Annotated in this window: 45 protein-coding genes and 3 tRNA genes; 37 read left to right on the forward strand and 11 right to left on the reverse strand. The window is 64.5% G+C overall.

Annotated features, from left to right (window positions below; genetic code table 11):
• Positions 1-693 (reverse strand): DUF481 domain-containing protein (locus tag ACFOEV_RS12335; RefSeq protein WP_386774336.1); only part of this gene is annotated, 693 nt, incomplete at its 3' end.
• A gap of 105 nt (positions 694-798) precedes the next feature.
• Positions 799-3,324 carry a penicillin-binding protein 1A gene (locus tag ACFOEV_RS12340; RefSeq protein WP_386774338.1) on the reverse strand — a complete coding sequence of 842 codons (2,526 nt, stop codon included), beginning with the start codon at positions 3,322-3,324 and terminating at the stop codon, positions 799-801.
• 243 nt (positions 3,325-3,567) lie between these two features.
• Here ACFOEV_RS12340 and pilM point away from each other — a divergent pair, with 243 nt between their 5' ends.
• From pilM to eno, 12 genes are all read left to right on the forward strand, one after another.
• Complete coding sequence (pilM, locus tag ACFOEV_RS12345) at positions 3,568-4,629, forward strand: type IV pilus assembly protein PilM (protein ID WP_386774340.1); 1,062 nt, start codon at positions 3,568-3,570, stop codon at positions 4,627-4,629.
• A complete protein-coding gene (locus ACFOEV_RS12350; protein ID WP_386774342.1) occupies positions 4,626-5,183 on the forward strand; it encodes a PilN domain-containing protein in 558 nt (185 codons plus the stop codon). Before pilM ends, ACFOEV_RS12350 begins: the two co-directional genes overlap by 4 nt.
• Entirely contained in the window at positions 5,180-5,806 is a 627-nt protein-coding gene (gene pilO / locus ACFOEV_RS12355) for a type IV pilus inner membrane component PilO (RefSeq protein WP_386774344.1), read from the forward strand. Before ACFOEV_RS12350 ends, pilO begins: the two co-directional genes overlap by 4 nt.
• Complete coding sequence (locus ACFOEV_RS12360; RefSeq protein WP_386774346.1) at positions 5,803-6,342, forward strand: pilus assembly protein PilP; 540 nt, start codon at positions 5,803-5,805, stop codon at positions 6,340-6,342. The genes pilO and ACFOEV_RS12360 overlap by 4 nt, the downstream gene beginning before the upstream one ends.
• Positions 6,343-6,381: 39 nt before the next feature.
• Positions 6,382-8,475: a type IV pilus secretin PilQ gene (gene pilQ / locus ACFOEV_RS12365; protein ID WP_386774348.1), complete on the forward strand. Its 2,094-nt coding sequence runs from the start codon at positions 6,382-6,384 to the stop codon at positions 8,473-8,475.
• Entirely contained in the window at positions 8,475-9,017 is a 543-nt protein-coding gene (gene aroK, locus ACFOEV_RS12370) for a shikimate kinase AroK (RefSeq protein ID WP_386774350.1), read from the forward strand. The genes pilQ and aroK overlap by 1 nt, the downstream gene beginning before the upstream one ends.
• A gap of 2 nt (positions 9,018-9,019) precedes the next feature.
• Positions 9,020-10,126 (forward strand): 3-dehydroquinate synthase, encoded by a 1,107-nt coding sequence (gene aroB, locus ACFOEV_RS12375; protein ID WP_386774352.1) that lies wholly within the window; start codon positions 9,020-9,022, stop codon positions 10,124-10,126.
• A gap of 457 nt (positions 10,127-10,583) precedes the next feature.
• Positions 10,584-15,035 (forward strand): glutamate synthase large subunit, encoded by a 4,452-nt coding sequence (gltB, locus tag ACFOEV_RS12380; RefSeq protein ID WP_386774354.1) that lies wholly within the window; start codon positions 10,584-10,586, stop codon positions 15,033-15,035.
• 36 nt (positions 15,036-15,071) lie between these two features.
• Entirely contained in the window at positions 15,072-16,490 is a 1,419-nt protein-coding gene (locus ACFOEV_RS12385; protein WP_386774356.1) for an FAD-dependent oxidoreductase, read from the forward strand.
• A gap of 206 nt (positions 16,491-16,696) precedes the next feature.
• Positions 16,697-18,358, forward strand: coding sequence for a CTP synthase (locus ACFOEV_RS12390; RefSeq protein ID WP_386774358.1), 1,662 nt, complete (start codon positions 16,697-16,699; stop codon positions 18,356-18,358).
• Positions 18,359-18,367: 9 nt separating this feature from the next.
• The gene (gene kdsA, locus ACFOEV_RS12395; RefSeq protein ID WP_386774360.1) at positions 18,368-19,219 is read left to right on the forward strand and encodes a 3-deoxy-8-phosphooctulonate synthase; all 852 of its coding nucleotides are present in this window, start codon (positions 18,368-18,370) and stop codon (positions 19,217-19,219) included.
• A 60-nt stretch (positions 19,220-19,279) separates the two neighbouring features.
• Entirely contained in the window at positions 19,280-20,575 is a 1,296-nt protein-coding gene (eno, locus tag ACFOEV_RS12400; protein ID WP_386774362.1) for a phosphopyruvate hydratase, read from the forward strand.
• Between the two features lie 665 nt (positions 20,576-21,240).
• On the opposite strand, the gene fdxA is transcribed toward eno, so the two are convergent.
• Together fdxA and mutS are read right to left on the reverse strand one after the other, a co-directional pair.
• The gene (fdxA, locus tag ACFOEV_RS12405) at positions 21,241-21,564 is read right to left on the reverse strand and encodes a ferredoxin FdxA (protein ID WP_386774364.1); all 324 of its coding nucleotides are present in this window, start codon (positions 21,562-21,564) and stop codon (positions 21,241-21,243) included.
• Between the two features lie 239 nt (positions 21,565-21,803).
• On the reverse strand, positions 21,804-24,371 hold the full coding sequence (mutS, locus tag ACFOEV_RS12410; protein WP_386774421.1) for a DNA mismatch repair protein MutS: 2,568 nt from the start codon (positions 24,369-24,371) through the stop codon (positions 21,804-21,806).
• A 120-nt stretch (positions 24,372-24,491) separates the two neighbouring features.
• Here mutS and ACFOEV_RS12415 point away from each other — a divergent pair, with 120 nt between their 5' ends.
• From ACFOEV_RS12415 to ACFOEV_RS12455, 9 genes are all read left to right on the forward strand, one after another.
• Positions 24,492-25,004 carry a CinA family protein gene (locus ACFOEV_RS12415; RefSeq protein ID WP_386774366.1) on the forward strand — a complete coding sequence of 171 codons (513 nt, stop codon included), beginning with the start codon at positions 24,492-24,494 and terminating at the stop codon, positions 25,002-25,004.
• A 131-nt stretch (positions 25,005-25,135) separates the two neighbouring features.
• A complete protein-coding gene (recA, locus tag ACFOEV_RS12420) occupies positions 25,136-26,203 on the forward strand; it encodes a recombinase RecA (RefSeq protein WP_386774368.1) in 1,068 nt (355 codons plus the stop codon).
• Positions 26,204-26,206: 3 nt separating this feature from the next.
• Entirely contained in the window at positions 26,207-26,695 is a 489-nt protein-coding gene (locus ACFOEV_RS12425) for a regulatory protein RecX (protein WP_386774370.1), read from the forward strand.
• Positions 26,696-26,884: 189 nt separating this feature from the next.
• Entirely contained in the window at positions 26,885-29,494 is a 2,610-nt protein-coding gene (gene alaS / locus ACFOEV_RS12430) for an alanine--tRNA ligase (protein ID WP_386774372.1), read from the forward strand.
• Between the two features lie 93 nt (positions 29,495-29,587).
• Positions 29,588-30,841 (forward strand): aspartate kinase, encoded by a 1,254-nt coding sequence (locus tag ACFOEV_RS12435; protein WP_386774373.1) that lies wholly within the window; start codon positions 29,588-29,590, stop codon positions 30,839-30,841.
• Between the two features lie 201 nt (positions 30,842-31,042).
• Positions 31,043-31,237: a carbon storage regulator CsrA gene (gene csrA / locus ACFOEV_RS12440; RefSeq protein WP_386774375.1), complete on the forward strand. Its 195-nt coding sequence runs from the start codon at positions 31,043-31,045 to the stop codon at positions 31,235-31,237.
• A 190-nt stretch (positions 31,238-31,427) separates the two neighbouring features.
• Positions 31,428-31,520 (forward strand) — tRNA-Ser (locus ACFOEV_RS12445).
• Positions 31,521-31,560: 40 nt separating this feature from the next.
• A tRNA-Arg gene (locus tag ACFOEV_RS12450) sits at positions 31,561-31,637 on the forward strand.
• A 108-nt stretch (positions 31,638-31,745) separates the two neighbouring features.
• Positions 31,746-31,822 (forward strand) — tRNA-Arg (locus ACFOEV_RS12455).
• Between the two features lie 169 nt (positions 31,823-31,991).
• Here the strand turns inward: ACFOEV_RS12455 and ACFOEV_RS12460 are convergent.
• Positions 31,992-32,969, reverse strand: coding sequence for a tRNA dihydrouridine synthase (locus ACFOEV_RS12460; protein ID WP_386774377.1), 978 nt, complete (start codon positions 32,967-32,969; stop codon positions 31,992-31,994).
• Between the two features lie 164 nt (positions 32,970-33,133).
• Here ACFOEV_RS12460 and ACFOEV_RS12465 point away from each other — a divergent pair, with 164 nt between their 5' ends.
• The 3 genes from ACFOEV_RS12465 to ACFOEV_RS12475 all read left to right on the forward strand — a co-directional run bounded on the left by ACFOEV_RS12465 (position 33,134) and on the right by ACFOEV_RS12475 (position 36,637).
• Positions 33,134-33,391, forward strand: coding sequence for an OadG family protein (locus ACFOEV_RS12465; protein WP_386774379.1), 258 nt, complete (start codon positions 33,134-33,136; stop codon positions 33,389-33,391).
• 79 nt (positions 33,392-33,470) lie between these two features.
• On the forward strand, positions 33,471-35,303 hold the full coding sequence (gene oadA / locus ACFOEV_RS12470; protein ID WP_386774381.1) for a sodium-extruding oxaloacetate decarboxylase subunit alpha: 1,833 nt from the start codon (positions 33,471-33,473) through the stop codon (positions 35,301-35,303).
• An 11-nt stretch (positions 35,304-35,314) separates the two neighbouring features.
• Positions 35,315-36,637 (forward strand): sodium ion-translocating decarboxylase subunit beta, encoded by a 1,323-nt coding sequence (locus tag ACFOEV_RS12475; protein ID WP_386774383.1) that lies wholly within the window; start codon positions 35,315-35,317, stop codon positions 36,635-36,637.
• Between the two features lie 63 nt (positions 36,638-36,700).
• Here ACFOEV_RS12475 and ACFOEV_RS12480 read toward each other — a convergent pair whose 3' ends face one another.
• Positions 36,701-37,315 (reverse strand): IMPACT family protein, encoded by a 615-nt coding sequence (locus ACFOEV_RS12480; RefSeq protein ID WP_386774385.1) that lies wholly within the window; start codon positions 37,313-37,315, stop codon positions 36,701-36,703.
• The gene (gene lexA, locus ACFOEV_RS12485; RefSeq protein ID WP_386774386.1) at positions 37,315-37,785 is read right to left on the reverse strand and encodes a transcriptional repressor LexA; all 471 of its coding nucleotides are present in this window, start codon (positions 37,783-37,785) and stop codon (positions 37,315-37,317) included. The genes ACFOEV_RS12480 and lexA overlap by 1 nt, the downstream gene beginning before the upstream one ends.
• 230 nt (positions 37,786-38,015) lie before the next feature.
• Here lexA and ccmA point away from each other — a divergent pair, with 230 nt between their 5' ends.
• The 13 genes from ccmA to ACFOEV_RS12550 all read left to right on the forward strand — a co-directional run bounded on the left by ccmA (position 38,016) and on the right by ACFOEV_RS12550 (position 52,851).
• A complete protein-coding gene (gene ccmA / locus ACFOEV_RS12490) occupies positions 38,016-38,663 on the forward strand; it encodes a cytochrome c biogenesis heme-transporting ATPase CcmA (RefSeq protein ID WP_386774388.1) in 648 nt (215 codons plus the stop codon).
• The gene (gene ccmB, locus ACFOEV_RS12495) at positions 38,650-39,366 is read left to right on the forward strand and encodes a heme exporter protein CcmB (protein ID WP_386774390.1); all 717 of its coding nucleotides are present in this window, start codon (positions 38,650-38,652) and stop codon (positions 39,364-39,366) included. Before ccmA ends, ccmB begins: the two co-directional genes overlap by 14 nt.
• Before the next feature lie 13 nt (positions 39,367-39,379).
• Entirely contained in the window at positions 39,380-40,120 is a 741-nt protein-coding gene (locus ACFOEV_RS12500; protein ID WP_386774391.1) for a heme ABC transporter permease, read from the forward strand.
• On the forward strand, positions 40,120-40,332 hold the full coding sequence (gene ccmD / locus ACFOEV_RS12505; protein WP_386774393.1) for a heme exporter protein CcmD: 213 nt from the start codon (positions 40,120-40,122) through the stop codon (positions 40,330-40,332). Before ACFOEV_RS12500 ends, ccmD begins: the two co-directional genes overlap by 1 nt.
• Complete coding sequence (ccmE, locus tag ACFOEV_RS12510) at positions 40,322-40,801, forward strand: cytochrome c maturation protein CcmE (RefSeq protein WP_386774395.1); 480 nt, start codon at positions 40,322-40,324, stop codon at positions 40,799-40,801. Before ccmD ends, ccmE begins: the two co-directional genes overlap by 11 nt.
• 13 nt (positions 40,802-40,814) lie before the next feature.
• Positions 40,815-42,812 carry a heme lyase CcmF/NrfE family subunit gene (locus tag ACFOEV_RS12515; RefSeq protein WP_386774397.1) on the forward strand — a complete coding sequence of 666 codons (1,998 nt, stop codon included), beginning with the start codon at positions 40,815-40,817 and terminating at the stop codon, positions 42,810-42,812.
• On the forward strand, positions 42,809-43,339 hold the full coding sequence (locus ACFOEV_RS12520) for a DsbE family thiol:disulfide interchange protein (protein WP_386774399.1): 531 nt from the start codon (positions 42,809-42,811) through the stop codon (positions 43,337-43,339). Before ACFOEV_RS12515 ends, ACFOEV_RS12520 begins: the two co-directional genes overlap by 4 nt.
• Positions 43,330-43,800, forward strand: coding sequence for a cytochrome c-type biogenesis protein (locus ACFOEV_RS12525; RefSeq protein WP_386774401.1), 471 nt, complete (start codon positions 43,330-43,332; stop codon positions 43,798-43,800). Before ACFOEV_RS12520 ends, ACFOEV_RS12525 begins: the two co-directional genes overlap by 10 nt.
• Positions 43,797-45,041, forward strand: coding sequence for a c-type cytochrome biogenesis protein CcmI (gene ccmI / locus ACFOEV_RS12530; RefSeq protein WP_386774403.1), 1,245 nt, complete (start codon positions 43,797-43,799; stop codon positions 45,039-45,041). The genes ACFOEV_RS12525 and ccmI overlap by 4 nt, the downstream gene beginning before the upstream one ends.
• A gap of 2 nt (positions 45,042-45,043) precedes the next feature.
• A complete protein-coding gene (smc, locus tag ACFOEV_RS12535) occupies positions 45,044-48,547 on the forward strand; it encodes a chromosome segregation protein SMC (RefSeq protein WP_386774405.1) in 3,504 nt (1,167 codons plus the stop codon).
• Positions 48,548-48,745: 198 nt separating this feature from the next.
• Positions 48,746-50,341: a cell division protein ZipA gene (gene zipA / locus ACFOEV_RS12540; protein ID WP_386774407.1), complete on the forward strand. Its 1,596-nt coding sequence runs from the start codon at positions 48,746-48,748 to the stop codon at positions 50,339-50,341.
• Between the two features lie 201 nt (positions 50,342-50,542).
• A complete protein-coding gene (ligA, locus tag ACFOEV_RS12545; RefSeq protein ID WP_386774409.1) occupies positions 50,543-52,588 on the forward strand; it encodes an NAD-dependent DNA ligase LigA in 2,046 nt (681 codons plus the stop codon).
• Positions 52,585-52,851: a YheU family protein gene (locus ACFOEV_RS12550; protein ID WP_386774411.1), complete on the forward strand. Its 267-nt coding sequence runs from the start codon at positions 52,585-52,587 to the stop codon at positions 52,849-52,851. Before ligA ends, ACFOEV_RS12550 begins: the two co-directional genes overlap by 4 nt.
• Before the next feature lie 78 nt (positions 52,852-52,929).
• Here the strand turns inward: ACFOEV_RS12550 and ACFOEV_RS12555 are convergent, their stop codons facing one another.
• The 4 genes from ACFOEV_RS12555 to ACFOEV_RS12570 are packed head-to-tail and all read right to left on the reverse strand — an operon-like array spanning position 52,930 to position 56,611.
• Positions 52,930-54,021: an ABC transporter permease gene (locus tag ACFOEV_RS12555; protein WP_386774413.1), complete on the reverse strand. Its 1,092-nt coding sequence runs from the start codon at positions 54,019-54,021 to the stop codon at positions 52,930-52,932.
• On the reverse strand, positions 54,018-54,974 hold the full coding sequence (locus ACFOEV_RS12560; RefSeq protein ID WP_386774415.1) for an ABC transporter ATP-binding protein: 957 nt from the start codon (positions 54,972-54,974) through the stop codon (positions 54,018-54,020). Before ACFOEV_RS12560 ends, ACFOEV_RS12555 begins: the two co-directional genes overlap by 4 nt.
• The gene (locus ACFOEV_RS12565) at positions 54,958-55,935 is read right to left on the reverse strand and encodes an HlyD family secretion protein (protein ID WP_386774417.1); all 978 of its coding nucleotides are present in this window, start codon (positions 55,933-55,935) and stop codon (positions 54,958-54,960) included. The genes ACFOEV_RS12560 and ACFOEV_RS12565 overlap by 17 nt, the downstream gene beginning before the upstream one ends.
• Positions 55,925-56,611, reverse strand: a complete 687-nt coding sequence (locus tag ACFOEV_RS12570; protein ID WP_386774419.1) for a TetR/AcrR family transcriptional regulator — start codon at positions 56,609-56,611, stop codon at positions 55,925-55,927. Before ACFOEV_RS12570 ends, ACFOEV_RS12565 begins: the two co-directional genes overlap by 11 nt.
• Positions 56,612-56,824 lie beyond the last annotated feature (213 nt).

Genomic DNA, 56,824 nt, shown 5'->3' on the forward strand with positions numbered 1-56,824 from the left:
TTCCGGTGGTTGCGAGTTGTGCTTGATCTCATGGGAAAGGCGCAGCGCCAGGCGCGAATTGAGCTTGGCGGTAAGCGACGATAATGAGCGGGAGGTGACGTTGTTGGCGGTGGCCTCCACGGACATCTCCTGATCGAGCGTGGCAAAGGAGGAGACCTCCCACTCGTAGTCCAGCGCACCGTAGGCGACGCCCAGGGTCTCGTTGTCATCATCACGAATGGCGTCGTAGCGGTAGCCGGGGCCGCCTTCAAGCGACAGCTGGTGGGTATCGGTGTCGAGCAGCTGACGCCCGTAGCCACCAATGGTGGTGAACTGATACTCATAGCCGCCAAAGCGGTCCTTCTCCCAGCGGGAGAAGCCGAACAGATAATGAGGCCCCTCGAGGTTGTAACGCTCACGGCCGGCTAGCAAATACCGTTCGGCATCGGTCTCGCCGTTGCGCGTCGCGTTGATGGCCTCGCTGCGCAGGGTCTGGGTCCAGGGACCGGTTAGCCAGGTCAGGCGACCCTTGGCGATCAGGGTCTGACTGTCTTTATTGCCGGACAGTCGGGTGAAGCCGAGTTCGGCTTCGCCACTGAAGGTCGGTGCATCTTCCTCGGGGGCCGGTGGTGCATAGAAAGGGCTGGCCAGTGCCGAGGGACCCGAGGCGATCAGGCTTGTCGCAATCATCAGGCCGGTCAGATGGCGCGGCATGTGAAGACTCCATGGGTGGTTGCCATGGGCAGGTGGAACACAGTGTGACATGACAGGGTGCGGTGACTGTTACTCCGGGCGGCGTCCCTGCCGCCCGGGGCTGGTTCAGAAAATGGCTTCGTAGGTGCCGGTGCCCTGGGAGCCACTGCGATTTTCCAGTTCGCGTTCCATGGTACGCGGCTGATAGTCTGGCAGATGGTCGGTATGGAAGATCTCGCTGATACCACCGGCCTGGTCCTCATGCAGGCGGCGCCCGGTTTCCGGGTCGACGCGCGCACGCACGATCTCGCTTGGGGCTTCCGGTATGGTTTCGGGCCTGCCGTTGAGGGCATTGCCCATGAAATCGACCCAGATCGGCAGGGCGGCGCTTCCCCCGTACTCGCCGGTGGTTTCGTAGTTGTCCTTGCCGACCCACACAGTGGTCACCAGCTCGTTATTGTAGCCGGCAAACCAGGCATCGCGTCGCTCGTTGGTGGTGCCGGTCTTGCCGACGATATCGCTGCGATTCAGTTTCAGGGCACCCCGGCCGGTGCCGATTTCGATCACGTCACGCAACATGTCGCGCAGGATATACACCGCGGCCGGATCGGCGACGCGAGGCGCCAAGGCATAGCGCTTGCCATCGATTTCCGTCTCAGTGGCGCCTTCGGGGCATTCGCGGCAGGCCACGCGTGGCTCGGCTTCTTCGAGAACTTCGTCATCGTTGCCGCGAGTCACCTTCTCGATGAACCAGGGGGAAACCTGGAAGCCGCCATTGGCTAGGACCGCATAGGCGTTGGTCATTTCCAGCGGGGTCAGAGAGGTGCTGCCCAGCGCCAGCGCCAGACCGTAGGGCAAGCGGTCCTCGTCGAAGCCGAAGCCCTCCAGGAACTCCAGGGTGTTGTCGAGTCCCAGGCGCTGCAGCACTCGTACCGTCACCAGGTTGCGCGATTTCGCCAAGGCCACGCGTAGCCGGGTCGGGCCGAGGAAGTCGCCGCTGGAGTTGGCCGGGCGCCAGATATCGCCGGCGTCGGGCATCACCACCGGGGCATCGTTGACGACGGTGGCGGCATTCATATTGCCATTCTGCAGCGCGGCCAGGTAAACGAAGGGCTTGAAGATGGAGCCCGACTGGCGCTGGGCCTGGGTGGCGCGATTGAACTTGCTGGCCTCGAAGCTGAAGCCGCCCTGCAAGGCGAGGATCGCCCCCGTATCCGGCTCCAGCACCACGATCGAGCCCTCGACATCGGGGCGTTGCGACAGCCGCCAACTGCCGTCGTCGCGCTGCAGGATGCGCACCAGGTCGCCGCGGCTAGCAATTTCCGCTGCCGAGGCAGGGGCTTCTTCGTGCCAGCGGGCGCTGTGGTAACGACCGGCCCAACTAAGGCCATCCCAATCCAGGGTCACGAGGTTGCCCTGGCGGGTCAGCACCTGCATTGCGCGGCCTTCGCTTTCCACCACGATGGCCGGCTGCAGTGGTCCGTAGCCGGGTGTGCGCTCGAGTACGCGTAGCCAGTTGCTGACATCGCCCTCGACGCCCGCGATCCGGGTCTGACTGCTCTGGGCCGCCTGGCGGGCGGTTTCCATGACTTCCGGCGATTCGGAGAGCTCTTCCTCGAGGCCACTCCGTTCGGTGCGTTCCTGGGCCTCGACCAGGCTCGCGGGAATGTCTTGCTGCTCGGGGCCACGCCAGCCATGGCGAGTGTCGTAGTCGATAAGCCCTTGGGTCAGGGCCTGGCTGGCGTAGGGCTGCAGATGGCTGTCCAGCGTGGTGTGGATGCGATAGCCGCCGGTATAGGCCTCCTCGCCATAGCGCTCCGTGGCGAACTGGCGGGCCATTTCCGCGACGTAGGGAGCATCGACCTCGACCTGCGCGGTAAAGCGGCGCGCGGTGATGGGGGCCGCTACGGCTTCCTCGTAGGTCGGTTGGTCGATGAAGTCCAGCTCGCGCATGCGATAGAGGATCCAGTTGCGGCGGATCAACGAGCGTTCGGGATTGGCGAGCGGATTGAAGGTCGAAGGCGCCTTGGGCAGGCCGGCAATCATCGCCTTCTGGGCCAGGGTCAGTTCGCCGAGAGGCCTGTCGTAATAGGTTTCAGCGGCGGCAGCGATGCCGTAGGCCCGGTTGCCGAGGAAGATCTTGTTGACGTAGAGCGAGAAGATCTCTTCCTTGGTCAATACCTGCTCCATCTGCAGGGCCAGCAGGATCTCGCGAATCTTGCGGGTGAAGGTGCGATCGAGCGTCAGCAGGTAGTTGCGTGCCACCTGCATGGTGATGGTGCTGCCACCGGATTGGATGTCACCGCCACTGGCGACCAGCTCGAAGGCGGCGCGGGCAATGCCTTTCGGGTCGACGCCGGGATGGTCGAAGAAGCTGCCATCCTCGGCCGCGAGCAGCGCCTGGACAAAGTCCTGGGGGATGGCCTCGAAGTTCACCGGCATGCGACGCTCTTCGCCGAATTCGCCGATCAACTTGCCGTCGCGGGTGAAAATCCTCAAGGGCGTATGCAGTTCGAAATCCTGCAGTTGACGAACGTCCGGCAGGCCCGGCGCGAAGTACAGGGCAGCGCCCACAACGGCCAGCACGCTGGCCGTACCAAGCGACAGGACGAGCCACACTGTCGAGATGACGAGCTTTCTGAAGAACTTCATGAAATAGCGGTATCCGTGATGGTCGGTAGCGTTACGGCGGCGATGAGCGGGATGATCCATCAAACTGCGTATTATAAGAACCCTGCGGGAGACTCACCAGCGTTGAAGCGGCAATCCCCCTACTATTATGTGAGTTCAGACAATATCATGTAACCTCTCATGCTGGGGATTAGGCAACATGGAACGTTAGAAGCAAGAAGGTAAGCGGCTAGCCGCATTTGATCACGCAGAGGTACTACCTTAGTGCGACTGAAAAGGTCCAGCAAAGGATTGATCGGAGTCGATATCACCTCGGCAACGGTCAAGTTGATCGAGCTCAAGCAGGCCGGTGCCCATTTCCAGGTAGACAGTTATGCCGTACGCCCCTTGCGTGAGGGGGTCGTGGTCGAGCGGCGTATCCGTGACATGGGGAACGTCGCCGAGGCGATCCGGCGTGCCGTCGAGCATGCTCGCCCCACCACGAACCAAGCCAGTGTCGCCGTGCCGGCCAGCGCGGCGATCACCAAGACGCTGACGCTACCCGCCTCGCTGAATGACAGCGAGATCGAGGCCCGTATCCAGCTTGAATCCGACAAGCATATCCCCTTTCCGTTCAGCGAAGTGGCGTTTGATTTTCAGCGCTTGGGGCTCAATGCCCGCTATGGCGACCAGCAGGACATCCTGCTGGTCGCCTGCCGTCAACAGGATGTCAGCCAGTTGACCGAAGCGTTGTTCCAGGCCGGCCTCGAGCCAGCGGCGGTGGATGTCGAAACCTTCGCCATGGAGCGCGCCTTCAGCGAACTGCGCCACCAGCTACCCCCATTGAGCGGAGACGACGACTGCGTGGCCCTGGTCGATGTCGGCGCCACCATGAACGCCTTCCATGTGCTCAGGCGCGGGCGCATCACTTACAGTCGCGACACCGTCTTCGGGGGGCGCCAGTTGACCGAAGAGATTCGCGGTCGCTATGGCTTGAGTCTCGAAGAGGCCGGACTGGCCAAGAAACGCGGCGGGCTACCCGAGGATTATCGCCACAACGTACTCGACCCCTTCGTCGACACCCTGGTGCAACAGATTGGGCGCTCCCTACAACTTTACTATACCGCTGGTCGCAAGCACGAGGTCAAGCGTCTGGTGCTGGCCGGTGGCTGCAGCGTGATCCCCGGGCTCAGCCATCGCCTGGCCCAGGAAAGCGGCATGGACGTGGTGATCGCCAACCCCTTCCAGCGCATGAAGGTCAATTCGCGAATCGATATCCATACCTTGTCGGGCGATGCCCCCGCGATGCTGACGGCCTGTGGCCTGGCGATGAGGGGGCGTGCATGACCATCGAGATCAACCTGCTGCCCTGGCGGGAGCGAGTGCGCGAACGGCGCAGCAAGCGCTTCTATCTGGCCCTGATGGTTGCCGCCGTGGTGGGGGTCGCCGCCGGTGCTGGCATGATCTACCACTATCAGGTGCAACTCGTCGCCCAGCAGCAACGCAATGAGCATATCCGTCAGCAGCTGGCGCGACTCGACGGCGATATTCGTTCGATCAGCGAGTATGAGGGCACGCACGAGCAGATGATGGAGCGCATCGAGATCTTCACCCGCCTGCAGCGCGGTCGGCCGCAGACGGTGCATGTCTTCAATCAGCTTACCGAGAGTCTCGAGGAGGGGGTTCATTACACGCGGCTGGCGCGGCAGGGCGATACCTTGCGCTTGACGGGGGTGGCCGAGAACAACCGCCAGGTTTCCGATCAGTTGCGTGCACTGGCCCGGGCTTCGGCGTTCGAGGTGCCAGTGCTTTCCGAAGTCGAGGCCGATGCGGGCCAGCAGCAGCGCCGCTTCAGCTTGAGCGTGACGCAGCGGCTATCGCCGAGTGAGGAGGCGCCATGAATTTCTCCGGGGAGTGGCGTCGCCTGCGCGAATTGGACTGGCGCGAGCTGGATATCAAGGAGGCTGGAGGCTGGCCCTGGTCGCTGCAACTCATTTGCTGCTTGCTGGTGCTGGGGCTGACCTTTGTCGGCATGCACTGGTACCTGGCCGCCCCCAAGGCCAAGGACCTCGCCGACGCCGAGCGGGAAGAGCGCGAGCTGATGCGAGACTATCGCCACAAGGCGGCGCAGGCAGCGAGCCTGCCGGTCATGCGCGATCAGGTCGCCGAACTGGAAGCGCGCATGAGCACCCTGCGCGAGATGTTGCCCACCGGTACCGAGATCCCTTCGTTGATCGACCATATCAGCGAGACGGCCATCGACAACCAATTGACAATCGACTTCATCCGCTTGCGCAGCCCCGTGGCGCAAGAGTTCTATATCGAGCAGCCTTTCGATATCCAGGTTCGGGGCGATTATCATCGTATCGCTTACTTCCTGGCCGGCGTCGCCGGCCTGCCGCGTATCGTCACCCAGCATGACTTCACCTTGGAGCCGGTCGACGGTCAGGGACAACTGCGCTTGTCGATGCTGGCGCAAACCTATCGCTATCGCCCGTCCGGCGGTGAGGATGCGAGACCATGATCCGACCGCTCCGGATGGCGGGAATCGCCTTGGCTGCCTTGCTGAGCGCCTGCGCCGATCCCGAACTCGATCAGCTGGACCGGGAACTGGCGTCATTGCGGGCCGACCCCGGTGAGCTGAGCATCCCGGCATTGCCCGAACTGCCCGACTATCGGAGGGTGTCTTATGACCATGCCGATGAGCGCAGCCCCTTCATGGCGCGCTTGCCGCAGGCCGAGGAAGCGCCGGCCGGATCCAGCGAACTGGCGCCGGACCTGTCGCGGCCGCGAGAGCCGTTGGAAGCCTATGTCCTGGAGTCGCTGGATCTGGTGGGCACGCTCGTCGTGGGTGGCCAGCGCTCGGCGCTGGTGCGTGCCCCGGATGGCAAGGTGCACCGCCTGACGACCGGCGACTATCTGGGCACCGATTTCGGACGTATCGTCAGCATCACCGCCACCTCGGTGCAACTGGTCGAGGTGGTGGCCACTGGGCAGGGCGGCTGGATCGAGCGCACGCGCAGCCTGACACTCGATGACGCATCAGACCGCCGTGGCTAACTCGACCACGGCACCGCAAGACGCAAGGGATGGATGACAATGCACAACGTGATTCGCGGCCTGGCCGCCGTGATGCTTGGCATGCTGCTGCCGCTTTCGGCCTGGGCGGCATCGACGCTCACCGAACTCGATTTTCAGCAGGGCAGCGGCGGCGAGCTCGAAGTGGACCTGCGCTTCAGCGGTGGCGTGCCGGAGGTGCGAGGCTACCGGTTGGACGCCCCCCCGCGACTGACCATCGACCTGATGGAGACGGCCAGCCAACTGGATCGTCGCCGTTATGACCTGGGCATCGGCGGGGTCGAGCACGTCACTACCCTGGCAGCTGGTTCGCGTACCCGTCTGGTGTTCAACCTCGACGGTCCGCTGCCCTACCGCACGCGTCAGGTAGGAGACCGCCTGCGCCTGGTCATCGGTGCCGGCAGTGGCGGAGAGGAGGCGACGACCGGCCAGTCCCGGACCGCTGCCGAGGCGCCGGCCCCGACAGCCAGCCGCCAGCCGAGTATCGAGGATATCGACTTTCGCCGTGGCGAAGACGACACCGGGCGGTTGATCGTCACCTTCGACCGTGCCGGCGTCGATTCGCGGGTGCGCGAGGTCGGCAATCGCATCGTCGCCGAACTGCGTGGCGTGCGGTTGCCGGCGGCGCTGGATCAGGTGCTGGATGTCACGGACTTCGGTACGCCGATACGGCGTATCACGCCGAGCCGCGACCGCGACGGGGTCACCCTGAGCCTGGAGGGCGAGGGCGAATTCGCCATGCTGTCCACCCACAGCGGTCGTCAGCTGGTGATCGAGGCGCAACCGGTCTCCCCAGCGGCCCGCGAGAGGCGCGAGCGCGAGCGGTTCCCCTATACCGGCGAACGGATCACCCTCAATTTCCAGGATATCGAGGTGCGCTCGGTGCTGGCGATCATCGCCGAATTCACCGGCCTCAACCTGGTCGCCAGCGACAGCGTCACCGGTAGCGTGACGTTGAACCTGCAGGACGTGCCCTGGGACCAGGCGCTCGACCTGGTGCTCAAGAGCCATGGTCTGGCCAGCCGCCAGGAGGGCAACGTCATCGTGGTGGCGCCGGCCGCGGAACTGGCCAATATCGAGCGCCAGGAGATCGAGGCGCGCACCCAGATGGAGACGCTGGCGCCGTTGACGACCGAGATGCTGCAGATTCGCTACGCCAAGGCGGCGGACCTGGCCGCGTTGCTGCGTGGCGAGAGTGGTCTCGGCCTGCTCACCGAGCGTGGGCGGGTCGCGGTGGATGTACGCACCAATACCCTGATGATCCAGGATACCGCCGCGCAACTGCAGGAAATCCGGCGCACCATCGAGCAGTTGGATGTCGCCGTGCGCCAGGTCCAGATCGAGGCGCGTATCGTCATCGCCCGCGACAGTGCCACCCGCGAGCTGGGCGTCAGGTGGGGCGCGTCTTCGACACGCGGCTTCCGCGAGCGGGAGCGTGCAGGCGATACGCTCAGCCCGCCCGAGGTCAATAACCTGGTGGACAATGTGGCCCGGGATCTCAATCCTCAGGGGTTGAGTCGGGCCCGCGGTGGCTTGGCCGTCGATATGGGCAGTGCGGACAACCCCCTGACCTCCTTTACCTTCGGCTACCTGTCCGGCGATATTCTGCTCGATCTCGAGCTGCGGGCGCTGGAGAGCGAGGGCAAGAGCCAGACGATTTCCCAGCCGCGGGTGATCACCGCCAACCAGCGCACCGCGGTGATCAAGCAGGGCACCGAGATTCCCTTCCAGGAAGCCACTTCCAGTGGTGCCACCAATGTGGAATTCAAGGAAGCGGTACTGTCGCTGGAGGTCACGCCGCAAATCACGCCGGACAACCGCATCGTCATGGATCTGGTGGTCAACAACGATGCCGTCGGTGAAGAATTCGCCGGTGTGCCCTCCATCGACACCAACCAGATCACGACCCAGGTGTTGGTCGACAACGGCGAGACCGTGGTGCTGGGCGGAATCCTGACCACCGAGCAGATCCGCAGCCTGTTCAAGACGCCCTTCTTCGGCGATCTGCCGGTGATAGGTAACCTTTTTCGCTATACCCAAGACTCCAATGAAAAGGTAGAGTTGCTGGTATTCATTACTCCCAGAATCATCGAGGACGGGCTGGCATTTCGCTGATGCAGGATCTTCCCAATCTTTTCCTGGTCGGGCCCATGGGGGCCGGCAAAAGTACCATTGGCCGTCTGCTGGCGGCCGAGCTTTCGCGCGATTTCGTCGATAGCGATCACGAAATCCAGGCTCGCTGTGGCGCCGATATCCCCTGGATATTCGATGTCGAGGGCGAGGCCGGCTTTCGCGAGCGCGAGCAGCAGATGGTCGACGAGCTCACTCAACGGCAGGGCGTCGTGCTGGCCACTGGCGGCGGGGCGGTCATGCGTGAAACCAACCGTCGCGCGCTGCGCGAGCGGGGCACCGTCATCTACCTTTACACCACCGTCGAGCAGCAGCTGAAGCGCACTGCCAAGGACCGCAATCGTCCCTTGTTGCAGGGGGGGAACCCCGAAGAGATTCTGCGTGCGATGTTTGCCAAGCGCGATCCCCTGTACCGTGCCACCGCCGACCTGATCGTTCGCACCGACCGCCGCGGCCCCCGCTCGGTGGTCGGCGAGATCGTGCGTCGTGTCAGCCGCCTGGTGGACCCACTGCAATGCAAGGCCTGACCATGTCACACGTTTCCGATGCCCCCGTCACCCTCAGCGTCGAGCTGGGCGAGCGCCGCTACCCGATCCACATCGGCCCCGCGCTGCTGGGCGATCCCGGCTGGCTCGAGCCGTACCTGGCCGGTCGCCAGGTGATGATCGTGACCAATGAAACCGTTGCGCCACTGTACCTGGAGCGCGTCAAGCAGGGGCTGTCCAGTGAGCTGGACGTGCGCGAGCTGGTACTGCCCGATGGCGAGCACACCAAGACGCTGGAGTCGGTGGCGACGATCTGGGATGCCCTGCTGGCCGCTGGTTTCAACCGCCGCTGTACCCTGGTGGCCCTGGGGGGCGGGGTGATCGGCGACATGGTGGGCTTTGCGGCGGCGTGTTATCAGCGTGGCGTGGCTTTCGTCCAGGTACCGACGACCCTGCTGTCGCAGGTCGATTCCTCGGTCGGCGGCAAGACCGGCGTCAATCATCCGCGTGGCAAGAACATGATCGGTGCCTTCTGGCAGCCGCGGGCCGTGCTGATCGACACCCAGACCCTGGCCACCCTGCCGCCGCGGGAGCTGTCCGCCGGCCTGGCCGAGGTGATCAAGTACGGCCTGATCCGTGATGCCGACTTCCTGGCGTGGCTGGAAGCGCAGATGACCGAGTTGCGCAATCTCGACGATGCGGCGCTGCGCGAGGCGATCTATCGCAGTTGCGCGCTCAAGGCCGCGGTGGTCGCCGAGGACGAGACCGAGCAGGGCGTGCGTGCCTTGCTCAACCTCGGGCACACCTTCGGACATGCCATCGAGGCGCACCAGGGCTATGGCGCCTGGCTGCATGGCGAGGCGGTAGGGACCGGCATGCTGATGGCTGCCGAGCTGTCGCGCCGCCTGGGCTGGCTCGACGAGGTGCAGGTCGCGCGGGTGCGCGCCATTGTCGATGCCGCTGGCCTGCCACGGGCCGCTCCCGCGAACATGTCGGCCGCTGATTTTCTCGAGGTCATGCGCCTGGACAAGAAGAATGTCGACAGCCGGCTGCGCCTGATTCTGCTGCGTGCGCTCGGCGACGCCTGCGTGCATGACGAAACGCCGGCCGACGAACTCACGGCGTTGCTGGAGGCGTTTCCGCGAGCCTGACACGCGTCGAGACCAGTGATCGTGCTGACAATACGCATTGAGACGACAAAATGGCGCCTTCCCTAGGGGAGGCGCCATTTTTTTATTCTGCGTGAGCTTGGCTCTCGTCGCCTGCCAACTTCGGAAATCAGCATGCCTTATGCATGATCTGCATGGGAGAAAGGCTTAATATTAGACCAAAGTCTAGCGCGCTGAGCGGCGGGCGCTGGCATGTGCCAAGTCCTTGACCTGGCACGTCTTTTTATCAAGATGTTGAGCTAACAGTCAGATTTTCGGAGGTTTTTGGGACGAGGGGTGCTGCGGGGAATTGCGTGAAGGCAACTGCCTGGCTATGCTGTACGACCTTTTTCGCGCCAGAAACTGGCCGCCTGATGGCCAGGAAAATAAAAAAATTAACAAAATAGAATAGCACTGATTTTTTCTGGATACAAGACATCGTTTTCTGTGAGGCACGCCCATGATGAGAGGTCTCCACCAGCCTGGCGAATTTCGCGACAACTGTGGCTTCGGCCTGATCGCCCATATGGAAGGGCGGGCCAGCCATGATCTGTTGAAAACCGCCATCGAATCGCTGACCTGCATGACCCACCGTGGTGGCATCGCCGCCGACGGCAAGACGGGCGACGGCTGTGGCCTGCTGTTGAAGATGCCCACCGGCTTCATGCGGGCCGTGGCCCGTGAGGCGCTGGGGGTCGAGCTGGGCAACGGGTTCGCCGTGGGCAGCATCTTCCTGCCCGACGACGACGCTCGCGAGGCGTATGCCCGCGAAGTGTTGGAGACCGAGCTGAGCGCGCGCGGCCTGACCGTCCATGGTTGGCGCGACGTGCCCATCGATGCCAGTGTCTGTGGCCCCATGGCGCTGGACTGCCTGCCGCGCATCCGCCAGATCTTCGTCGAGGCCGGTGACGACCGCCTCGAGGCCAAGCTCAATGTCGACCTGTTCATGGCGCGTCGCCGGGCCGAGGAGCAACTGCGCAACGAGGAAGACTTCTATGTCTGCTCGCTGTCGACCAAGGTGCTGTCCTACAAGGGCCTGATGATGCCCGTGGACCTGCCGACCTTCTATCACGATCTGGGCGACGAGCGTCTGGAAACCGCCATCTGCGTCTTCCACCAGCGCTTCTCCACCAATACCGCACCGCGCTGGCCGCTGGCGCAGCCGTTCCGCTTCCTTGCCCATAACGGTGAAATCAACACCATCGAGGCCAACCGCGGCTGGGCCAACTCGCGCAAGGAAAATTTCGTCAACGAGCTGTTGCCCGACCTCACCGAGCTCGACGAGATCGTCAATACCACCGGTTCGGACTCCTCGAGCATGGACAACATGCTGGAAGTGTTGATGACCGGCGGCATGGATATCTACAACGCCATTCGCATGATGGTGCCGCCGGCCTGGCAGAACGTCGAGACGATGGACAGCGACCTGCGTGCCTTCTACGAATACAACTCCATGCACATGGAGCCGTGGGACGGCCCGGCCGGCATGGTCATGACCGACGGGCGCAACGCCGTGTGCATGCTCGACCGCAATGGCCTGCGCCCGGCGCGCTGGGTGATCACCCGGAACGGCTATATCACCCTGGCGTCCGAGATCGGCACGTACGGCTATCGGCCCGAAGACGTGGTGGCCAAGGGGCGCGTGGGCCCGGGGCAGGTGCTGGGCGTGGACATCGAGACCGGTGAGGTCCTGCATACCCGGGACATCGACAACCGTCTGAAGGCGGCCTTCCCCTACAAGCGCTGGCTCAAGGATCGCGCCAATTACCTGGAGTCGGCGTTGACCGAGCTGGCACGCTTCCAGCCCATGGGGACCGACGAGCTGAACATCTACCAGAAGATGTTCCAGATCAGCTTCGAGGAGCGCGATCAACTGCTGCGCCCGCTGGCCGAGAGCGGCCAGGAGGCGGTGGGCTCGATGGGCGACGACACCCCGATGGCGGTGCTGTCGCGTCACCATCGGCTGCTGACCGATCACTTCCGCCAGAAGTTCGCCCAGGTCACCAACCCGCCGATCGACCCGCTGCGCGAGGCGATCGTGATGTCGCTGGAGACCTGCTGCGGCGCCGAATTGAACGTCTTCGAGGCGACCCCGGATCACGCCCATCGCCTGATCCTGACCACGCCGGTCCTGTCGCCGCGCAAGTTCACCGCGCTGGTCAGCCAGGACGATCCGGCCTTCGCCAGCTATCGCCTGTCGCTGGCCTATGATCCCGCCGAAGTCGGTCTCAAGCAGGCACTGCTGGCGCTGTGTCAGCAGGCCGAAGAAGCGGCGAGAAGCGGCAAGGTGATCCTGGTGCTGTCCGACGCCGATCTCGAAAAAGGCAAGTTGCCGATCCATGCGGCACTGGCGGTGGGCGCGATCCACCATCACCTGGGCCGCAAGGCGTTGCGGCCGCGGGTCAACCTGGTGGTCGAGACCGGCTATGCCCGCGATGCCCACCAGATGGCGGTGCTGTTCGGCGTCGGCGCCACCGCGGTCTATCCCTACCTGGCCTACCAGGTGATGGCCGACATGCATCGCACCGGCGAACTGGTCGGCAACCCGGCGGACGCCCGCGAGAACTACCGCAAGGGGCTGCAGAAGGGGCTCTACAAGATCCTGTCCAAGATGGGGATCTCGACGCTCGCTTCCTATCGCGGCTCGCAACTGTTCGAGGCGGTGGGCCTGCATTCCGAAGTGATGGACATGTGCTTTACCGGCATGGCCTCGCGTATCGAGGGCGCCGGTTTCGCCGAGCTGCAGATGCAGCAGGAGCTGCTGGCCCGCGACGCCTGGATCCCGCGCAAGGGGCTGTATCAGGGCGGCCTGGTCAAGTACGTGCACAATCACGAATACCATGCCTACAACCCGGATGTGGTCATGACCCTGCAACAGGCGGTGCAGCAGGGCGACTATGCCAAGTGGAAGAAATTCGCGGCGCTCGTCAACGAGCGCCCGGTGGCGACCATCCGCGACCTGCTGAAGCTCAAGCCGGCGCCCGAGCCCATTGCGTTGGAAGAGGTCGAGGGTGTCGAGGAGCTGCTGCCGCGCTTCGACAGCGCCGGGATGTCGCTCGGTGCGCTGTCGCCGGAGGCCCATGAGGCGCTGGCGCAGGCCATGAACGAAGCCGGGGGGCGTTCCAACTCCGGTGAGGGCGGGGAGGATCCGGCCCGCTATGGCACCATCAGAAGCTCCAAGATCAAGCAGATCGCCTCCGGGCGCTTCGGCGTGACGCCGGCTTACCTGGTCAATGCCGAGGTCCTGCAGATCAAGGTCGCCCAGGGCGCCAAGCCCGGCGAGGGCGGCCAGTTGCCGGGCGGCAAGGTCAACGAGCTGATCGCGCGGCTGCGCTATTCGGTGCCCGGCGTGACCCTGATCTCGCCGCCGCCGCATCATGACATCTACTCCATCGAGGATCTGGCGCAGCTGATCTTCGATCTCAAGCAGGTCAACCCGGATGCCCAGGTCTCGGTCAAGCTGGTTTCCGAACCGGGCATCGGCACCATCGCCACCGGCGTGGCCAAGGCCTATGCCGACCTGATCACCGTCTCCGGCTACGACGGGGGCACCGCGGCGAGCCCACTGACCTCGATCAAGCACGCCGGCAGCCCGTGGGAACTGGGCCTGCCCGAGGTGCATCAGGCGCTGCGCATCAACGGCCTGCGCGACAAGATTCGCCTGCAGACCGACGGCGGCTTGAAGACCGGCCTCGACGTGGTCAAGGCGGCGATTCTCGGTGCCGAGAGCTTCGGTTTCGGTACCGCGCCGATGGTGGCGCTGGGCTGCAAGTACCTGCGCATCTGTCATCTCAACAACTGCGCCACCGGCGTCGCCACTCAGCACCAGTACCTGCGCGACGAGCATTTCCGTGGCACCGTGGACATGGTCAAGCACTACTTCCGCTTCATTGCCGAGGAAGTCCGCGAGCTGATGGCCATGCTCGGCGTGCGCAAGTTGACCGACCTGATCGGGCGGACCGATCTGCTCGAGGTCATCGAGGGCCAGACCAGTGCCCAGCGCAAGCTCGACCTGAGCGCGCTGCTCACCAACGACTTCGTGCCCGCGGAGGCGCCGCAGTTCTGTCGGGTCAGTCGCAACGTGCCGCATGACCCGGGTGCCAAGAACAAGGAGGTGCTGGACGCCTTGCTGCCCGCCATCGAGGCCCGGTCCGGTGGCGAGTTCACGTTCACCATCACCAACTGCGACCGCTCGGTGGCGGCGCTGACCTCGGGGGCCATCGCCAAGCGCTATGGCGAGGCCGGCCTGGAGGAGGCGCCGATCACCGCGCGCTTCACCGGCGTGGCCGGCCAGAGTTTCGGGGTCTGGAACGCCTGTGGCCTCAACCTCTATCTCGAGGGCGATGCCAACGACTATGTCGGCAAGGGCATGAATGGCGGCCAGATCGTCATCGTGCCGCCGCGGGCCAGTACCTTCGATAGCCACAAGACGGCGATCATCGGCAACACCTGCCTGTATGGCGCCACCGGCGGCAAGCTGTTCGCCGCCGGTACTGCCGGCGAGCGCTTCGGGGTGCGCAATTCCGGTGCGACCGCGGTCATCGAGGGCGCCGGCGACCACTGCTGCGAGTACATGACCGGCGGCCTGATCTGCGTGCTCGGCGAGACCGGCGTCAACTTCGGTGCCGGCATGACCGGTGGCTTCGCCTATGTGCTCGACGAGGACCGTACCTTCGTCGACAAGTACAACCACGAACTGGTGGAGATCCAGCGGATCAACACCGAGGCCATGGAGGCCTACCGGCGCCACCTGCGGGAGATCGTCGAGGAGTACGTCGCCGAGACCGGCTCCAAGCGCGGCGAGGCGATTCTCGAGGACTTCAGCGACTTCATCCGCCACTTCTGGCTGGTGAAGCCCAAGGCCGCGAGTCTTGGCAGTCTGTTAGCCGAATCCCGCCGGCGGCCCGAGTAAGCCCGACGTACCCGTTTTCGAGGAGAGACGACGACCATGGCAAACCGTCTGAGCAACGATTTTCAGTTCATCGATGTGGGGCGCCAGGACCCGCACAAGAAGGAAGCGCGTACCCGGGCCAAGGAATTCGCCGAGATCTACGAGCCGTACAAGCCCCAGGAAGCGGCCGGCCAGTCGCATCGTTGCCTGGAGTGCGGCAACCCCTACTGCGAATGGAAGTGTCCGGTCCACAATTACATTCCCAACTGGCTGAAGCTGGTCAGCGAGGGCAATATCCTCGAGGCCGCCGAGTTGTCGCATCGCACCAACTCGCTGCCCGAGGTATGCGGCCGGGTGTGCCCCCAGGATCGCCTCTGCGAGGGCGCCTGCACGCTCAATGACGGCTTCGGCGCGGTGACCATCGGCTCGGTGGAGAAGTACATCACCGACACCGCCTTCGCCATGGGCTGGCGCCCGGACATGTCCCAGGTGACCTGGACCGACAAGCGCGTGGCGGTCATCGGTGCCGGTCCGGCCGGGCTGGGCTGCGCCGATATCCTGGTGCGCAACGGTGTGAAGCCGGTGGTGTTCGACAAGTACCCGGAAATCGGTGGCCTGCTGACCTTCGGCATCCCCGAGTTCAAGCTCGAGAAGCACGTCATGGAGCGCCGCCGCGCGGTGTTCGAGGAGATGGGCGTGGAATTCCGCCTGGGTGTCGAGATCGGCAAGGATCAGTCCTTCGAGGCGCTGCTCGAGGAGTACGATGCAGTATTCCTGGGCATGGGCACCTACAAGTACATGAAAGGGGGCTTTCCCGGCGAGGACCTGCCCGGCGTGCACAAGGCGCTCGACTATTTGATCGCCAACGTCAATCACTGCCTGGGGTTCGAGAAGGACCCGGCCGACTATGTGTCGCTGGAAGGCCAGCGCGTGGTGGTGCTGGGTGGCGGCGACACCGCCATGGACTGCAACCGTACCGCGATCCGTCAGCGTGCCGCGAGCGTGACCTGTGCCTATCGCCGCGACGAGGAGAACATGCCGGGCTCCAAGCGCGAAGTGGCCAATGCTCGTGAGGAAGGCGTCGAGTTCCTGTTCAACCGCCAGCCGGTGGCGGTGATCGGCGAGGACAGGGTCGAAGGCGTCAAGGTGGTGCGCACGCGACTCGGCGAGCCCGACGAGAACGGCCGCCAGCGCCCCGAGGTGGTGCCGGGCTCCGAGGAGATCCTGCCCGCCGACGCGGTGATCATCGCCTTTGGCTTCCAGCCCAGCGACATCGAGTGGTTCGCGCCCAACGACATCGCCGTCGACGAGCGCGGCCGGGTCACGGCCCCGGAGCACGGCGCCTACGCCTTCCAGACCAGCAACGAGAAGATCTTTGCCGGCGGCGACATGGTGCGCGGCTCCGACCTGGTGGTCACCGCCGTCTACGAAGGCCGCCAGGCCGGCGAAGGCATCCTGGATTATCTGGGGGTGTAACCCCCGCCGCGAGCCACGGGCTGCGAGCCTCGAGCAGGGCGGAGTGATCATCCTGCTCGAGGCTCGAGGCTCGCAGCTCGCAGCTCGCAGCCCGAAGCTGCGCGTCGCGCTCGAAATTGAGCCGTTAGCCTATCTCTGCTACTCTGTCGTCCCATCCTGGCGCGGTTTCCTGCGGCGCCTTCTGATCACGTTTCGACAGGTTTTCCATGACACGATATATCTTCGTGACCGGCGGCGTTGTGTCCTCTCTCGGCAAGGGCATCGCGTCCGCTTCGCTGGCGGCGATTCTCGAGGCGCGCGGCCTCAAGGTCACCATGCTCAAGCTGGATCCGTACATCAACGTCGATCCGGGCACCATGAGCCCCTTCCAGCATGGCGAGGTATTCGTCACCGAAGACGGCGCCGAGACCGACCTCGACCTGGGCCACTACGAACGCTTCATCCGCACCAAGATGACCCAGGGCAACAACTTCACCACCGGTCGTGTCTATGAGCACGTGCTGCGCAAGGAGCGCCGTGGCGATTACCTGGGCGGTACCGTGCAGGTGATCCCGCACATCACCGACGAGATCAAGCGCCGCGTCTATGCCGGCGGCGAAGGGTTCGATGTGGCGCTGGTGGAGATCGGCGGCACGGTGGGCGATATCGAATCGCTGCCGTTTCTCGAATCGATTCGCCAGATCAGAAGCGAGTTGGGTGCCAATCACGCCATTTTCATGCACCTCACGCTGGTGCCCTATATCAAGACCGCCGGCGAAACCAAGACCAAGCCGACCCAGCACAGCGTCAAGGAACTGCGCTCGATCGGGATTCAGCCGGACATCCTGATCTGTCGCAGTGAGGTCGAGCTCGAGGAGAGCGAGCGGCGCAAGATCGCGCTGTTCACCAACGTCGAGGAGCGCGCCGTGGTGCCGCTGCAGGATGCCGACACCATCTACCGCATTCCGCTGATGCTCCACGAGCACGGTCTCGACGAGATCGTCTGCGACAAGCTGCGACTCGAGGCTGGCGAAGCCGACCTGTCCGAGTGGATCCGCGTGCTGGATGCCAAGCTCAATCCGCTGAAGTCGGTCAACATCGCCATGGTCGGCAAGTACATGGAGCTGCTCGACGCCTACAAGTCGCTCAACGAGGCGTTGATCCACGCCGGTATCCAGAGCCGGATCAAGATCAATGTCGACTATATCGACTCCGAGGACATCGAGCGTCACGGCACCGAACGCCTGGCGGGAAAAGACGCCATCCTGGTGCCCGGCGGCTTCGGCGAGCGCGGTGTGGAAGGCAAGATCGCCACCGCCCGCTATGCCCGTGAGAACGGCGTGCCCTATCTCGGTATCTGCCTGGGCATGCAGGTGGCGGTGATCGAGTTCGCTCGCCACCTGGCCGGTTGGGCCGATGCCGACTCCACCGAGTTCACACGCGATACCCAGCATCCGGTGATCGGGTTGATCACCGAATGGATCAACGCCGAGGGCAAGATCGAGCTGCGCGACGAGGCCTCCGACCTGGGCGGAACCATGCGTCTCGGCGGCCAGGTCTGTCATCTCAAGGCCGGCACCAAGGCGCATGAGGCCTATGGTGCCGATGAAATCGTCGAGCGTCATCGTCACCGTTTCGAGGTCAATAACCAGTTCATCGACGAGCTCGAGAAGGCCGGGTTGGTGGTCTCGGGCAAGAGCGTCGACCAGTCGCTGGTGGAAATGATCGAGTTGCCGGATCATCCTTGGTTTGTGGCCTGCCAGTTCCATCCGGAATTCACCTCCACGCCGCGCGACGGCCACCCGCTGTTCACCGGTTTCGTCAGTGCAGCGCTGGAGCACAAGAATGTGCGGGCTCGCCAACATGCCCAGGCCCAACCGCAGGGCTGAGGAGACTGCATGCAAGATCAGGAGAAAGTCATCGAATTCGCCGGCCTCGAAGCCGGCAATTCATTGCCGTTGGCGCTGTTCGGCGGCATGAATGTGCTGGAATCCCGCGACATGGCCCTGGAGGTCGCCGAGGCCTATGTCGAGGTGACCGGCAAGCTCGGCATGCCCTATGTGTTCAAGGCCAGCTTCGACAAGGCCAATCGCAGCTCGATCCACTCCTTCCGTGGTCCCGGGCTGGAAAAGGGTCTGGAGATCCTGGCCGAGGTCAAGTCGCGCTTTGGGGTGCCGATCTTGACCGATGTCCATGAGCCGTGGCAGGCCGGGCCCGTTGCCCAGGTGGCCGATATCATCCAGTTGCCGGCCTTTCTGGCGCGCCAAACCGACCTGGTGGTGGCCATGGCCGAGACCGGCGCGGTGATCAATATCAAGAAGCCGCAGTTCCTGGCGCCTCAAGAGATGCGCCATATCATCAAGAAGTGCGAGGAAGCCGGCAACCGGCGCCTGATCCTCTGCGAACGGGGATCGAGCTTCGGTTACAACAACCTGGTGGTCGACATGCTCGGCTTCGGCGAGATGAAGCAGACCGGCTATCCACTGTTCTTCGACGTCACCCACTCGCTGCAGCGTCCCGGTGGCCGTTCCGACAGTGCGGGAGGGCGCCGGGCCCAGGTCGCCGAGCTGGCGCGGGCGGGGGTCGCCGTGGGCCTCGCCGGGCTGTTTCTCGAGGCCCATCCCGACCCGGAAAATGCCAAGTGCGATGGTCCCTGCGCCCTGCCGCTGGACAGGCTGGAGCCCTTCCTGACCCAGTTGAAAGCCCTCGATGACCTGGTCAAGGGCTTCCCTGCACTGGAGATTTCTTGAGCGGAGCCGTGAACTCTCGACTCAATCGATATCAACGCTGACTCAATAGGACGACACACGATGACCAAGATTGTCGATATCCGCGCCCTCGAGGTGCTCGACTCCCGCGGCAACCCCACCGTTCAGGCCGAGGTCATTCTCGAAGACGCTGCCAAGGGCGTCGCCTGCGCGCCCAGCGGTGCTTCCACCGGTTCACGAGAGGCCCTGGAGCTGCGCGACGGTGACAAGTCCCGCTATCTGGGCAAGGGCGTGCTAAAGGCGGTGGAGGCCGTCAACGGCCAGATTCGCGAGCGGCTCATGGGCATGGACGCGCTCGACCAGCGCGGCCTCGACACCGCCATGCTGGAGCTCGATGGCACCGACAACAAGGCCAACCTCGGCGCCAACGCCATCCTCGCGGTGTCGCTGGCCGCCGCCAAGGCTGCCGCCCAGTCCCAGGGGGTCGAGCTCTACGCCCATATCGCCGAGCTTTACGGCCAGCCGGGGCAATACTGCATGCCGGTGCCGATGATGAACATCCTCAACGGTGGCGAGCACGCCGACAACAATGTCGATATCCAGGAATTCATGGTCCAGCCGGTGGGCGCTTCGAGTTTCCGGGAAGCGTTGCGCATGGGGGCCGAGATCTTCCATACCCTGAAGAAGGTGCTGTCGGCCCGTGGCCTGTCCACCTCGGTGGGCGATGAGGGCGGTTTCGCCCCTAACCTGGCATCCAATGCCGAGGCCCTGGAAGTGATCAAGCAGGCCGTCGCGGACGCTGGCTATGCCCTGGGCAAGGACGTGACCCTGGCACTCGACTGCGCCTCGAGCGAGTTCTACAAGAATGGCCAGTACGACCTGGCCGGCGAGGGCAAGTCCTACGATGCCAGTGGCTTCGTCGATTATCTCGCCGAGCTGTGTGAAGCCTACCCGATCGTGTCGATCGAAGACGGTATGGACGAGTCCGACTGGGCCGGCTGGAAGGCGCTGACCGACAAGCTGGGCGATCGTGTGCAGCTCGTCGGCGACGACCTGTTCGTCACCAATACCCGAATCCTCAAGCGCGGTATCGATGAGCGGATCGGTAACTCCATCCTGATCAAGTTCAACCAGATCGGCTCGCTGTCCGAAACCCTGGATGCCATCAAGATGGCTCAGGATGCCGGCTTCACCGCGGTGATCTCGCATCGCTCCGGCGAGACCGAGGACACCACCATCGCCGACCTGGCCGTGGCCACCTCCGCCGGCCAGATCAAGACCGGCTCGCTGTGCCGCTCCGATCGGGTCGCCAAGTACAACCGTCTGCTGGTGATCGAACAGCAACTGGGCGACAAGGCGAGCTATCCGGGCCTGGCCGCCATCAAGGGACAGGGCTGAGTTCACTCTCCCGGTGAAGGCGCGTCGGCGCCTTCACCGCCTTTCCGGGCATCATCTCTGCGCTGGCTTCCTGCGCTGTGGCTCTCGTCTGCCGGGCCAGTGCCCCTGAGGCGAGGTGACTGTAGGCGATCTCTTCAATTCTTGTAAGACATTTCCTACATTTGCACGGCGAAGTTGGCTATCTTGATCAAAAAACAACCAGCTCTTGGCGCAATGACTTTTTGTATCTCATTGATTATAAAGAGGTGTAAACAGCTCCTCAGCAGGCGGGATAACTGCTGAGGTGAGATGCCCCCGCTTGAGAAGTCTTGCGTAGCTGCCACAATGACGTTGGGATTTGGAGAGGCGAGGAGCGCTTTTCCGGCAGGATGCAACGGGATGCTAGTCGTGGTGCGCCGGGTGTGGCAGGACGTCGCCTCCTGGCAAGGAAGTCACCGTAGGAGTCGAGCAGAGGGACCTGCTCAAGGGAATGGCTGGGAGCGGGCGACCTTCGGGTCGCCTTTTTCATGGCGGTTAATACAAGAAACGCCGAATGTCGTGGACATTCGGCGTTTCTTGTATCTTGCTGCCAGGATCACGTATCCAAAAGGAAACGCTTGCCTGCATCGACGAGCAGGGTGAGGCGCAACGCAGCGATTCACCCGCAGGCATTGGGGCACGTTTCTTCAGCGTTCCAGGTATTCCAGCTTGCCAGGCTTGCCATCCCACTCCTCGGCATCGGCCGGCGGGTCCTTCTTCTCGGCGATATTCGGCCACACTTCGGCAAGCTCGGCATTCAGCTCGATGAAGGCCTTCTGGTCATCCGGCAATTCATCTTCGGAGAAGATCGCTTCGGCAGGGCACTCCGGCTCGCACAGGGCGCAGTCGATACACTCGTCGGGATGAATGACCAGGAAGTTGGGCCCTTCATAGAAGCAGTCCACCGGACACACTTCGACGCAGTCGGTGTACTTGCACTTGATGCAGTTTTCTGTGACGACGAATGTCATGGGGTCTCCCTCGGTCGTGATCGGCGCGGCGATGCTGACGCGCCGACACCTGGGTAAGCTGGGTTATAAGTGGCAGGAGTATTATAAGCCGCTATTCTAATGGCGCCACATTCTAGTCGCGCCACCGAGGCCTGGGCAAGCCGCTGCCCCGGCCGGCTCCAGACCGTTTTGGCATGCTCTCATGCCGTCATTCTTACCGTCTTGGTCAATCCTGGTGCCCGAGAGTGCCTGAACCGCCATCAGAGTGCCTCACGCCAGCTATAGAGCAGTTCCAGCGCCTGACGCGGGCTGATGGTGTCGACATCGAGCGATGCCAGCTCGTCGAGCAGCGGGTGCGGTGCGCTGGCGAACAGGTCCGTCTGCTGAGGGACCGCGGTTGGCTCTCCCCAGCGACTGCTCTGGTCGACCTCCTGCTGTTCGAGTACGGCCAGCTTCTCGCGGGCACGGGCGATCACTGCCTGGGGGACGCCGGCGAGCTGGGCGACTTGCAGGCCGTAGCTCTGGCTCGCCGGGCCTTCCTCCACGCGATGCATGAACACGATGCCATCCTTGTGCTCGGCGGCGGTGAGGTGGACGTTGGCCACCCCTTCGGCCTGCTCGGCCAGCGCCGTCATCTCGAAGTAGTGCGTGGCGAACAGGGTAAAGGCCCGTGAACGCGTCAGGTGCTCGGCGCTGGCCCAGGCCAGCGACAGGCCATCGAAGGTGCTGGTGCCGCGACCGATCTCATCCATCAATACCAGGCTGTGATCGGTGGCATTGTGCAGGATGCTGGCGGTCTCGGTCATCTCGACCATGAAGGTCGAGCGGCCACCGGCCAGGTCATCGCTGGAGCCGATGCGGGTGAAGATGCGATCCACCGGACCGATCTCGGCGCTGTCCGCCGGCACGAAGCAACCGGTATGAGCGAGCAGAGTGATCAGCGCCGCCTGGCGCATGTAAGTCGACTTGCCGCCCATGTTGGGGCCCGTGATGACCAGCATCCGCCGCCGGTCATCCAGCACCAGGTCGTTGGGCACGAACGGCGCCTCGCTGACCTGCTCGACCACCGGGTGACGGCCACCGCGGATCTCGAGGCCCGGGGTTTCGGCGAGTCGCGGGCAGACGAAATCCAGCGACTGGGCGCGTTCGGCGAAGGCTGCCAGCACATCCAGGGTGGCCAGCGAACGCGCCGTGGCCTGCAGCGCGTCGAGCTCGGCGTTCAGGGTGTCGAGCAGGCTCTCGTAGAGCAGTTTCTCGCGGGCCAGGGCGCGGGACTTGGCCGACAGGGCCTTGTCCTCGAACTCCTTGAGCTCGGGAATGATGAAGCGTTCGGCGTTCTTCAGCGTCTGGCGACGGATGTAATCGCTGGGTGCCTCGCGCGCCTGGGCGCGGGGAATCTCGATATAGTAGCCATGCACCCGGTTGTAGCCGACCTTGAGGCCGGAGAGGCCGGTACGTTCGCGCTCGCGGGTTTCGAGGCTGACCAGATAGTCGCCGGCATGTTCGGCCAGGCCGCGCATTTCATCGAGCTCGGCATCGAAGCCCGGCGCGATCACCCCGCCGTCGCGGATCACCACCGGCGGGTTGTCGACCAGGCCGCGGGTCAGGGTGTCGGCGAGTCCGGGGTAGGGATGGATATGGCGCCGCAGTTCATCCAGCGTCGAGCCCTCGGCGAGGCCGGCCAGGTCCTCCTGCAGGGAGGGCAGGGCATTGAGGGCATCGCGCAGGCGCGCCAGGTCACGAGGACGGGCGCTGCGCAGCGCCACGCGCGCGAGGATACGCTCGATATCGCCGATATGCTTGAGATTGTCGCGCAGCGTGACGAAGAACTCATCGTCGAGCAGCAATTGCACGGCCGCCTGGCGTGCGCTGACCTGGGCATGGTCGCGCAGCGGCCGGTTCAGCCAGCGTTTCAGCAAGCGCGAACCCATGGCGGTGGCGGTGGTGTCGAGCACGCTGGCCAGGGTGTTGTCGGTGCCGCCGCCGAGGTTGATGTCGATCTCCAGGTTGCGGCGGCTGGCGGCGTCGATGACCACCGCGTCGTCGCGACTCTCCACGCCGATGGCGGTGACATGCGGCAGCCGCGAGCGCTGGGTATCGCGGGCGTAGTCGATCAATATCCCGGCGGCGGTGATGGCGCCTTCCAGGTGCGCGCAGCCGAAGCCGCGCAGGTCCTGCACCTGGAACTGGTCGCACAGGGTACGGGTGGCGGCCTCGAGATCGAACAGCCAGTCGCTCTGGCGTCGCAGGCCGCTGCGGCCCGCCAGTGCCGGAGGCAAGTCCAGGCCGTCGGCGACCAGCACTTCGGCGGGGTCGAGGCGCTGCACCTCGGCCAGCATCTCGGCTTCGCCTTCGACTTCCAGCACGCTGAAGCGGCCGCTGGAGAGTTCCAGCCAGGCGATGCCCCAGTGCGCGGCCTGCGCATGCAAGGCGACCAGCAGGTTGTCGCGGCGGGCGTCGAGCAGCGCTTCGTCGTAGAGGGTGCCGGGGGTGACGATGCGCACCACCTTGCGTTCCACCGGGCCCTTGGCGAGTGCCGGATCGCCGATCTGCTCGCAGATCGCCACCGATTCGCCGGCCTTGACCAGCCGTGCCAGGTAGCCTTCCGCACTATGGTAGGGCACGCCAGCCATGGGGATCGGCTTGCCCGCCGATTGGCCGCGCTGGGTCAAGGTGATGTCGAGCAGGGCGGCGGCGCGCTTGGCGTCGTCGAAGAACAGCTCATAGAAATCGCCCATGCGATAGAAGAGCAGTACGTCCGGGTGCTCGCGCTTGATCTTCAGGAACTGGCTCATCATCGGTGTGTGCTGGGCACTGGCCTGGGACATGGGCGTCCTTGTATCCATGGAATCGTCTCGCGGCTGAGTCTGCATTCGGCTGCAAAAGGCATTATTCTACGCCCATGAGTGCGCCGCGTCAGGATCACCCTCAGCCAAAGAGGAGCACGCATGCCCGTGTCCACGCGAAACCTGAACGATCTCGATCTGACCTCGCTCAGTGAGCGCCTGGGGCAGCAGTGTCGCGCCCGGGGCGTCCATGTCACCGCCGCCGAGTCCTGTACCGGCGGTGAGGTGGCCAGTGCCATCACCGCCGTCGCCGGGAGTTCCGACTACTTCGAGACCGGGTACGTGACCTACGCCAATGGCGCCAAGACCCGGTTGCTGGGGGTGCCGGAAGCCATGCTCGAGGCCCATGGTGCCGTCAGTCGTGAAGTCGTCGAGGCCATGGTCGCCGGCGCCTGTCGCGACAGCGGCGCCCAGTGGGGCGTGGCCATCAGTGGCGTGGCCGGGCCGGGAGGTGGCAGCGATGCCAAGCCGGTCGGCACGGTGTGGTTGGCCTGGGGCGATGCCGAGCGCCAGGACGCCGAATGCCGGCACTTCCCGGGCGATCGTCGCGCAGTGCGTGAGCAGGCGGTGCGGGAGGCGCTGATCGGGTTGATCATGCGTCTCGACGCGACCTGAAAAATTCGCCATACTGCCCCTTATCAAACTACTGTGTAGTCATACAGTGCTTGGCTCGCTGCCCCGGCCGTGTCGATAGCGATCCCAGCGTAGCGTTTCTTCCCGTTTTTCGAGACTTCAGGAGGCCATCGATGGCACAGGACGACAACCGTTCCAAGGCGCTGAATGCCGCCCTTTCGCAGATCGAGCGTCAATTCGGCAAGGGCACCGTGATGCGCCTGGGCGATACCCCGCGGGTGGTGATGCCTTCGGTTTCCACCGGCTCGCTGGGGCTGGATATCGCACTCGGGATCGGCGGCCTGCCCTATGGCCGGGTGGTGGAGATCTTCGGTCCCGAGTCCTCGGGCAAGACCACCCTGACCCTGTCGGTGATCGCGCAGGCCCAGAAGCAGGGCAAGACCTGTGCCTTCATCGATGCCGAACACGCGCTCGATCCGAGCTACGCCGAGAAGCTCGGCGTCAACCTCGACGATCTGCTGGTGTCACAGCCGGATACCGGTGAGCAGGCGCTGGAGATCTGCGACATGCTGGTGCGCTCCGGCGGCGTCGATGTGATCATCATCGACTCGGTGGCGGCGCTGACCCCGCGCGCCGAGATCGAGGGCGAGATGGGCGACTCTCACGTCGGCCTGCAGGCGCGCCTGATGTCGCAGGCGCTGCGCAAGATCACCGGTCACATCAAGAACGCCAACTGCATGGTGGTGTTCATCAACCAGATCCGCATGAAGATCGGGGTGATGTTCGGCAGCCCCGAGACCACCACCGGTGGTAATGCCCTGAAGTTCTACTCCAGCGTGCGCCTGGACATCCGGCGCACCGGCTCGGTCAAGGCGGGCGATGAGGTCACCGGCAACGAGACGCGGGTCAAGGTGGTCAAGAACAAGGTGGCGCCGCCGTTCCGCCAGGCCGAATTCCAGATCCTTTACGGCAAGGGCATCTATCATGCCGGGGAAGTGGTCGATCTGGGCGTGCAGTGCAACCTGATCGACAAGGCCGGCGCCTGGTACAGCTACCAGGGCAGCAAGATCGGCCAGGGCAAGGCCAACGCCGCCCAGTTCCTGGAGGACAACCCGGCAGTCATGGACGAGATCGAGTCCCAGATTCGCGCCCAGTTGTTGGCCACCCCCGAGCCGAAGGACAAGGAAAAGGAAGTCGAGGCCGTGACCGCCGAGGAAGGTCGCGAGGACGACCTGCTGTAAGTCATGTTCGGTCGCCGACCTGATCGCGACGCCTCGCGTGAGGCGTCGCCCCATGACGATGCCGTTCGGCTGTTGGCCCGACGCGAGTATTCGCGTGCCGAGCTGGAAGCGCGGCTGGCGGCCAAGGGCCACGCCGTGGCAGAGATCGCCACCTGCCTCGATGCCTTGCTCGAGCAGGGCCTGCAGTCCGATGCACGCTTTGCCGAGAGCTTTATCCGCTCGCGAGTGTCACGTGGCCAGGGGCCGGTGAAGATCCGTGCCGAGCTAGGCAACCGGGGCGTCTCGCGGGAGCTGGTCGGCGCGGCCCTCGCCGAGTGTGAGGCCAGCGAGTCGCTCGACTGGTACGAGCTGGCCTGCCAGGCGTTGACCCGGCGCTATGCCGGTCCCGCAGACTCGCCTCGTGAGCGCGCGCGTCGCGAGCGCTTCCTGGCCGGACGCGGTTTCGACTTCGATCAGGTGCAGCATGCCCTGGCCCATGCCTGGGACAGTTGACCGATCCCCCATCCTACCGCTTCTCCCTGGCGCATTACCGGCCCCACTGAAAGTTCCTTGACGACTGCGTTATAATAATCGCCCTTGCGACGACACCGGGCGGCGCCAGGCCTGCCATGCCGGGTCGGCTCCGCCGAGTTGGCAGCCGCCTGCCCGTAGCGTCATCACGCTTATCGCCATGGATTACCTATGAAAAGCGCAGATATCAGACAGGCCTTTCTGACCTTCTTCGAGGAGCAGGGGCATACCATCGTGCCGTCCAGCTCGCTGGTGCCGGACAACGATCCGACCCTGCTGTTCACCAATGCCGGCATGGTGCCGTTCAAGGATGTCTTTCTGGGCCGCGACCCGCGCCCGTACGTGCGTGCCACCTCGGCGCAGCGTTGCGTGCGCGCCGGTGGCAAGCACAACGACCTGGACAACGTCGGCTATACCGCGCGCCACCACACCTTCTTCGAGATGCTGGGCAACTTCAGTTTCGGCGACTATTTCAAGCGTGATGCCATTCGCTTCGCCTGGGACTTCCTCACCGAGCGCCTGGGGCTGCCGGCCGAGAAGCTGTGGGTCACGGTGCACGTCAGCGACGATGAAGCCGAGCGTATCTGGAAGGACGAGATTGGTGTCGACCCGGCGCGCTTCTCCAAGCTCGACGAGGACAACTTCTGGCAGATGGGCGATACCGGCCCCTGTGGGCCGAGTTCGGAGATCTTCTTCGACCATGGCCCCGAGGTGTGGGGTGGTCCCCCCGGTAGCCCCGAGGAAGACGGCGACCGCTATATCGAGATCTGGAACCTGGTGTTCATGCAGTTCGATCGCGATGCCGGCGGTAACCTGAATCCCTTGCCCAAGCCATCGATCGATACCGGCATGGGGCTGGAGCGTGTCGCTGCCGTGCTGCAGGGGGTGCATTCCAACTACGAGATCGACCTGTTCCAGAATCTGCTGGCCGCCGCCGCCGAGGCCACCGGTCATGCCGATACCACCACGCCGTCGCTGCGTGTGATCGCCGACCATATTCGTTCGTGTGCTTTCCTGATCGTCGACGGTGTGCTGCCGTCCAATGAAGGCCGTGGCTACGTGTTGCGTCGCATCATCCGCCGTGCCATTCGCCACGGTCACAAACTGGGCGCTAGCGAGCCGTTCTTCCACAAGCTGGTGGCGGCGCTGGATGCCGAGATGGGCGAGGCCTATCCCGAGCTGCGCCGCGCCCGCAGCCAGATCGAGAGGGTGCTGGCCAAGGAAGAGGAGCAGTTCGCACGTACCCTGGATCACGGCATGGGCCTGCTGGAAGCGGCACTGGGCGAACTCGATGGCGATGTGCTGCCGGGTGAGACGGTGTTCAAGCTCTACGATACCTATGGCTTCCCGTTCGACCTGACCGCCGACGTCTGCCGCGAGCGTGGTGTGACCCTCGACGAGACGGGCTTCCAGCGCGAACTGGAGGCACAGCGTGAGCGCGCCCGCGCCGCGAGCCAGTTCGGTGCCGACTATGCGGCGGCGCTGGAGCTCGAGGGCGAAACCACCTTCACCGGCTACGACCGGCTGGAGGACCGTGCCAAGGTGATCGCGCTGGTCGACGGCGAAGGCAATCCGCTGGCGGCGCTGGAGGAAGGCCAGAAAGGCGTGGTGGTGCTCGATCGCACGCCCTTCTATGGCGAATCCGGGGGGCAGGTCGGCGATACCGGCTACCTGTATGTCGACGGAGGCCGTTTCCAGGTTACCGACACCCAGAAGCAGGGCGGCCACCACTTGCATCACGGGCTCGTGGTCGACGGCCGTCTCGAGGTCGGCGCCGCGGTCACCCCGCAGGTCGATGCCAGCCTGCGTGCCGCCACGGTGCGCAACCACTCGGCCACCCACCTGCTGCACAAGGCGCTGAAGATGGTGCTGGGCGAGCATGTCCAGCAGAAGGGCTCGCTGGTCAGCGCCGAACGCCTGCGCTTCGACTTCAGCCACTTCGAGGCCATGACGCCGGCCCAACTGGTCGAGGTGGAGGCCATCGTCAATGCCCAGATCCTCGAGAACGCGGAAACGCGCATCGAACACATGAGCCTCGACGAGGCCAAGGCCAAGGGGGCGGCGGCGCTGTTCGAGGCCAAGTACGCCGATGACGTGCGCGTGTTGACCATCGGCGCCGACGATTTCTCCATCGAGCTATGTGGCGGAACTCACGTCAAGCGCAGCGGCGACATCGGTTGCTTCCATATCGTTTCCGAGACCGGCATCGCCGCCGGCGTGCGACGCATCGAAGCCATCACCGGCGAGGCGGCGCTGGCCTACTTCCGTGAGCAGGAGGCGCGTCTCGCGCGTGTCGGCGATCGCCTCAAGGCCAAGCCCGAGCAGGTCGAAGGCCGTGTCGAGGCGCTCGTCGAGCGCAACCGCAATCTGGAGAAGGAACTCGAGCGTCTCAAGGCCAAGCTGGCCAGCGCCGCCGGTAGCGACATGCTCAGCGAAGCCCGCGAGGTGGCCGGTGTCAAGTTGCTGGCCAAGCAACTCGAAGGCGTCTCCGGCAAGGAGTTGCGCAACGTCATGGACCAGCTCAAGAATAAGCTCGGTTCCGGCATCGTGGTGCTGGGGGTGGCCGATAACCAGGCCGGCAAGGTCAACCTGATCGCCGGCGTCACCGATGACCTGACCGGCCGTATTCGTGCCGGTGAGTTGGTCAATCACGTGGCGGCTCAGGTCGGTGGCAAGGGTGGCGGGCGTGCCGACATGGCCCAGGCCGGCGGCAGCGATGCCGCGGCGCTACCCCAGGCACTCGCCAGTGTGCCGGACTGGGTCGAGGCGCAGCTCAACTGATTGCTTTCGGGCCGGTTGGCAGGCATGCCCCGGCCCATTTAGTTTCTCATCCACCCGTTCGGCCGAGGGTCGAACCTAACCAGGGCAATTCCTATGGCGCTATACGTACAGAAATTCGGTGGCACCTCGGTGGGCTCGGTGGAGCGCATCAAGGCCGTGGCCGAGAAGGTCAAACGCTTTCGCGACGACGGCCACCAGATCGTGGTGGTGGTCTCGGCAATGAGCGGCGAGACCAACCGCCTGATCGACCTGGCCAGCCAGATCAACGACGAGCCAACCCCGCGGGAGATGGACATGCTGGTGTCCACCGGCGAGCAGGTGACCATTTCGCTGCTGGCCATGGCCCTGCACAAGCTGGGGGTGGCAGCGACGTCCTATACCGGCGCCCAGGTCGGCATCCAGACCGATAGCGCCCATACCAAGGCGCGCATCCAGCGTATCGAGACCGATGACCTGCGAGCCGACCTGGACGATGGTCAGGTGGTCGTGGTGGCCGGGTTCCAGGGCGTCGACGAGGACGGCAATATCACCACCCTCGGCCGTGGCGGCTCGGATACCACCGGGGTGGCGCTGGCGGCGGCGCTCAACGCCGACGAATGCCAGATCTATACCGACGTCGACGGCGTCTATACCACCGACCCGCGTGTCTGCACCAAGGCGCGGCGCCTGGAGTCGATCACCGTCGAGGAAATGCTCGAATTGGCCAGTCTCGGCTCCAAGGTGCTGCAGATTCGCGCCGTGGAATTCGCCGGCAAATACAATGTGGCGCTGCGTGTGCTGTCCAGCTTCGAGGATGGCCCTGGCACCCTGATCGTCGCTGACACAGATGAAGAAGAGGACTCCATGGAAGAACCGCTGATCTCCGGTATCGCTTTCACCGCCAACGAGGCCAAGCTGACCCTGCTCAACACGCCGGACGTACCGGGTGTCGCCTCGCGTATTCTCGGCCCGATCGCCGATGCCAACATCGAAGTCGACATGATCGTGCAGAATGTGGCGCCGGTCGGCGATTACACCGACTTCACCTTTACCGTCGCCAAGGGCGACTACAAGCAGACCATGAGGATCCTCCAGGAGCAGGTGATCCCTGCTTTGGGTGGCGGTGAACTGCGCGGCGACGACAATATCGCCAAGGTTTCACTGGTGGGCGTGGGCATGCGCTCGCATGCCGGAGTGGCGTCGAAAATGTTTCGTGTGCTGGCCGACGAGAACATCAATATCCGCATGGTTTCCACCTCGGAAATCAAGATCTCGGTAGTGATCGACGAGAAGCACATGGAGCTCGCAGTACGGGCGTTGCATCGAGCCTTTGGCCTGGACAAGAGCGATATCGAAGCTGAAGAATAAAGGAACTTGCAATGCGCTGTCAGGTTCTACGCTTTAGGGAAGTTGTCTGAATGCTCGTTTGACATTGTTTGAACAAGAACATCGGGTGTCATGGAGCCGACGCATTTGGCCGTTGGGCATGCATGTCGCATAATGCGCTGTCGCATCGCTCAATGTTGCCATGCGCATCCCGTTGCTAGAAGTCTGAGAAGGAGATCAGCCATGCTCATCCTGACCCGCCGAGTCGGCGAAACCCTGATGATCGGTGACGATATCACCGTGACCGTATTGGGAGTGAAGGGGAATCAAGTCCGAATCGGTGTCAATGCGCCAAAAGATGTCGCCGTGCATCGCGAAGAGATCTATCAGCGCATTCAACGTGAAAAGTCCGAAGGGGGTGAGGGGTCTCAGGCATGATGTACGCTTGAGATTGCCAGGAGTCCGCCGTGTGGGTCGGTTGGGCGATGGTGCCTGGCCGGCTTTTTTGCGGCATGACCGTTGCCCGTCACCGGTATGCTGAGTCTGGGTGGTGGATTGCAGCAGAAAGTTATCGCGGACGTTGGACAATGGCCTTCTGAAACGGTAACATACGCGCCGTGTTGATGAGGGAGAGATGGCCGAGTGGCTGAAGGCGCTCCCCTGCTAAGGGAGTATGGGGTTTATAGCCCCATCGAGGGTTCGAATCCCTCTCTCTCCGCCATTCTTCATCGCTGAATGGCTCGTCGACACAGTGAAGACAAGCGCCCGTAGCTCAGCTGGATAGAGTACCTGACTACGAATCAGGTGGTCGGAGGTTCGAATCCTCCCGGGCGCGCCATCTTCATGCTGACGAAAGCCCGCCAAGATTTCGTTCAGTTCTGCATTGGCGAAAGGTGTGGTACCGGCTCATCGTGAACCGGGTTCATGGCCTTCGTTGCTGTCGTTTGCGCCCGTAGCTCAGCTGGATAGAGTACCTGACTACGAATCAGGTGGTCGGAGGTTCGAATCCTCCCGGGCGCGCCAGATATCGACCCGTCCTTGATCAAGGGCGGGTTTTCTGTCTCCTGGTCCTGTATGGACCACTGCCGATCATCTGCTAGCCGAGCCGGCTATGTCCCTGGAATGGGGCGTTGGGCTGGCTCAGCGGTCGTTTAAGGCGCCGTCTCGCGACTGGCGCCTTCTTTTTGCCTGTCTAATCGGTGACGAGTGCGGCCTGGGCGCCGAGACGGTGTCCCGGGCTCGACGCCGATCGCAGGCCATCGAGAAAGGCATCGAGTTCGGTCAGGCGACGCAGTGCCTGGAAGCGTCGTACCGCTTCAGCGTCTCGTGCACGCATGTGATTCAACCATTGTTTAAGTAGCGAAATCACCACGCGATCGGGAAGTATGTTACGTTGCAATGCAGCATAGGCGGTCAGGATCTCGGCGCGTGCTTCCCAGGGAGTGCCGGCAAGGCGCTGCCCTGTTCGTTGCCAATGGCGAATGCGTGGAGCCAGCCAGGGATCGGCAAGCGCGCCACGGCCGAGCATGACGTCATCGCAGCCGGACAGGGTGCGTGCCTTCCAGTAGTCTTCGAGGCACCAGATATCGCCATTGGCGATCACGGGGATGGACAGGTGGCGGCGTATCCGGCCGATCCACTCCCAATGTGCCGGGGGGCGATAGCCTTCGTCGCGGGTGCGTGCGTGGACGACCAGCTGGGCGGCACCGCCGTCCTCCGCGGCACGGGCACAGTCCAGCGCCAGGCGGCGGTGGGCGAAGCCCAGGCGGATCTTGGCGGTCACGGGGATGGCGCTGTCGATGGCACGATGAACGGCGGCGACGGCACATTGTACCCTGGCCGGGTCGCGCAACAATGAAGCGCCGCCGTCATGGCGGTTGACCAGTTTGGCCGGGCAGCCGAAATTGAGGTCCAGGCTCACGGCACCCAGTGCCAGGGCTTGCCGGGCATTGGCGGCGAGTGCCTCGGGGTCCGAGCCGAGCAGTTGCAAGTGCACCGGGATGCCGCTGGGAGTCGCCACTTGGTCGTGGGCGAGTTCCGGGCAATGCTTGAGGAATACGCGCGACGGCAGGCGCGCATCGACCACGCGCACGAATTCGGTCACCGTCCAGTCAAAACCAGGGGTGGCAGTCAACAGGGCGCGGGTGTGGGCGTCGATCACGCCTTCCATGGGCGCTAGGCCGATGCGGCCTTTATGTAGTAAATTAACAACCTGTCGATCAACCATGGTGTCATTGCAATACGGGAAAATTCAGGCAGGTTATTGTACCAGCCAAAAAGTGCTTACAGGGCAGGTTATCGCCGCTGTAGGGCAGAGTAAGGGGATAGAATCATATGCTGGATACTGAGCTGCTAGAGGAAGGCCTGTACCTGATGGTCTTCGGTATGGGCTTCGTCTTCGTCTTTCTGACCGTGCTGGTGATCGCCACGACCGCGATGTCGAAAACGGTCGGGCGCCTGGTGCCGGAGCCGGCCAAGGATGAGGACGACGATACGCTCAGGCGCCCTCCAACACCGACACAGGGCGGTGACGAGCTGATGGCGGTGATCAGCACCGCCGTGCACCGTTATCGCCAGCGACATCGTCGCTGAGCCGGACCTCCAGGGCACTGGTTCGCCGGACGCCCCTGAGTCATGCATTTCAGAGTCATAGAGCAATAAGGATAAGGTCATGAGTGAGACCAAACGTCCGCTGGGCATCACCGATGTGGTGCTACGAGACGCACACCAATCGCTGTTCGCCACCCGCATGCGTCTCGAGGACATGCTGCCGATCGCCGACAAGCTCGACCGCGTCGGTTTCTGGTCGGTGGAATCCTGGGGTGGAGCCACCTTCGATGCCTGTATCCGTTATCTCGGCGAAGACCCTTGGGCGCGCATCCGTGCCCTGAAGGAGGCCATGCCCAACACGCGTCAGCAGATGTTGCTGCGTGCCCAGAACCTGCTGGGCTACCGCCACTATGCCGACGATGTGGTCGACAAGTTCGTCGAGCGTGCCCGCACCAACGGGGTCGATGTGTTCCGTGTCTTCGATGCGATGAACGATCCGCGCAACCTGGAGCACCCCATCCGGGCGGTCATCGCCCAGGGCGGCCATGCTCAGGGGGCGATCTCGTACACGGTCAGCCCGGTGCATACCATTGAAGGCTGGGTGGACCTGGCCAAGCGGCTCGAGGACATGGGCGCCCATTCGGTGGCGATCAAGGACATGGCCGGCCTGCTGACGCCCTACACGGCCTTCGATCTGGTGTCGCGACTCAAGAAGTCCTTGTCGATCCCCGTGCACATGCAGTGCCATGCCACCACTGGCATGTCCACGGCAACGGCGGTGAAGGCGGTCGAGGCGGGGATCGACAACGTCGACACGGCCATTTCCTCGATGTCGATGACCTATGGGCACAGTCCCACCGAGTCGGTGGTCGCGATCCTCAAGGAAACCGATCGCGACACCGGGCTCGATCTCGAGTTGCTCGAGGAAATCGCTGCCTATTTCCGCGAAGTGCGCAAGAAGTACGCCGCTTTCGAAGGCTCGCTCAAGGGCATCGACTCGCGCATCCTGGTTGCCCAGGTGCCGGGCGGCATGCTCACCAACATGGAAGGCCAGCTCAAGGAGCAGGGCGCCGGTGACAAGCTCGACGATGTGCTCGCCGAGATCCCCAGGGTGCGCGAGGACCTGGGCTTCATTCCCCTGGTCACGCCGACCTCGCAGATCGTCGGTACCCAGGCGGTGATGAACGTGATGATGGGCGAGCGTTACAAGTCGATCTCCAAGGAGGTCCAGGCGCTGCTCAAGGGGGAATACGGTGCCGCCCCGTCCACCTTCAACAAGGAGCTGCAGGCGCGGGTACTGGAAGGGAAGGAGCCGATCACCTGCCGTCCGGCGGACCTGCTCGAGCCGGAGATGGAGCGTCTGCGCGAGGAGCTGCGGACCAAGGCTCGTGAGGAGGGCATTCGTCTGGAACAGGGCGAGCGCGAGATCGACGATGTCCTGACCTACGCGCTATTCCCGCAGATCGGGTTGAAATTCCTCAAGAACCGCGACAACCCCGACGTCTTCGAGCCGGCCCCGCAGGCGCCGGAGAACAATGGCCAGGCCAACAACCTGCCGGCACAGGCCGGGGCCAATGCGCCGGCAACGGCGGCGGCATCCGGTCCCGAAACCTATACCGTCACCGTCAACGGCAACCAGTATGTGGTCGAGGTCGCCGAAGGCGGTGAGATCGGCCAGGTGCAGCAGCAAGGGGCTGGTCAACCGGCTGCTCCCGCCGCTACCGAGCGTGCGCCCGCATCCACTGGGGAGAGGATCGCGGCACCGCTGGCCGGCAATATCTTCAAGGTCAACGTCGGGCCGGGTGGCAGCGTCGCCGAAGGCGACGTGGTGATCATCCTCGAGGCCATGAAGATGGAGACCGAGGTGCGTGCCGCCTCTGCCGGCACCGTCTCCGAGGTCAGAGTCAAGGAAGGCGACAGCGTATCGGTCGGCGATACGCTGATCGTCCTCTAAGGGACGCGATAATGGAAAAATTGCTGACTCTGTGGTACGGCTCGGGGCTCTACAACCTGAGCCTCGGCCAAGCGGGGATGCTCGTCGTTGGCCTGGTGTTGTTGTACCTGGCCATTCACAAGAAGTTCGAACCCCTGTTGCTGGTGCCGATCGGCTTCGGCGGCATCCTGGCCAACATTCCCGAGGCCGGGCTGGCGCTGTCGGCCGCCGAGCAGGCGGCACACCTGGCCCGCCCCGAGGTGCTCGGGCAACTGGGCGGTGCCTTGGGGTTGAGCGCCGATCCCGCGTCAGGGCTGGATGCCTGGCGTCATGCGATCGGCGAGGCGTTGCACGGCGACCTCTCGCCCGAGCAACTGCGCCATGCCAACGATCTCGCCATGGACGCCGGTTACACCCACGGCATGCTGTATCACTTCTACAGCGTGGCGATCGCCTCTGGCATCGCGCCGTTGGTGATCTTCATGGGCGTCGGGGCGATGACCGACTTCGGTCCGCTGCTGGCCAACCCGCGCACCCTGTTCCTGGGCGCGGCGGCACAGTTCGGTATCTTCGCCACCTTGGTCGGGGCAGTGGGTCTCTCGGCGATCGGGGTCATGGACTTCTCGCTCAATCAGGCGGCGGCGATCGGCATCATCGGCGGGGCCGACGGGCCGACCTCGATCTATGTGTCGAGCATCCTGGCGCCGGAATTGTTGGGGGCCATTGCCGTGGCGTCCTACTCCTATATGGCGCTGGTGCCCTTGATCCAGCCGCCGATCATGCGCGCCCTGACCACCGCCAAGGAGCGTCAGATCGTCATGACGCAACTGCGCCCGGTGCCGAAGCTGGAGAAAATCTGCTTCCCGCTGGTGCTGTTGATCCTGGTGGTGCTGTTCCTGCCGGATGCCGCGCCGCTGTTGGGGATGTTCGCCTTCGGCAACCTGATGCGCGAGTGCGGGGTGGTCGAGCGCCTGTCGGATACCGCCCAGAACGCCCTGATCAACATCGTGACCATCTTTCTGGGGCTTTCGGTGGGCTCCAAGCTGGTCGCCGACCGCTTCCTGGCGTTGGAAACGCTGGGCATCCTGGGGCTGGGGATCGTGGCTTTCGCCATCGGTACCGCCTGCGGTGTGTTGATGGCCAAGCTGATGAACTCCGTCAGCAAGATGCCGATCAACCCCCTGATCGGCTCGGCCGGCGTCTCGGCGGTGCCGATGGCGGCGCGAGTCTCCAACAAGATCGGCCTGGAGTACAATCAGCACAACTTCCTGCTGATGCATGCCATGGGGCCCAATGTGGCCGGCGTGATCGGCTCGGCGGTGGCCGCCGGGGTGATGATCAAGTACCTGGGATAAGAGACTCGACAGCGAAACGACCACGGCGCCCGATCGGGCGCCGTGGTCGTGAGTGGGGCAGGCTCAATCGAGCGTTTTCAGGCGTCCCTTGAGCCGCGCCTCCAGCGGTTCGAAGTCCTTGGCAGCGTGCTGTGGCCAGCCCACGGTGAGAATCACGCCATCGGCACCGTAGTCGGCGTGCTCGACGGGGACGTCCTGGCTGGCAAGCCAGGCACGGGCTTCCGCTTCGCCGGCGAAGTCGAGCTTCAACCGCAGTGGGGTTCGGGGGGTGAAGTCGCGGGTCGGCAAGTGTTCCAGGGCCTGGGCGACCGCCTGTGAATAGGCGCGGGCGAGGCCGCCGGTGCCGAGCTTGGTGCCGCCGAAATAGCGAATCACCACACAGCCGATCTGCCCCAGCCCCGAGCCATCGAGCACCTGATACATGGGGCGGCCGGCGGTCCCGCCGGGTTCACCATCGTCCGAGAAGCCGATGGCCTGCTGCTCGCCCGGCGGGCCGGCGATAAAGGCACTGCAATGGTGGCTGGCGCCAGGGTGGGCCTGGCGTGCCGCGGCCAGTAGTGCTTCGAAGGCAGGCGGCTCCGGCGCACGACAGACCCAGGTGATGAAGCGGCTTTTCTCCACCTCCAGCTCGCTTTCCCGCCATTCGCCGGTGGGGAGGTCGGGGATCGCGTAGGGCATCAGGCGGCGCTGGCGGGTTGTCGCATCACGCCCATCACCAGCCCGAGCACCTGGATGTCGTCGTTCTTTAGATAGATGGGAGGCATACTTTCGTTGGCGGGTTGCAGACGCACGCCGGATTTCTCGATATACAGTTTCTTGAGGGTGACTTCCTGGCTGTTGATCATCACCACCGCGGTTTCGCCGTTCTCGGCGCTCTCCTGGCGCTCGATGATGATCACGTCGCCGTCGTGGATATTGCAGTCGATCATCGAGTCGCCGCACACCCGCAGGGCATAGGTGTTGCGCCTTACCATGCGCGAGGGGATATAGACGCTGGCCTGGTCGGGGCAGGCCTCGATCGGCAAGCCGGCGGAGACGCGACCGAGCAGGGGCACTTCGATCAGGTCGGTGGCGTCGATCTCTTCCCAGGCATCCGTCAGTGGCAGGTTGGCCAGGCGGTGCAGATAGTGCGGGGCGGTGTGCGGCATTGATTGTTCTCCCTTTCAGGCGGCGAGGCGCATGGGGACCTGTTGATATTTACAGCACTTGTCGCATCATAGCAAGCGTCTGGCCGCTGGCAAGCGAGAGCGACGTAAGGTTTGGGCCTGAGCCACGACAAAAGTGTCTCACTGCGACCGGCTGACGCAGCCTGGAGCGCTGGCGAGCCGCGGCCTTTCCATGTAAAGTGCCGGGCGGATTACCCGGCTTGGAGAATGCGGTGACCTTCCGCCTGGAGGCACGACGCCTGGCGTGTGAGCGCGACGATCGCTGGCTGTTCCGCGATCTGGATCTCGCGGTCGAGGCCGGCGAGATCGTGCGCATCGAAGGCCCCAATGGTAGCGGCAAGACCACCCTGCTGAAGATCCTTTCGGGGCAACTGGCCGACTATCAGGGCGAACTCTTCTGGTGTGGGGCGCCCATGCGCCAGGTGCGCGGCGACTTTCTCGCCAACCTGCTTTATATGGGACATGCTCCCGGCGTCAAGGCGGCGTTGTCGCCACTGGAGAATCTGGCCTGGTACCAGGCGCTGGCCGGCGAAGTCGGCAGCGAAGCCGCGCGCATGGCGGCGCTGGCTGCCGTGGGGCTGAGCGGGTTCGAGGACATCCCTGCCGCGCAACTGTCGGCGGGACAGCAGCGCCGCATCGCCCTGGCCAGGCTGGAATTGATCGAACGCCCCATGTGGGTGCTCGACGAGCCGTTCACCGCCATCGATCGCGATGGCGTTGCCGAGCTGGAACAGCGGCTGCTGGCGCATGCTCGGCGAGGAGGTAGCGTATTGCTGACCACGCATCATGACCTGGCACCCCTGGGCGAGTTACGACGCATTCGCCTGGGCCGGGGAGCGGTACATCATGCAGGCCAGTGAAGCGATGAGGGCAATTGAACCCAGGGGCGGGCTCGGGGTCGCAATAGCGGCCACCATCCGGCGCGACCTGATCCTGATGCTGCGACGGCGCAGCGAGATCATGAATCCCTTGGTCTTCTTCGCGCTGGTGATCACGCTCTTCCCGCTGGGCATCTCCCCGGATCCTGCACTACTGGCGTCGATCGCCCCGGGCCTGTTGTGGGTGGCGGCGCTGCTGGCCACATTGCTGTCACTCGATTCCCTGTTTCGTGCCGACTTCGATGATGGCTGCCTCGAGCAGCTGTTGCTGGCGCCACAGCCGCTTCCGGCCATGGTGCTGGCCAAGGTGGCGGTACATTGGCTGTTGACCGGCTTGCCGCTGGCACTGATGGCGCCATTGCTGGGCCTGATGCTGGCACTGCCGGTGGGCAGTTATCTGATCCTGGCGCTGTCGCTGGCACTGGGGAGTGCCAGTCTGAGCCTGATCGGCGCCATCGGCGCGGCCTTGACGGTGGGGCTCGCCCGCGGTGGCGTATTATTGTCGCTGTTGGTGCTGCCGCTTTACATTCCGGTACTGATCTTCGGTGCCGGGGCAGTGCAGGCGGCGATCCTCGGCGACGGAGTGGCGGCGCATCTGGCAATTCTCGGCGCCTTGCTGGCGGTGGCTCTGATGCTGGCGCCCTGGGCCATCGCCGCCGCGCTGCGCATCAGTATCAACGGTTGAGAGGTAGTGGGTCATGTGGGCCTTCATTCATAAGCTCGGCTCCCCCAAGTGGTTCTATGGCATCAGCGCCCGGCTGCAGCCCTGGTTCTGGGTCGCGGCCGCTTTGCTGATCCTGGTGGGGAGCGTCTGGGGCCTGGCCTTCGCTCCCGCCGATTACCAGCAGGGCAACAGTTTCCGTATCATCTATGTGCACGTGCCGGCGGCTTTCCTGGCCCAGTCGATCTTCGTCAGCCTGGCGGTGGCCGCGGTGATCTTCATGGTGTGGAAGATCAAGATCGCCGATATGGCAGCGGCGGTGATGGCGCCGCTGGGTGCGGCGATGACCTTCATCGCCCTGTTTTCCGGCGCGGTATGGGGAATGCCGACCTGGGGCACCTGGTGGATGTGGGACGCCCGCCTGACATCGATGCTGATCCTGTTGTTCCTGTACTTCGGCGTGATCGCCCTGCGTGGCGCCTTCGCCAGCCGTGACAGCGGCTCCCGGGCGGCGTCGGTACTGGCCATGGTCGGGGTCATCAATATCCCGATCATCAAGTATTCCGTCGACTGGTGGTACACCCTGCATCAGCCGGCGAGCTTCAGCATCACCTCGCGGCCCGCGATGCCGGCCGAGATGTGGTGGCCGCTGCTATTGATGGTGCTGGGCTTCTACAGCTTCTTCATCGCCCTGACGCTGATGCGCACCCGCAGCGAGATACTGCGCCGCGAGTCGAGCAAGCGCTGGGTGCGTGAGCTGGCCGGGGAGGGACGTTGATGGCGTTCGAATCCCTACAGCAATTCTTCGAGATGGGTGGGCATGCGCGTTTCGTCTGGTCGGCCTGGGGCATGACTGCCGTATTGCTGGTGGCCTGTGTGGTCCATGCCCGCCATGAGCGCCGGCGCCTGTTACGAGATCTTCGCCGACTGGCGCGCCGTGAACGCCGGGTCGAAAGCGACATGCCGAGGACCGATAGCGATGACGCCTAAACGCAAACAGAAACTTTTCATCGTCCTGGGGGTGATGGCCTTGGCGGCGATCGCGGTGGGGCTTACGCTGTATGCCTTGCGTGCCAATATCAACCTGTTCTTCAGCCCGATTCAGATCGCCGCCGGCGAAGCCCCCATCGAGCGGCAGATCCGCGCCGGCGGGATGGTCAAGGAAGGCAGCGTCTCGCGCAACCCCGACAGTCTCGACGTCGAGTTCGTCATCACCGACTTCGTCGAGGACGTGGAAGTCCACTACAGCGGCATCCTGCCGGACCTGTTCCGTGAAGGGCAGGGCGTGGTGGTGATCGGTCAGTTGAACGAAGATGGTCGGTTCCAGGCCGACCAGGTGATGGCCAAGCATGACGAGAACTACATGCCCAGCGAAGTCGCCGAGGCCCTGAAGGCGTCGGGATACTCGCCGTCCGATTATGGCGAGCGAAACAGTGGCGCGAAGGCCGACGCCTACTAGCCCGGAGTTGCCCATGCTGATCAAGATGATTCCCGAAATCGGCCACTTTGCCCTGGTGATCGCGTTGCTGATGGCGGTCGTTCAGGCGACCATGCCGTTGGCCGGGGCCGCCACGCGTCGCCCGCTGTGGATGGCCTTCGCGCGGCCCATGGCGGCCGGTCAGTTCCTGTTCGTGGCCACCGCCTATGCGTGCCTGACCCTGAGCTACCTGCTCGACGACTTCAGCGTGGCCACTGTCGCCAACAACTCCAATTCCATGCTGCCCTGGTACTACAAGTTCAGTGCCGTGTGGGGCAACCATGAAGGCTCGGTGCTGTTGTGGATCCTGATGCTGGCCGGGTGGGGCTTCGCCGCCAGCCGTCTCTCGCACAACCTGCCCGTGGACATGATCGCCCGGGTGCTGGGTGTGATGGGCATGGTGTCGGTTGGCTTCCTGGCGTTCATCCTGGTCACCTCCAACCCCTTCGAACGCTTGTTGCCGTCGATTCCCCAGGACGGGGCCGATCTCAACCCGCTGCTGCAGGACTTCGGCCTGATCATCCACCCGCCGATGCTATACATGGGCTATGTGGGGTTCTCGGTGGTGTTCGCCTTCGCCATCGCGGCCCTGCTGGGCGGGCGCCTGGATGCCGCCTGGACGCGCTGGGCACGGCCCTGGACCAATATCGCCTGGGCCTTCCTCACGGTGGGAATCGCGCTCGGCAGCTGGTGGGCCTACTACGAGCTGGGCTGGGGCGGCTGGTGGTTCTGGGACCCGGTGGAGAATGCCTCGTTGCTGCCCTGGCTCGCCGGCACGGCGCTGATCCACTCGCTGGCGGTGACCGAAAAGCGCGGTTCGTTCAAGAGCTGGACGGTGTTGCTGGCGATCACGACCTTCTCGCTATCGCTGCTGGGAACCTTCCTGGTGCGCTCCGGTGTACTGACGTCGGTGCACGCCTTCGCCAACGATCCGTCACGGGGGCTGTTCATCCTGGCCCTGCTGGGCGCCACCGTAGGTCTGTCGCTGCTGATTTTCGCCCTGCGCGCGCCCCGCGTGCGTCACGCCGTGGCCTTCAGCTGGGTATCGCGGGATGCCTTGCTGCTGATCAATAACATCCTGCTGGTGATCATGACCGTCACCGTGCTGCTGGGGACCGTCTATCCGTTGCTTCTCGACGCGCTGGGGCTGGGCAAGATCAGCGTGGGACCGCCTTACTTCAATGCCCTGTTCGTGCCCTTGACCGCGATGCTGTGCGTGTTCATGGGGCTTGGCCCCAATGCCCGCTGGAAACTCATGTCGGGACGTGAGTTGTTGCGGCGCCTGGCGCTGGCGGGGGCCACGGCGCTGGTGATCGGCAGCATCGTGCCGCTGGTGTATGGCGGCGAGTGGAACCTGTGGGTGACGTTGGGGCTGGTAATCGCCTTGTGGATCGTGCTGTCGCTGGTGAGCGATCTGCTCGACAAGACGCGCCAGGCGCCGTCGCGGCTGGCCGGGCTGAAGCGCTTGTCGCTGGCCCATTGGGGCATGGTCCTCGGGCATCTGGGGCTGGCGGTGACCATCGTCGGGGTGACCGTGGTCTCCCACTACAACGTCGAGCGCAATGTGCGCATGGCGCCGGGGGACAGCGTGCAGGTCGCCGGCTACACCTTCACCATGACCGAACTGCGCAATCGACGTGGCCCCAACTTCCTGGCCGATACCGCCACCATCCGGGTCAACCGTGACGGCAGTGCTCGCTCCTTCACCATGGCACCCGAGAAGCGGCTGTATCTCGCCCGGGGCATGCCGATGACGGATGTGGCGCTGCGCCCCGGCCTGTTCCGTGACCTCTATGTCGCCATGGGCGAAGACCTGGGGGATGGCTCCTGGGCCCTGCGCATCCAGTACAAACCCTTCGTGCGCTGGCTATGGTTGGGTGCCCTGCTGATGGCCGCCGGTGGCCTGTTGGCGGTGGCCGATCGCCGCTATCGTCTCAAGCGCACTCGGGAGGCACCGCAGTCGGCGCCCCTGTCGCGTGAGGTATCGGCATGAAACGACGGCTACTGTTACTCGTGCCCCTGGTGGGCTTTCTGCTGTTGTCGGGGTTCCTCTACATGGGCCTGTCGCTGGATCCCTTCCAGCGCGATTCCGCGTTGCTGGCCCGCGACTTCCCGGCCTTCTCGCTATCGACCCTCGACGACCCCGAGGCGCGGGTCGACGAGTCGCTGTTCAAGGGTGGCGAGGTCACGCTGGTCAACGTGTGGGGCGAATGGTGCCCAACCTGCAAGCAGGAGATGCCGCAACTGCTCGATCTGGCCGAACGTGGCGTGCGCCTGGTGGGTGTCGACTACAAGGACACCCGTGACAAGGGCCGTGAATTTCTCGATGAGTTCGGGAATCCCTTCGAGGTCAATATCTTCGATCCCGAAGGCGATCTGGGCTTCGAGCTCGGGGTGTATGGGGCGCCGGAAACCTTCCTGGTCGATGGCGATGGCGTGATTCGCTATCACCACACCGGCTATATCACGCCCGAAGACGTGAACGACACCATCATGCCGGAGGTGGAAAAATGGCAATGAGCTGGCGTGGACTGGCCGTCCTGGGTCTGTTGTTGATATCCGGCCTGGTCGTCGCTGCGGTGGAAGTCCACGAGTTCGATGACTCGGTCATGGAGCAGCGCTATCACGATCTGACCACCACGCTGCGCTGCCCCAAGTGCGAGAACCAGGCCATTGGCGATTCCAACTCGCCGGTCGCCAAGGACATGCGCGAGCGGGTGGACATGTTGCTGCGTGAGGGACGCTCCGACCGCGAGATCCAGGATTACATGGTCGCCCGCTTTGGCGATTATGTGCTCTACAATCCCCGCCTTGAGGGGCGCACCTGGTTACTGTGGGGGCTGCCGGCGATACTGGTACTCGTCGGCGCCGTGCTGGTGGTTCTGATCGTACGCTCTCGTCGTCGGGCCTCGGCACGCCAGTTGAGTGCCGAGGAACGTACCCGGCTGGATGCCCTGATCAATCGCAAGGGGACCGAATGACGTTACTCTGGGTAGCCTTTGGCCTGCTGCTGTTACCGGCATTGTGGTTGCTGGTGATGCCGCTGCGCACCGCCGGCACAGTGCACGCCGCCCAACGGGACTTCGAGGCCGATGATCGCACCGCTCAGCAGAACGTGGCGGTTTACCGCCGGCGCCTGGCTTCCCTGGAGGCGGCTCTGGAGCGTGGTGAGATCGACCGGGGGCGCTTCGACGAGGATCGCCTGGACCTCGAGCGCAGCCTGCTCGAGGACACCGAAGGGCTGCAGCGTCGTCCGCTCAAGTCACCGACGGCGGGGCGTGTGGCCGTGCCGGTGGTGGTGCTGGGGGTCGTGGTAGCCAGCGTGCTGTGGTATCAGCACCAGGGTGCCGAAGGCGACCTGGCGCTGCATGCCATTCAGCAAGAGGTGCTCAACCAGCCCGATGGGTCCTTGTCGATGATGGTCGAACGCCTCGAGGAGGAGGCCGTTCGCCAGCCCGACAACCCCAATGTCTGGATGGCCTTGTTCCCCCTTTACCGTGACAGCAATCAGGGCGGGAAGGCCATCGAAGCGCTCGAGCGTCTGATCGAGTTGGAGGGTCGCCAGCCCGCCCTGCTGGCGCAATTGGCGCAGATCCGGTTCTTCGTCGCCAACCGCACGCTGACCGACGAGGTGCAGGCACTGGTCGACGAAACCCTCGAGCGGGACCCGCGTCAGCCCACCGTGCTTGGCATGCTGGGGATCCACGCCTTCGACCGTGCCCGCTACGAAGAGGCCATCGACTACTGGCGGCGTGCCATCGCCGGCTTCGACGACCCCGGCTCGGCAGCGGCGCTGCGCGAGGGCATCGCCGTGGCGCAGCAACGCCTGGGCGTGCCGCCCGACGAGCTCGAGACGGCGTCGTCTCAAGGGCCCGGCATCCGCGTGCGGATCACTCTCGACGAGGCGCTGCGTGACCAGGTCAGCGAGGATGCCACCGTGTTCGTGGTGGCGCGCGACCTGCAAGGCGAACTACCGCCGCTGGCGGTGACCCGGGCGCAAGTCGCGGAACTGCCGTTGACGGTGACGCTCGATGACACCAGCGCCATGAGCGATCGGGCACGCCTGTCCCAGGTCGATGAGGCCCGTGTGGTCGTGCGTGTCTCTGCCAGTGGCCAGGCCACGCCCCAGGCCGGCGATCTGTTCGGCGACCGTGACGCGGTGGCGGTGGGTGATACCGACGGCGAGCCCGTCGACGTGGTCATCGACAGGGTTGTCGAATAGCCGTGCGTCTCAAGTCCATCAAGCTGGTCGGCTTCAAGTCCTTCGTCGACCCGGTCACGGTGCCTTTCGATGGCAATATGACGGCCATCGTCGGGCCCAATGGCTGTGGCAAATCCAACGTCATCGACGCCGTGCGCTGGGTGATGGGCGAGTCGTCGGCCAAGACCCTGCGTGGCGAATCGATGACCGATGTCATCTTCAACGGCTCCACCGGCCGCAAGCCGGTGGGCCAGGCATCGATCGAACTGCTGTTCGACAACCGCGACGGCAGCATGGGTGGTCCTTATGCCCAGTACGCCGAGATCGCCGTCAAACGCCTGGTCACGCGCGACAGCCAGTCCAGCTACTTCTTCAATGGCCAGAAGTGTCGCCGCCGCGATATCGCCGACCTGTTCCTGGGCACCGGCCTGGGCCCGCGCTCCTACGCCATCATCGGCCAGGGCATGATCTCGCGGCTGATCGAGGCGCGCCCCGAGGACCTGCGCGCCACGCTCGAGGAAGCCGCCGGCATCTCCAAATACAAGGAGCGCCGCCGCGAGACCGAGAACCGCATGCGCCGCACCCAGGAGAACCTGGAGCGTCTCGACGACATCCGTGAGGAACTCGACAAGCAGCTCGAACGCCTCAAGCGTCAGGCGGAAGCGGCCAAGCGCTACCAGACCCTGAAACAGGAGGAATACCGACTCAAGGGCGAGCTGGCGCTGTTGCGCGCCCGTGCCCTGCGCGCCCAGCAGGACGAGCAGGAGAGCCGCGTCCGCGATCGGGAAACCCAGGTCGAGCGCGAGATTCTCGGTCAACGCCAGTGCGAGACGCGCCTCGAGGAGGCCCGCATCGAGCACGATCGCCTGGCCGAACAACTCGAGGCGCATCAGGCACGCTTCTATGACACCACCGCGACGATCGCCCGTCTCGAGCAGAGCCTGGAGCACGCGCGCACCCGCGACCAGCAACTCGCCCGCGACCTGGAAAGCGTGCGCCGTGAACTGGCCGAGCTCGACCAACTCGGTGAGGCGGATGGGGAACGCCTCCAGGCACTCGATGCGCGCCTCGAGACGCTGGGGCCGGAGCAGGAGGAAATCGCCGAGTCGCTGGCCCAGCTCGAGGAGGCCCTCGAGGAGGCCGAGGCAGTCGACGCCGAGACCGGCGAGCGCTGGAATGCCTTCAGTGACGCCCTGCGTCAGGCCAGTCATGATGCCGAGCGTGCCCAGGATCAGGTGAAGAGCCTCGAACAGGCGCTCGAATCGCTGGCCGCCGAAGACCAGCGGCGTCGCCAGCAGCGACAGGAGCTTCCCGATGTCAGCGAACTGCGCGAACAGCGTGGCGAATTGACCGAGCGACTGGCCGAACTCGGGTTGGCACGCGAGACGCTGGAGGCGCGTTGCGACACTCTTCTCGAACGACGCCAGACCGCTCAGGAGGAGATGGCGGCCAGCGAACGGGCCCGCGAAGACGATCGTCAGACGCGCAGCAGCCTACAGGGCGAACTGGCCTCGCTGGATGCCCTGATCCAGGCCGGCCTGGCCGACAACGACGAGGCCCTGGAAGCGCATCTGCGCAGCCATGGCCTGCAGCAGGCACCGCGGCTGGGGGAACGGCTGGAGGTCGAGGCCGGCTGGGAGGGCGTCGTGTCCTGGGTGCTCTCGCCTTGGCTCAATGCACGCCTCGTTCCGCTCGCCACCGCTCACGACGCGTTGGCAACGCTGGCGGCCGGCGAGTTGCCATTGGTCGAAGGCGCGGAACCGGATATCGTTGCCTACGATGACGCGAGCCTGGCGGCGCGAGTTCGGGGCGGCGGCGTGGCGGCCGCCTTGCTGGCCGGCATTCATTGTGCCGACTCCCCGGCTGCCGCCTGGGCCAAGCAGGCCGAGTTGACGCCCGGCGAGAGTGTGATCACCGCCGATGGGCTGTGGCTGGGACGTGGCTGGGCGCGCCGTCGAGGGGCGACCGAGGCCGCCGATAGCCTGCTCGTCAGCCGGCGGCGGCGTGACGAGGTGGCGCTGGAACTCGACCATACCGAGACCCGGTTGGCCACGCATGAAGATCGGCTGGAGACCGCCAAGGCGCACATCCAGGAGATTGAAGCGGCCCTCGAACAGTGCCGGCAGGAAGAGCGCGACCTGGACCGGCAGCGACAGCAGCTCGCCTTGCAGGAAGGCAACCTGGCCACGCGACTCGAGCATCTCGACAGCCGGGCCCGGGAACTCGACGAGGAACTCGCCCGCCTTGACGCACAACGCGAGGACCGGGCCATGGCGTTGGAAGCGGCACGCGATCGCTGGCAGGCGGCCATGGCCACGTTGGAAGACAGCACCTTGCAGCGCGATGCCCTGGAAAGCGAACGGCGGAGCGCCCAGGAGCGCCTGGCCAGCCTGCGCAGTCGTCAGCGGCCATTGGCCGACCAGGCACAGCAACTGGCACTGGAGCATCAGCGCCTGACCACCGAGCGTGCCGGGCTGGCGCAGCAGCAAGGGCGTGCCGACCAGTCGCGCGAACGGCTCGAGGAGAAGTGCGCCGAACTCGAGGAAAGCCGCGAGAGACTGCGTGAGCCCGAAGAGGACGATCGCGAACGTCTCGACGAGCTGCTGCACCGCCGTGCCGAGGAAGAGCAGGCACTGAATGCCTGCCGCGACCAGGCAACCGGCCTTGCCGAGCAGTTGCGCAACGATGAACTGGCGCGTCAGGGCCATGAGCGCAATCTGGAGGCGATTCGCGAGCGCCTGCAGGAGGAGCGCATGCAGGTGCAGGCCCTGAAACTCAAGGCCGATGTTCAGGACGAACACCTCGCGGAGCTGGGCCACGATGCCTCGCGGCTGGCGGACGCGCTGGATCCCAATGCCACCGAGTCGGCCTGGCAAACGCGTCTGGAAGAGCTCGCCGACAAGATTCGTCGCCTGGGAGCGATCAACCTGGCGGCCATCGAGGAATACGATCAGCAAGCCGAGCGACGCGACTATCTCGAAGCCCAGCATGCCGAATTGAGCGAAGCGCTGGAGACTCTCGATCGGGCGATTCGCAAGATTGACCAGGAAACACGGACGCGTTTCAAGCAGACCTTCGATCAGGTCGATGCCGGCCTACAGACGCTTTTCCCCAAGGTTTTCGGAGGGGGAACTGCATGGTTGACGCTTACCGGCGAGGATTTACTGGAAACCGGTGTCGCCATCATGGCACGCCCGCCGGGCAAGAAGAACAGCACCATTCATCTTCTCTCGGGGGGAGAAAAAGCGTTGACCGCGTTGTCACTGGTATTTGCCATCTTTCAACTCAATCCAGCACCGTTCTGCATGCTCGATGAAGTCGATGCTCCGCTCGATGATGCTAATGTTGGCCGCTACGCCAAGCTGGTGAAGGAGATGTCGGAAACGGTGCAATTTATCTTTATCACCCACAACAAGATTGCCATGGAGGCGGCCGAACGTCTGATGGGGGTGACCATGCAGGAACCAGGAGTGTCGCGCCTGGTCTCAGTGGGGGTTGAAGAGGCCGCGGTACTGGCTGAGGCCTGAACGACTTGCACAAAATCGTTAAACGGGTTACCAAGGAAGGATATCAATGAAGGTCGGGGACAATAGAAGGGTGGTTGCGCTAGGGCCAAGTGAAAACTTGACATTCAAAAAAAGTGGCCCTTTTTTTGGTAATCGCGCTATGCTGGTGACGTACAACTTATTCAGGCATGGCGCCTTAGCAAACAGGCAAGACGACCCATGGAACTAAGAGAGTGGCTGATCATCCTGGGGCTGGCTCTGGTGACCATCATCGTGATCGATGGTGTTCGTCGCCTGCAACGCCAGCGTCGAGTGCCCCGACTCGATCAGGTCGACAACGACGCGACCGGCTCGGGCAAGGGGGAAGTGGCGGATCCCGAGCAGGCAGCTCGCGAGGCCGAGGTCAACTGGGAATTACCCAATGGAGGGGCGCGTGTCGTCAAGCCCGCCTCTTATAGTAGTACGGCCGAGTCCAAGCCCAAGCCCAAACTGCAGCGGCAGGAACATCCTGGGCCGTCCAAGGTGCTGGCCAACTGGCGCAACCATCAGGAGCGGACCTCGACGGTGAAGCCGGAGCGTCCGCGGTCCGAGGCGGAGACGAAGCCAGCGAACCCCTCACACGCGACGAGCGAAGCCCGTCAGGCGTCGCGTTCCGAGTCGCCGGCCGCGGCCTCGGCTGCCAGCAATACGGCGACTGCTCCCCGGGAAGATGATGTCCGTCGGGAAGCGTCCGTTGCGGCGAACGAACGGCCGGCAGCGTCCAGCGACGCCTCGTCCGAGCAGCACGAGACGAGACCCAAGCGTAACGAGCCGACGCTCTCGGCTCTCGATGATGAGCCGGAGCGCGATTCCGAGGTTGCCGGCCTTGCGGCCGACCCCGAGGACCACGACGAGGCCGAGCGCTATCGTCTCGTCGATCTCGAAGGCATGGGCGACTCCTTGAAGTCCGGTTCCGCGCGCATGGGCGCCTCGGTCCAGCGTTTCGGTGCCTCGCTGCAGAAGAACTTTGCCGAGCGCAAGGCGCAACGCAAGAAGGACAAGCTCAAGCGTGAGCAGGAAAAGGTCGAGCGTCAGGCGCGCGAGGCCAGTCGTCGGCAGCAAGCCAAGGCCGAACGCGAGGCGCGCGAAGCCGAAAAACGGCAGCGGGAGAAGGAACGCTCGCTGGTCGAAGATGATTATGATGATCCGCTGTTCGCTCCGCCGCGTGCAGCGGCGCCGGATGAAGCGGCCGCAATGGAGCGGGAGACGGCCGATAGCGGTGACGCTTCCTTGGACTATCAACCGCAACCCGTGGTGACGCCGCATCCGGTGGTCGAGAAGGCGTTGCGCAATGATGTCAGTGCCCAACATGCGCGTGATACCCTGAGCCATGCCGAGGAAGTGATCGTCATCAGCGTGATGTCGCGCGACGAAGAGGGCTTCTCCGGGGCGGCACTGCTCGACCTGATGCTGGCCTGTGGGCTGCGCTACAGCAGCGAGATGGGTATCTTCCACCGGTTCGAGACCGAGGATCCGGAAAGCGAATTGCAGTTTTCCATGGTCAATGTCGTCAAGCCCGGGATCTTCCCGCTCGAAGCGATGGACGAGTTCACCACGCCGGGCATCACCCTGTTGATGCCTCTTCCCGGCGCTACCGACACGGCTGCCGCCTTCGAGGCGATGGTCGAGACGGCCATGGTCGTGGTGCGCCACCTGGGCGGTGAACTCAAGGACGAGAACCACAGTGTGATGACCGCACAAACCGTGGAATTCGCCCGCCAGCGAGTCCAGGAGTTCGAGCGGCGTCACCGCCTGCATCGCTACCAGGCGAATTAGCCATAAGCTATGAGCTGTAAGCCGTAAGTTTGAAGAGGTAACAACAACCCCGTGAGAGATCACGGGGTTGTTTTGTTGATAGACTTCGATCCAATGATTGGTTTCGAGCTTCGAGCTTCGAGCTTCGAGCTTCGAGCTTCGAGCTTCGAGCTTCGAGCTTCGAGCTTCGAGCCTTTATGCATTCGACCGGAACATGACCACATGAGCCAGCCTGATCCTTCGATTCTCGAGGAAGTGGCGCGCCTTCGCGCCGAGCTTGAAGACGCCAATTACCGCTACTATGTGCTCGATGATCCGGTGATGACCGATGCCGATTACGATCACAAGTTGCGACGTCTGCAGGACATCGAAGCCGAATATCCCGAACTGGTGACGCCCGATTCACCGACCCAGCGGGTGGGGGCACCACCCGCCGAGGGCTTTCCCGAGGTCGAACATGCGGTGCCCATGTTGTCGCTGGATAACGCCTTTGACGAGGACGAATTGCGCGCCTTCGTCAAGCGCCTCGGGGAGCGGCTCGAGCGCGACGGCGAATCGCTGGTCTTCTGTTGTGAACCCAAGCTCGACGGCGCGGCCGTGTCGTTGGTCTACGAGCATGGTGTGCTGGTCAGCGGTGCCACTCGCGGTGATGGTCGCACCGGCGAAGGCATCACCACCAATCTGCGTACCCTGCGTTCGGTACCGCTCAAGTTGCGTGGCGATAACGTGCCCGAGCTGGTCGAAGTGCGCGGCGAGGTGACCATGAGCCATTCCGGCTTCGAGAACCTCAATGCGCGTGCCCGCGAGGAAGGCGGCAAGGGGTTCGCCAACCCGCGCAATGCGGCGGCTGGCAGCCTGCGCCAACTCGACCCACGAATCACCGCCACCCGGCCCCTGGAATTCTGTGCCTACCAAGTGGCGCGCCTCGAGCCCGACGCGGGCATCGCCACCCACAGCGAACTGATGGCACGGCTGCGCGATTATGGTTTCCGCACCAGTCCCGCCCTGGAAGTCGTCGAGGGTGGCCAGGGCCTGCTCGATTATTGCCGACGGCTGGGCGAACAGCGTGATGAGCTCGGCTACGATATCGACGGGGCGGTGATCAAGGTCGACGACCTGCGCCTGCAGCGCGAGCTGGGCTTCGTCGCCCGTGCACCGCGCTGGGCGATTGCCTTCAAGTTTCCCGCCCAGGAGCAGACCACCCGGCTCAACGACGTGGAATTCCAGGTCGGGCGCACCGGCGCCATCACCCCGGTGGCGCGCCTCGAGCCGGTCACGGTGGCCGGGGTCACGGTGTCCAATGCCACGCTGCACAATCAGGATGAGATCGCACGTCTGGGGGTGATGATCGGCGATAGGGTGATCGTTCGCCGTGCCGGCGACGTGATCCCCCAGATCGTGCGCGTCCTCCAGGATCAGCGCCCCCGGGAGGCACGGGAGATCGTCTTTCCCGATCGCTGCCCGGTCTGTGATTCCCAGATCGAACGCCCCGAGGGCGAGGTGGCGGCGCGCTGTTCCGGTGGCCTCTATTGCCCTGCGCAACGCAAGGAGGCGTTGAAGCACTTCGCCAGCCGTCGCGCCTTGGATATCGACGGCCTCGGCGAGAAGTTGATCGACCAACTGGTCGAGCGCGGCTGGGTCGAGACCGCGGCGGATCTGTTCCGCCTGGAGGCCGAGCGGCTTGCCGAGCTGCCGCGCATGGCCCAGAAATCCTCCGAGAACCTGGTCGCGTCACTGGACAAGGCCAAGCACACCACCCTGGCACGCTTTATCTATGCCCTCGGCATCCGCGAGGTGGGGGAGGCCACGGCCAACAACCTGGCACGCCACTTCGGCACGCTGGCGGCCCTGATGGACGCCGAAGTCGCCGACCTGGAGGCCGTGAACGATGTGGGGCCGGTGGTCGCCGAACATATCCATACCTTCTTCCAGCAGCCGCACAATCGCGACACCATCGACGACCTGATCGCGCAGGGCATGCAGTGGGAAGAGGAAGAGATCGGCGAGCGCCCGCAGCCGCTGAACGGCCAGACCTGGGTGCTGACCGGCACCCTGGAGAGCATGACCCGCGACGAAGGCAAGGCACGTCTGCAGGCGCTGGGTGCCAAGGTCTCCGGGAGCGTCTCCAAGAAGACCGCCGGCGTGGTGGCCGGCCCCGGTGCCGGCAGCAAGCTGACCAAGGCCGAGGAACTGGGCGTCGATGTGCTCGACGAGGACGAGTTCCTGAAGCGTCTTGAATCCTGGGAAAGCGGAGAGAGCGACGCATGAGCGGACGTTTCATCGAGGTGCCCTACCGGATGTTGCCGGGCGAAACCCTCGAGGCCCTGCTCGAGGCCTTCGTCACCCGTCAGGGCTATGACACCACCGACACCGGCGAAGGCATGCGCGCCTGGGTGGGGCAGCTCAAGCGCCAGCTCGAGCGTGGCGAACTGATCATCGCCCACGACCTGCAGACCGAAACCACCGAGGTGATGACGCTCACCCAGTGGCGGGCCTTCGGCCGCGACCTCGCCGACGACGAGGAGGGGTAGGCTCTGGGCTACGGGCTACGGGCTACGGGCTACGGGCTACGGGCTACGGGCTACGGGCTGCGGGCCGAGCGGTGCCGATCAGTCCAGGCGCTTGTGCATGCGAGACACCGCCAGACTCAGCATCACCACGGTGAAGACGCCGAGCGCGGCCAGCGCCGGCCACAGTTCCAGCAGGCCGGCGTCGCGCAGCATGATGCCGCGCACCAGGCGCAGGAAGTGGGTCAGCGGCAGCAGCTCCGCCAGCCACTGCGCCGCCTTGGGCATGCCGGCGAACGGGAACATGAAGCCCGACAGCAGGATCTGCGGCAGGAAGGTGAAGAAGGCCAGCTGCATGGCCTGAAACTGGCTACGCGCCAGGGTCGACAGGAAGATGCCCAGCGACAGGCTGGCGAGAATGAACACCAGCGCGGCCAGGTAGAGCTCGATCAACGAGCCGCGGATCGGCACCGCGAACAGCGCCTGGCCGAGCAACAGCACCACCGTGACCTGGACCAGGCCGATGGCGACGAACGGCAGGACCTTGCCCAGGGTCAGCTCCCAAGGTGAGATCGGCGTGGCGATCAGCATCTCCAGGTTGCCGCGTTCGCGCTCACGTACCAGGGCGATGGCGGTGAACAGCACCAGGGTCATGGTCAGGATCACCCCGATCAGGCCAGGCACGGTATTGATCGGGGCGCGGCGCTCGGGATTGTAGAAATTCACCACCTCGATCGGCGCCGTCTGCCGGGTCCAGCCGGCGGAGTCGGGGACCGGGAAGCGGGCGAGCTGACGAGCGGCCGCCTGCACCACCTGGTCGGAGCCGTCGACCACCAGTTGCAGCGCCGAACGGTCGCCGCGCTCCAGGCGGGCCTCAAAGTCCACGGGCAGGATCAGCGCCACACTGATCTGGCCGCGGCGCATCATCTCGTCGACCTCTTGCGGCGTTGCCGCCCGGTAGCGAAGGTCGAGCACCTGGCTGGCGCCGAATTGCGCTACCAGCTCGCGGGAGCGAGCGGTATCGGCCTGGTCGAGTACCGCGGCCTCCAACTGGCGCACGTCGAGATTGATGGCATAGCCGAACAGCACCAACTGCATGACCGGAATGCCGACGATCATGGCGAACGTCAGCCGGTCGCGGCGCAACTGGCGCAATTCCTTGAGCACGATGGCGGCGAGCCGGCGCAGCTTCATGGGGCCTCCCGCGTCGCCTGACGGGGTTGGCGTGTGGCGGCGACGAAGACGTCCTCGAGGTTGGCGGTGCCGGGGACGAGCCGGGCATCGATGCCCCCCTGGCGCAGCCGTTCGGTGAGGCGCTGCTCCAACCCCGCCTCGTCGCTGGCCAACAGGCGCAGCGAGGCGCCGATCTGGGCCAGGGCGATGACGCCGGGCTGGTCCTCGAGCAGGCGCTGGGCGAGGCGCGGCCGGTCGCTTTCCACCAGTAGCGGGCGGCCGGGCAGGCTGGCCATCAGCTCGCGAGGGCTGTCATCGGCGACCAGGCGGCCCTCGTCGAGAATGGCCAGGCGCGTGCAGCGCTCGGCCTCGTCCATGTAGTGGGTGGAAACCAGGATGGTGGTCCCGCCATCGGCCAGCTCGAACAACGACTCCCAGAACTCGCGACGCGATTGCGGATCGACGGCGCTGGTTGGCTCATCGAGCAGCAGCAGGTCGGGAGCGTGGAGCACCGCAGCGGCCAGGGCCAGGCGTTGCCTCTGGCCGCCGCTCAGGGTGCCGGCGAGCTGGTGGCGGCGATCGGCGAGCCAATAGCGGTCGAGGAGCTCCCCGATGCGCCGGGGTGCCGGCTCGCGTGGCAGTTCGTGCACGGCGGCCAGGAACGCCAGGTTCTCGCCGACGGTGAGGTCTTCATACAGCGAGAAGGACTGGGTCATGTAGCCGAGCTGGCGCTTGAGGCGTTCGGCCTCGCGGGGCAGGCGGTGACCGAGGACTTCGACCTCGCCGTCGCTGGGCCGCAGTAGACCGCAAAGCATGCGCAGGGTGGTGGACTTGCCCGACCCGTTGGGACCGAGGAAGCCATAGACCTCGCCCCGGTACACGCTCAGGTCGAGCGCCTCGACCGCCGCCAGTTTGCCGAAGCGCTTGCCGAGGCCGCGTGCCCGAATCACCGGGTGATCAGGGCTGGCTGTCATCGTTCATCTCCACTCTCACCGGTAGCCCCGCCGGCAGCCGCCGGGCCGCCTCTCCCTCCAGCTCCAGTTCCGCGCGATACACCAGGCGGCTGGCATCATCGCCGACCAGGGCATAGTAAGGCGTGAAGGTGGGCTCGCTGCGGATGCTGCGCAGTGTCGCGGTGAAAGGCGAGGCGACGCCCTCGACGTGCACCCGTAGCCGGTCGCCCGGCGCCAGGGCCGCACGCCGGGGGGCGGGGACGAAGACCCGCGCATAGGGCGACTCGCCGACCAGCAGGCTGACGACGGTCGCTCCCTCCGGGGGTTGATCGCCGGGGTGGAAGGGCAGGGCATCGATGCGCCCGTCGCGCGGGGCCTTGACGACCAGGCGCTCGCGCTCGAGACGCAATTCGTGTAGCGAGGCTTGTGCCGCCGCGACCGCGGCGGCGGCCTGGTCGATGCGTTCCGGGCGTTCGCCCCGGATGAGCTCCTGCAACCGGGCTTCCAGGCTCGCGACCTCGGCGCGGCGCTGGTCACGGCTGGCCTGCGCCTGGTCGAGCGCCGCCTGGGAGGTCGCCTGCTGGCGACGTAGCTCCAGGGCACGGCGATACTCGCGCTCGGCCAGCTCGCTTGCGGCTCGGGCACGGGCAAGGTCGGCCCGCGCGGCATCGAGGGTCTCCTCGCGCGTACCGTGGCGAAGTTCCGCGAGTCGCGCTTCGGCCTGGTCGAGTTCTCCCCGCGCCCGTTCGAGGCGGGCCTCCAGGCGGCGGCCGTCGAGCTCCAGTAGCACGTCGCCGGCTTCGACCGTGTCGCCCTCGGCGACCGCCCAGCGCAGCACGGGCTCGGAGGCCTCGGCAGGCAGCGCGATGCGATCCCATTCCAGGGTGCCCGGCAATGCCGGGGGCGAGTCGCTGCAGCCCGTCAGCGGCAGCAGCGCCAGCAGCCATACCAACCCATAGCGGCGCATCACGTCAGCGGACATGATCGACCTCCAGGCCACGTTCGAGCAGGGCCTGGGTATGGCGCTGCAGGGCGGCGCTATCGAGGTCCTCGCTAGCGAATATCTGGTGCCATAGGGGCGCGGCGGCCAGCGGAAACAGGGTGAGACCGATCAACGACACCACCAGCAGGCGGGGGTCGAGGTCGGCATTGAGCCGGCCCTGTTGCTGGGCGTGGGCGAAGGCTTCGGCCAGCCGCCGGGGGATCTGCTCGGCGATCCGCGTCACCAGCAGTTCACGCAAGGCTCCGCCCTCGCTGAGCACCTCGCGCACCCACAGCGTGGGTAGCCAGGGGTGGCGCTCGACCGCGGCGTGCATGCCGCGCACGAAACCATCGATCAAGGCGCCGGCGTCATCGCCGAGCGTTTCCAGGTGGCCACGCAGTTCGCCGACCACCGGCAGCAGGCGCTCCTCGATGACGGCATCGAACAGCGCCGCCTTGCCGCCGAAGTAATAGCTGATCATGGCCGGGGTCACGCCCGCCGCTTCGGCGATGCCGCGCAGGCTGGCCGCGGTGACGCCATGGCTGGTGTAGTGGTGGAGGGCGGCATCGAGCAAGCGTTCGCGCTGATCGGTAGCGTCGCCGCTCGGGCGGCCTGGACGACGCGACTTCGATGCACGGCGGGGCTTGCCGAGGGACTTGGAAGCGGGTGTTTTCATGCGTTAAAATTTAAATCAACAGTTAATTAATTTCAAGGTAGCAGGTTGGGCATGCGGGAGCCCGGTGAGCCTGTTCGTGGGCAAGCACGGATATCGCGCGGCGACGCTGCGCTCCTAGTGCGCCCGCGAAGGCGTGCATTCCGTGTGGTGAAAGTCCACACCGGGGTAAGCCATGACCCCGTAGCCGAAGGTAACTGCGTCGTCGCGAGGCGG

The organism is Litchfieldella rifensis, from assembly GCF_042646605.1.
Classification (GTDB): domain Bacteria; phylum Pseudomonadota; class Gammaproteobacteria; order Pseudomonadales; family Halomonadaceae; genus Litchfieldella; species Litchfieldella rifensis.

Coding starts and splice junctions, on each gene's coding strand:
- ACFOEV_RS12340 (WP_386774338.1), bottom strand. CDS start 3,324: ATGAAGTTCTTCAGAAAGCTCGTCATCTCGACAGTGTGGCTCGTCCTG.
- ACFOEV_RS12350 (WP_386774342.1), top strand. CDS start 4,626: ATGACCATCGAGATCAACCTGCTGCCCTGGCGGGAGCGAGTGCGCGAA.
- pilO (WP_386774344.1), top strand. CDS start 5,180: ATGAATTTCTCCGGGGAGTGGCGTCGCCTGCGCGAATTGGACTGGCGC.
- ACFOEV_RS12360 (WP_386774346.1), top strand. CDS start 5,803: ATGATCCGACCGCTCCGGATGGCGGGAATCGCCTTGGCTGCCTTGCTG.
- pilQ (WP_386774348.1), top strand. CDS start 6,382: ATGCACAACGTGATTCGCGGCCTGGCCGCCGTGATGCTTGGCATGCTG.
- aroK (WP_386774350.1), top strand. CDS start 8,475: ATGCAGGATCTTCCCAATCTTTTCCTGGTCGGGCCCATGGGGGCCGGC.
- aroB (WP_386774352.1), top strand. CDS start 9,020: ATGTCACACGTTTCCGATGCCCCCGTCACCCTCAGCGTCGAGCTGGGC.
- gltB (WP_386774354.1), top strand. CDS start 10,584: ATGATGAGAGGTCTCCACCAGCCTGGCGAATTTCGCGACAACTGTGGC.
- ACFOEV_RS12385 (WP_386774356.1), top strand. CDS start 15,072: ATGGCAAACCGTCTGAGCAACGATTTTCAGTTCATCGATGTGGGGCGC.
- ACFOEV_RS12390 (WP_386774358.1), top strand. CDS start 16,697: ATGACACGATATATCTTCGTGACCGGCGGCGTTGTGTCCTCTCTCGGC.
- kdsA (WP_386774360.1), top strand. CDS start 18,368: ATGCAAGATCAGGAGAAAGTCATCGAATTCGCCGGCCTCGAAGCCGGC.
- eno (WP_386774362.1), top strand. CDS start 19,280: ATGACCAAGATTGTCGATATCCGCGCCCTCGAGGTGCTCGACTCCCGC.
- fdxA (WP_386774364.1), bottom strand. CDS start 21,564: ATGACATTCGTCGTCACAGAAAACTGCATCAAGTGCAAGTACACCGAC.
- mutS (WP_386774421.1), bottom strand. CDS start 24,371: ATGTCCCAGGCCAGTGCCCAGCACACACCGATGATGAGCCAGTTCCTG.
- ACFOEV_RS12415 (WP_386774366.1), top strand. CDS start 24,492: ATGCCCGTGTCCACGCGAAACCTGAACGATCTCGATCTGACCTCGCTC.
- recA (WP_386774368.1), top strand. CDS start 25,136: ATGGCACAGGACGACAACCGTTCCAAGGCGCTGAATGCCGCCCTTTCG.
- ACFOEV_RS12425 (WP_386774370.1), top strand. CDS start 26,207: ATGTTCGGTCGCCGACCTGATCGCGACGCCTCGCGTGAGGCGTCGCCC.
- alaS (WP_386774372.1), top strand. CDS start 26,885: ATGAAAAGCGCAGATATCAGACAGGCCTTTCTGACCTTCTTCGAGGAG.
- ACFOEV_RS12435 (WP_386774373.1), top strand. CDS start 29,588: ATGGCGCTATACGTACAGAAATTCGGTGGCACCTCGGTGGGCTCGGTG.
- csrA (WP_386774375.1), top strand. CDS start 31,043: ATGCTCATCCTGACCCGCCGAGTCGGCGAAACCCTGATGATCGGTGAC.
- ACFOEV_RS12460 (WP_386774377.1), bottom strand. CDS start 32,969: ATGGAAGGCGTGATCGACGCCCACACCCGCGCCCTGTTGACTGCCACC.
- ACFOEV_RS12465 (WP_386774379.1), top strand. CDS start 33,134: ATGCTGGATACTGAGCTGCTAGAGGAAGGCCTGTACCTGATGGTCTTC.
- oadA (WP_386774381.1), top strand. CDS start 33,471: ATGAGTGAGACCAAACGTCCGCTGGGCATCACCGATGTGGTGCTACGA.
- ACFOEV_RS12475 (WP_386774383.1), top strand. CDS start 35,315: ATGGAAAAATTGCTGACTCTGTGGTACGGCTCGGGGCTCTACAACCTG.
- ACFOEV_RS12480 (WP_386774385.1), bottom strand. CDS start 37,315: ATGCCCTACGCGATCCCCGACCTCCCCACCGGCGAATGGCGGGAAAGC.
- lexA (WP_386774386.1), bottom strand. CDS start 37,785: ATGCCGCACACCGCCCCGCACTATCTGCACCGCCTGGCCAACCTGCCA.
- ccmB (WP_386774390.1), top strand. CDS start 38,650: ATGCAGGCCAGTGAAGCGATGAGGGCAATTGAACCCAGGGGCGGGCTC.
- ACFOEV_RS12500 (WP_386774391.1), top strand. CDS start 39,380: ATGTGGGCCTTCATTCATAAGCTCGGCTCCCCCAAGTGGTTCTATGGC.
- ccmD (WP_386774393.1), top strand. CDS start 40,120: ATGGCGTTCGAATCCCTACAGCAATTCTTCGAGATGGGTGGGCATGCG.
- ccmE (WP_386774395.1), top strand. CDS start 40,322: ATGACGCCTAAACGCAAACAGAAACTTTTCATCGTCCTGGGGGTGATG.
- ACFOEV_RS12515 (WP_386774397.1), top strand. CDS start 40,815: ATGCTGATCAAGATGATTCCCGAAATCGGCCACTTTGCCCTGGTGATC.
- ACFOEV_RS12520 (WP_386774399.1), top strand. CDS start 42,809: ATGAAACGACGGCTACTGTTACTCGTGCCCCTGGTGGGCTTTCTGCTG.
- ACFOEV_RS12525 (WP_386774401.1), top strand. CDS start 43,330: ATGGCAATGAGCTGGCGTGGACTGGCCGTCCTGGGTCTGTTGTTGATA.
- ccmI (WP_386774403.1), top strand. CDS start 43,797: ATGACGTTACTCTGGGTAGCCTTTGGCCTGCTGCTGTTACCGGCATTG.
- zipA (WP_386774407.1), top strand. CDS start 48,746: ATGGAACTAAGAGAGTGGCTGATCATCCTGGGGCTGGCTCTGGTGACC.
- ligA (WP_386774409.1), top strand. CDS start 50,543: ATGAGCCAGCCTGATCCTTCGATTCTCGAGGAAGTGGCGCGCCTTCGC.
- ACFOEV_RS12550 (WP_386774411.1), top strand. CDS start 52,585: ATGAGCGGACGTTTCATCGAGGTGCCCTACCGGATGTTGCCGGGCGAA.
- ACFOEV_RS12555 (WP_386774413.1), bottom strand. CDS start 54,021: ATGAAGCTGCGCCGGCTCGCCGCCATCGTGCTCAAGGAATTGCGCCAG.
- ACFOEV_RS12560 (WP_386774415.1), bottom strand. CDS start 54,974: ATGACAGCCAGCCCTGATCACCCGGTGATTCGGGCACGCGGCCTCGGC.
- ACFOEV_RS12565 (WP_386774417.1), bottom strand. CDS start 55,935: ATGTCCGCTGACGTGATGCGCCGCTATGGGTTGGTATGGCTGCTGGCG.
- ACFOEV_RS12570 (WP_386774419.1), bottom strand. CDS start 56,611: ATGAAAACACCCGCTTCCAAGTCCCTCGGCAAGCCCCGCCGTGCATCG.